61 protein-coding genes, 13 tRNA genes, 3 rRNA genes and 1 riboswitch (2 of these 78 only partly in view) are annotated in these 55,442 nt (G+C 48.3%); of the genes, 20 read left to right on the plus strand and 57 right to left on the minus strand.

Going from position 1 to position 55,442, the window contains the following annotated elements:
- Positions 1–779, plus strand: partial view of an LTA synthase family protein gene (locus MKY22_RS14640; protein WP_341089576.1) — the final stretch only. 1,012 nt of this gene lie to the left of the window's left edge; only the last 779 of its 1,791 coding nucleotides appear in the window; its start codon lies off the left edge, out of view; its stop codon occupies positions 777–779.
- A 111-nt stretch (positions 780–890) separates the two neighbouring features.
- On the opposite strand, the gene MKY22_RS14645 is transcribed toward MKY22_RS14640, so the two are convergent.
- The 3 genes from MKY22_RS14645 to groES form a co-directional block, all read right to left on the minus strand.
- A complete protein-coding gene (locus tag MKY22_RS14645; protein ID WP_341089578.1) occupies positions 891–1,511 on the minus strand; it encodes a LysE/ArgO family amino acid transporter in 621 nt (206 codons plus the stop codon).
- Positions 1,512–1,652: 141 nt separating this feature from the next.
- Entirely contained in the window at positions 1,653–3,293 is a 1,641-nt protein-coding gene (groL, locus tag MKY22_RS14650; RefSeq protein WP_023469586.1) for a chaperonin GroEL, read from the minus strand.
- A 32-nt stretch (positions 3,294–3,325) separates the two neighbouring features.
- A complete protein-coding gene (gene groES / locus MKY22_RS14655) occupies positions 3,326–3,610 on the minus strand; it encodes a co-chaperone GroES (protein WP_023469587.1) in 285 nt (94 codons plus the stop codon).
- A gap of 220 nt (positions 3,611–3,830) precedes the next feature.
- Here groES and MKY22_RS14660 point away from each other — a divergent pair, with 220 nt between their 5' ends.
- Together MKY22_RS14660 and MKY22_RS14665 are read left to right on the plus strand one after the other, a co-directional pair.
- Positions 3,831–4,523, plus strand: coding sequence for a CPBP family intramembrane glutamic endopeptidase (locus MKY22_RS14660; RefSeq protein WP_023469588.1), 693 nt, complete (start codon positions 3,831–3,833; stop codon positions 4,521–4,523).
- 21 nt (positions 4,524–4,544) lie between these two features.
- A complete protein-coding gene (locus tag MKY22_RS14665) occupies positions 4,545–4,778 on the plus strand; it encodes a DUF4305 domain-containing protein (RefSeq protein ID WP_023469589.1) in 234 nt (77 codons plus the stop codon).
- A 41-nt stretch (positions 4,779–4,819) separates the two neighbouring features.
- Here the strand turns inward: MKY22_RS14665 and MKY22_RS14670 are convergent, their stop codons facing one another.
- The 4 genes from MKY22_RS14670 to MKY22_RS14685 all read right to left on the minus strand — a co-directional run bounded on the left by MKY22_RS14670 (position 4,820) and on the right by MKY22_RS14685 (position 8,549).
- Positions 4,820–5,116 (minus strand): DUF2089 family protein, encoded by a 297-nt coding sequence (locus tag MKY22_RS14670; protein WP_023469590.1) that lies wholly within the window; start codon positions 5,114–5,116, stop codon positions 4,820–4,822.
- A 431-nt stretch (positions 5,117–5,547) separates the two neighbouring features.
- A complete protein-coding gene (locus tag MKY22_RS14675) occupies positions 5,548–5,835 on the minus strand; it encodes a hypothetical protein (RefSeq protein ID WP_341089582.1) in 288 nt (95 codons plus the stop codon).
- Between the two features lie 180 nt (positions 5,836–6,015).
- A complete protein-coding gene (locus tag MKY22_RS14680) occupies positions 6,016–7,311 on the minus strand; it encodes a cation:dicarboxylate symporter family transporter (protein ID WP_047394356.1) in 1,296 nt (431 codons plus the stop codon).
- A 179-nt stretch (positions 7,312–7,490) separates the two neighbouring features.
- The gene (locus MKY22_RS14685; protein WP_341089586.1) at positions 7,491–8,549 is read right to left on the minus strand and encodes an NAD(P)/FAD-dependent oxidoreductase; all 1,059 of its coding nucleotides are present in this window, start codon (positions 8,547–8,549) and stop codon (positions 7,491–7,493) included.
- 184 nt (positions 8,550–8,733) lie between these two features.
- On the opposite strand from MKY22_RS14685, the gene MKY22_RS14690 reads away from it, so the two are divergent.
- From MKY22_RS14690 to MKY22_RS14705, 4 genes are all read left to right on the plus strand, one after another.
- Positions 8,734–9,525 carry an ABC transporter ATP-binding protein gene (locus MKY22_RS14690; protein ID WP_023469594.1) on the plus strand — a complete coding sequence of 264 codons (792 nt, stop codon included), beginning with the start codon at positions 8,734–8,736 and terminating at the stop codon, positions 9,523–9,525.
- A gap of 3 nt (positions 9,526–9,528) precedes the next feature.
- Positions 9,529–10,440, plus strand: a complete 912-nt coding sequence (locus MKY22_RS14695) for an iron-hydroxamate ABC transporter substrate-binding protein (protein WP_055969400.1) — start codon at positions 9,529–9,531, stop codon at positions 10,438–10,440.
- 78 nt (positions 10,441–10,518) lie between these two features.
- Positions 10,519–11,520, plus strand: coding sequence for a FecCD family ABC transporter permease (locus tag MKY22_RS14700; protein ID WP_055969403.1), 1,002 nt, complete (start codon positions 10,519–10,521; stop codon positions 11,518–11,520).
- Positions 11,517–12,524, plus strand: coding sequence for a FecCD family ABC transporter permease (locus tag MKY22_RS14705; protein ID WP_341089590.1), 1,008 nt, complete (start codon positions 11,517–11,519; stop codon positions 12,522–12,524). The genes MKY22_RS14700 and MKY22_RS14705 overlap by 4 nt, the downstream gene beginning before the upstream one ends.
- Positions 12,525–12,578: 54 nt before the next feature.
- On the opposite strand, the gene MKY22_RS14710 is transcribed toward MKY22_RS14705, so the two are convergent.
- From MKY22_RS14710 to MKY22_RS14755, 10 genes are all read right to left on the minus strand, one after another.
- Positions 12,579–14,140, minus strand: a protein-coding gene (locus MKY22_RS14710; RefSeq protein WP_341089593.1) for an IS3 family transposase whose coding sequence is annotated in 2 segments (ribosomal slippage) — positions 12,579–13,507 and positions 13,507–14,140 — 1,563 coding nt in all. Because the reading frame shifts where the segments join, the coding sequence is not laid out codon by codon here.
- A gap of 100 nt (positions 14,141–14,240) precedes the next feature.
- A complete protein-coding gene (locus MKY22_RS14715) occupies positions 14,241–14,708 on the minus strand; it encodes a hypothetical protein (RefSeq protein WP_341089595.1) in 468 nt (155 codons plus the stop codon).
- The gene (locus MKY22_RS14720) at positions 14,675–15,184 is read right to left on the minus strand and encodes a hypothetical protein (RefSeq protein ID WP_214728439.1); all 510 of its coding nucleotides are present in this window, start codon (positions 15,182–15,184) and stop codon (positions 14,675–14,677) included. Before MKY22_RS14720 ends, MKY22_RS14715 begins: the two co-directional genes overlap by 34 nt.
- Positions 15,185–15,197: 13 nt before the next feature.
- On the minus strand, positions 15,198–15,650 hold the full coding sequence (locus tag MKY22_RS14725; protein WP_341089598.1) for a hypothetical protein: 453 nt from the start codon (positions 15,648–15,650) through the stop codon (positions 15,198–15,200).
- 119 nt (positions 15,651–15,769) lie between these two features.
- Positions 15,770–15,928, minus strand: coding sequence for a hypothetical protein (locus tag MKY22_RS14730; protein WP_014971497.1), 159 nt, complete (start codon positions 15,926–15,928; stop codon positions 15,770–15,772).
- Between the two features lie 128 nt (positions 15,929–16,056).
- Positions 16,057–19,803, minus strand: coding sequence for a S8 family serine peptidase (locus tag MKY22_RS14735; protein WP_341089606.1), 3,747 nt, complete (start codon positions 19,801–19,803; stop codon positions 16,057–16,059).
- Between the two features lie 224 nt (positions 19,804–20,027).
- A tRNA-Ala gene (locus tag MKY22_RS14740) sits at positions 20,028–20,103 on the minus strand.
- A 105-nt stretch (positions 20,104–20,208) separates the two neighbouring features.
- A complete protein-coding gene (gene tatC, locus MKY22_RS14745) occupies positions 20,209–20,988 on the minus strand; it encodes a twin-arginine translocase subunit TatC (protein ID WP_341089608.1) in 780 nt (259 codons plus the stop codon).
- A gap of 7 nt (positions 20,989–20,995) precedes the next feature.
- The gene (locus MKY22_RS14750; RefSeq protein WP_023469603.1) at positions 20,996–21,196 is read right to left on the minus strand and encodes a twin-arginine translocase TatA/TatE family subunit; all 201 of its coding nucleotides are present in this window, start codon (positions 21,194–21,196) and stop codon (positions 20,996–20,998) included.
- Positions 21,196–21,855 (minus strand): redox-sensing transcriptional repressor Rex, encoded by a 660-nt coding sequence (locus MKY22_RS14755; RefSeq protein ID WP_341089612.1) that lies wholly within the window; start codon positions 21,853–21,855, stop codon positions 21,196–21,198. Before MKY22_RS14755 ends, MKY22_RS14750 begins: the two co-directional genes overlap by 1 nt.
- A gap of 167 nt (positions 21,856–22,022) precedes the next feature.
- Here MKY22_RS14755 and MKY22_RS14760 point away from each other — a divergent pair, with 167 nt between their 5' ends.
- Both MKY22_RS14760 and MKY22_RS14765 read left to right on the plus strand, forming a co-directional pair.
- Entirely contained in the window at positions 22,023–23,924 is a 1,902-nt protein-coding gene (locus tag MKY22_RS14760; RefSeq protein WP_341089614.1) for an ABC-F family ATP-binding cassette domain-containing protein, read from the plus strand.
- Entirely contained in the window at positions 23,906–24,346 is a 441-nt protein-coding gene (locus MKY22_RS14765) for a hypothetical protein (protein WP_167507594.1), read from the plus strand. The genes MKY22_RS14760 and MKY22_RS14765 overlap by 19 nt, the downstream gene beginning before the upstream one ends.
- Before the next feature lie 131 nt (positions 24,347–24,477).
- Here the strand turns inward: MKY22_RS14765 and MKY22_RS14770 are convergent, their stop codons facing one another.
- Together MKY22_RS14770 and MKY22_RS14775 are read right to left on the minus strand one after the other, a co-directional pair.
- Entirely contained in the window at positions 24,478–25,071 is a 594-nt protein-coding gene (locus MKY22_RS14770; RefSeq protein ID WP_058704188.1) for a flavin reductase family protein, read from the minus strand.
- Positions 25,072–25,090: 19 nt separating this feature from the next.
- Complete coding sequence (locus MKY22_RS14775; RefSeq protein WP_023469608.1) at positions 25,091–25,489, minus strand: DoxX family protein; 399 nt, start codon at positions 25,487–25,489, stop codon at positions 25,091–25,093.
- A 183-nt stretch (positions 25,490–25,672) separates the two neighbouring features.
- On the opposite strand from MKY22_RS14775, the gene MKY22_RS14780 reads away from it, so the two are divergent.
- The 3 genes from MKY22_RS14780 to MKY22_RS14790 all read left to right on the plus strand — a co-directional run bounded on the left by MKY22_RS14780 (position 25,673) and on the right by MKY22_RS14790 (position 27,282).
- Entirely contained in the window at positions 25,673–25,993 is a 321-nt protein-coding gene (locus tag MKY22_RS14780) for a winged helix-turn-helix transcriptional regulator (RefSeq protein WP_023469609.1), read from the plus strand.
- Between the two features lie 105 nt (positions 25,994–26,098).
- Entirely contained in the window at positions 26,099–26,554 is a 456-nt protein-coding gene (locus tag MKY22_RS14785; RefSeq protein WP_214728447.1) for a flavodoxin, read from the plus strand.
- 68 nt (positions 26,555–26,622) lie between these two features.
- Positions 26,623–27,282, plus strand: coding sequence for a haloacid dehalogenase type II (locus MKY22_RS14790; protein WP_214728449.1), 660 nt, complete (start codon positions 26,623–26,625; stop codon positions 27,280–27,282).
- A gap of 47 nt (positions 27,283–27,329) precedes the next feature.
- Here MKY22_RS14790 and MKY22_RS14795 read toward each other — a convergent pair whose 3' ends face one another.
- From MKY22_RS14795 to MKY22_RS14825, 7 genes are all read right to left on the minus strand, one after another.
- Entirely contained in the window at positions 27,330–27,899 is a 570-nt protein-coding gene (locus tag MKY22_RS14795; protein ID WP_055969420.1) for a hypothetical protein, read from the minus strand.
- 28 nt (positions 27,900–27,927) lie between these two features.
- A complete protein-coding gene (gene tsaD, locus MKY22_RS14800) occupies positions 27,928–28,935 on the minus strand; it encodes a tRNA (adenosine(37)-N6)-threonylcarbamoyltransferase complex transferase subunit TsaD (RefSeq protein WP_341089626.1) in 1,008 nt (335 codons plus the stop codon).
- Positions 28,932–29,387: a ribosomal protein S18-alanine N-acetyltransferase gene (gene rimI / locus MKY22_RS14805; RefSeq protein ID WP_290776460.1), complete on the minus strand. Its 456-nt coding sequence runs from the start codon at positions 29,385–29,387 to the stop codon at positions 28,932–28,934. Before rimI ends, tsaD begins: the two co-directional genes overlap by 4 nt.
- Positions 29,380–30,033 carry a tRNA (adenosine(37)-N6)-threonylcarbamoyltransferase complex dimerization subunit type 1 TsaB gene (tsaB, locus tag MKY22_RS14810; protein ID WP_341089630.1) on the minus strand — a complete coding sequence of 218 codons (654 nt, stop codon included), beginning with the start codon at positions 30,031–30,033 and terminating at the stop codon, positions 29,380–29,382. Before tsaB ends, rimI begins: the two co-directional genes overlap by 8 nt.
- On the minus strand, positions 30,030–30,479 hold the full coding sequence (gene tsaE / locus MKY22_RS14815; protein WP_341089632.1) for a tRNA (adenosine(37)-N6)-threonylcarbamoyltransferase complex ATPase subunit type 1 TsaE: 450 nt from the start codon (positions 30,477–30,479) through the stop codon (positions 30,030–30,032). Before tsaE ends, tsaB begins: the two co-directional genes overlap by 4 nt.
- Before the next feature lie 119 nt (positions 30,480–30,598).
- Positions 30,599–30,675 (minus strand) — tRNA-Met (locus tag MKY22_RS14820).
- A gap of 34 nt (positions 30,676–30,709) precedes the next feature.
- Positions 30,710–30,786 (minus strand) — tRNA-Met (locus tag MKY22_RS14825).
- 129 nt (positions 30,787–30,915) lie between these two features.
- Here MKY22_RS14825 and MKY22_RS14830 point away from each other — a divergent pair.
- Positions 30,916–31,386, plus strand: coding sequence for an NUDIX hydrolase (locus MKY22_RS14830; RefSeq protein WP_341089634.1), 471 nt, complete (start codon positions 30,916–30,918; stop codon positions 31,384–31,386).
- 112 nt (positions 31,387–31,498) lie between these two features.
- Here MKY22_RS14830 and rrf read toward each other — a convergent pair.
- The 22 genes from rrf to acpS form a co-directional block, all read right to left on the minus strand.
- Positions 31,499–31,614: ribosomal RNA gene (rrf, locus tag MKY22_RS14835) — 5S ribosomal RNA — on the minus strand.
- A 48-nt stretch (positions 31,615–31,662) separates the two neighbouring features.
- Positions 31,663–34,576: ribosomal RNA gene (locus MKY22_RS14840) — 23S ribosomal RNA — on the minus strand.
- Positions 34,577–34,743: 167 nt separating this feature from the next.
- Positions 34,744–36,305 (minus strand): 16S ribosomal RNA (locus tag MKY22_RS14845).
- Together the 16S, 23S and 5S rRNA genes with 10 tRNA genes alongside form the textbook arrangement of a ribosomal RNA operon.
- A gap of 135 nt (positions 36,306–36,440) precedes the next feature.
- Positions 36,441–36,517, minus strand: a tRNA-Ile gene (locus MKY22_RS14850).
- 18 nt (positions 36,518–36,535) lie between these two features.
- Positions 36,536–36,612, minus strand: a tRNA-Arg gene (locus MKY22_RS14855).
- Positions 36,613–36,616: 4 nt separating this feature from the next.
- Positions 36,617–36,703 (minus strand) — tRNA-Leu (locus MKY22_RS14860).
- A gap of 17 nt (positions 36,704–36,720) precedes the next feature.
- Positions 36,721–36,796: transfer RNA gene (locus MKY22_RS14865), tRNA-Lys, on the minus strand.
- Between the two features lie 7 nt (positions 36,797–36,803).
- Positions 36,804–36,875, minus strand: a tRNA-Gln gene (locus MKY22_RS14870).
- A 4-nt stretch (positions 36,876–36,879) separates the two neighbouring features.
- Positions 36,880–36,955: transfer RNA gene (locus MKY22_RS14875), tRNA-Asp, on the minus strand.
- A gap of 36 nt (positions 36,956–36,991) precedes the next feature.
- Positions 36,992–37,067, minus strand: a tRNA-Val gene (locus tag MKY22_RS14880).
- Between the two features lie 3 nt (positions 37,068–37,070).
- Positions 37,071–37,145: transfer RNA gene (locus MKY22_RS14885), tRNA-Glu, on the minus strand.
- A 49-nt stretch (positions 37,146–37,194) separates the two neighbouring features.
- Positions 37,195–37,286, minus strand: a tRNA-Ser gene (locus tag MKY22_RS14890).
- A 7-nt stretch (positions 37,287–37,293) separates the two neighbouring features.
- A tRNA-Asn gene (locus MKY22_RS14895) sits at positions 37,294–37,368 on the minus strand.
- Between the two features lie 149 nt (positions 37,369–37,517).
- A complete protein-coding gene (locus MKY22_RS14900) occupies positions 37,518–37,958 on the minus strand; it encodes a SprT family protein (RefSeq protein ID WP_195865960.1) in 441 nt (146 codons plus the stop codon).
- Positions 37,955–40,075, minus strand: coding sequence for a Tex family protein (locus MKY22_RS14905; RefSeq protein ID WP_341089637.1), 2,121 nt, complete (start codon positions 40,073–40,075; stop codon positions 37,955–37,957). Before MKY22_RS14905 ends, MKY22_RS14900 begins: the two co-directional genes overlap by 4 nt.
- A 63-nt stretch (positions 40,076–40,138) precedes the next feature.
- Positions 40,139–40,936, minus strand: coding sequence for an RNA polymerase sigma factor SigB (sigB, locus tag MKY22_RS14910; RefSeq protein WP_341089639.1), 798 nt, complete (start codon positions 40,934–40,936; stop codon positions 40,139–40,141).
- Positions 40,902–41,384 carry an anti-sigma B factor RsbW gene (rsbW, locus tag MKY22_RS14915; RefSeq protein ID WP_023469621.1) on the minus strand — a complete coding sequence of 161 codons (483 nt, stop codon included), beginning with the start codon at positions 41,382–41,384 and terminating at the stop codon, positions 40,902–40,904. Before rsbW ends, sigB begins: the two co-directional genes overlap by 35 nt.
- Positions 41,381–41,707 (minus strand): STAS domain-containing protein, encoded by a 327-nt coding sequence (locus tag MKY22_RS14920; RefSeq protein ID WP_023469622.1) that lies wholly within the window; start codon positions 41,705–41,707, stop codon positions 41,381–41,383. The genes rsbW and MKY22_RS14920 overlap by 4 nt, the downstream gene beginning before the upstream one ends.
- Before the next feature lie 194 nt (positions 41,708–41,901).
- On the minus strand, positions 41,902–42,252 hold the full coding sequence (locus MKY22_RS14925; RefSeq protein ID WP_023469623.1) for a type II toxin-antitoxin system PemK/MazF family toxin: 351 nt from the start codon (positions 42,250–42,252) through the stop codon (positions 41,902–41,904).
- 3 nt (positions 42,253–42,255) lie between these two features.
- Positions 42,256–42,480 (minus strand): hypothetical protein, encoded by a 225-nt coding sequence (locus tag MKY22_RS14930; RefSeq protein WP_290777130.1) that lies wholly within the window; start codon positions 42,478–42,480, stop codon positions 42,256–42,258.
- 139 nt (positions 42,481–42,619) lie between these two features.
- Positions 42,620–43,693: an alanine racemase gene (alr, locus tag MKY22_RS14935; protein ID WP_341089647.1), complete on the minus strand. Its 1,074-nt coding sequence runs from the start codon at positions 43,691–43,693 to the stop codon at positions 42,620–42,622.
- Positions 43,671–44,051, minus strand: a complete 381-nt coding sequence (gene acpS / locus MKY22_RS14940; protein ID WP_341089649.1) for a holo-ACP synthase — start codon at positions 44,049–44,051, stop codon at positions 43,671–43,673. Before acpS ends, alr begins: the two co-directional genes overlap by 23 nt.
- 68 nt (positions 44,052–44,119) lie before the next feature.
- Between acpS and MKY22_RS14945 the strand changes: the two genes are divergently transcribed.
- On the plus strand, positions 44,120–44,860 hold the full coding sequence (locus MKY22_RS14945; protein ID WP_064300646.1) for a rhomboid family intramembrane serine protease: 741 nt from the start codon (positions 44,120–44,122) through the stop codon (positions 44,858–44,860).
- A gap of 47 nt (positions 44,861–44,907) precedes the next feature.
- On the opposite strand, the gene MKY22_RS14950 is transcribed toward MKY22_RS14945, so the two are convergent.
- From MKY22_RS14950 to MKY22_RS14960, 3 genes are read right to left on the minus strand one after another with little or no spacing between them, the layout of a single operon-like run.
- Entirely contained in the window at positions 44,908–45,171 is a 264-nt protein-coding gene (locus MKY22_RS14950; protein ID WP_023469628.1) for a hypothetical protein, read from the minus strand.
- A gap of 19 nt (positions 45,172–45,190) precedes the next feature.
- Complete coding sequence (locus MKY22_RS14955; RefSeq protein WP_035412198.1) at positions 45,191–45,691, minus strand: hypothetical protein; 501 nt, start codon at positions 45,689–45,691, stop codon at positions 45,191–45,193.
- Complete coding sequence (locus MKY22_RS14960; protein WP_035412195.1) at positions 45,681–45,956, minus strand: 4a-hydroxytetrahydrobiopterin dehydratase; 276 nt, start codon at positions 45,954–45,956, stop codon at positions 45,681–45,683. The genes MKY22_RS14955 and MKY22_RS14960 overlap by 11 nt, the downstream gene beginning before the upstream one ends.
- Positions 45,957–46,118: 162 nt before the next feature.
- Between MKY22_RS14960 and MKY22_RS14965 the strand changes: the two genes are divergently transcribed.
- Together MKY22_RS14965 and MKY22_RS14970 are read left to right on the plus strand one after the other, a co-directional pair.
- Complete coding sequence (locus MKY22_RS14965; RefSeq protein ID WP_341089658.1) at positions 46,119–46,652, plus strand: cysteine hydrolase family protein; 534 nt, start codon at positions 46,119–46,121, stop codon at positions 46,650–46,652.
- 17 nt (positions 46,653–46,669) lie between these two features.
- The gene (locus MKY22_RS14970; RefSeq protein ID WP_290771906.1) at positions 46,670–48,121 is read left to right on the plus strand and encodes a nicotinate phosphoribosyltransferase; all 1,452 of its coding nucleotides are present in this window, start codon (positions 46,670–46,672) and stop codon (positions 48,119–48,121) included.
- Between the two features lie 51 nt (positions 48,122–48,172).
- Here the strand turns inward: MKY22_RS14970 and MKY22_RS14975 are convergent, their stop codons facing one another.
- Positions 48,173–48,499, minus strand: a complete 327-nt coding sequence (locus tag MKY22_RS14975) for a hypothetical protein (protein WP_029342848.1) — start codon at positions 48,497–48,499, stop codon at positions 48,173–48,175.
- Positions 48,500–48,640: 141 nt separating this feature from the next.
- Here MKY22_RS14975 and MKY22_RS14980 point away from each other — a divergent pair, with 141 nt between their 5' ends.
- Positions 48,641–49,132 (plus strand): YwpF family protein, encoded by a 492-nt coding sequence (locus MKY22_RS14980; RefSeq protein WP_035412187.1) that lies wholly within the window; start codon positions 48,641–48,643, stop codon positions 49,130–49,132.
- Here MKY22_RS14980 and MKY22_RS14985 read toward each other — a convergent pair.
- Together MKY22_RS14985 and MKY22_RS14990 are read right to left on the minus strand one after the other, a co-directional pair.
- Positions 49,129–49,719 (minus strand): histidine phosphatase family protein, encoded by a 591-nt coding sequence (locus MKY22_RS14985; protein WP_341089669.1) that lies wholly within the window; start codon positions 49,717–49,719, stop codon positions 49,129–49,131. The genes MKY22_RS14980 and MKY22_RS14985 overlap by 4 nt on opposite strands.
- 17 nt (positions 49,720–49,736) lie before the next feature.
- A complete protein-coding gene (locus MKY22_RS14990; RefSeq protein WP_341089670.1) occupies positions 49,737–50,726 on the minus strand; it encodes an alpha/beta hydrolase in 990 nt (329 codons plus the stop codon).
- A gap of 169 nt (positions 50,727–50,895) precedes the next feature.
- Between MKY22_RS14990 and MKY22_RS14995 the strand changes: the two genes are divergently transcribed.
- Together MKY22_RS14995 and MKY22_RS15000 are read left to right on the plus strand one after the other, a co-directional pair.
- Complete coding sequence (locus MKY22_RS14995) at positions 50,896–51,909, plus strand: metal ABC transporter solute-binding protein, Zn/Mn family (protein ID WP_341089671.1); 1,014 nt, start codon at positions 50,896–50,898, stop codon at positions 51,907–51,909.
- A gap of 68 nt (positions 51,910–51,977) precedes the next feature.
- Positions 51,978–52,082: riboswitch (SAM riboswitch) on the plus strand.
- Positions 52,083–52,162: 80 nt separating this feature from the next.
- Complete coding sequence (locus MKY22_RS15000; protein WP_290777144.1) at positions 52,163–53,473, plus strand: Na+/H+ antiporter NhaC family protein; 1,311 nt, start codon at positions 52,163–52,165, stop codon at positions 53,471–53,473.
- Positions 53,474–53,512: 39 nt separating this feature from the next.
- On the opposite strand, the gene MKY22_RS15005 is transcribed toward MKY22_RS15000, so the two are convergent.
- Positions 53,513–53,716, minus strand: a complete 204-nt coding sequence (locus MKY22_RS15005; protein WP_290777146.1) for a hypothetical protein — start codon at positions 53,714–53,716, stop codon at positions 53,513–53,515.
- Positions 53,717–53,875: 159 nt separating this feature from the next.
- Here MKY22_RS15005 and MKY22_RS15010 point away from each other — a divergent pair, with 159 nt between their 5' ends.
- Complete coding sequence (locus MKY22_RS15010) at positions 53,876–54,688, plus strand: aldo/keto reductase (protein WP_290777148.1); 813 nt, start codon at positions 53,876–53,878, stop codon at positions 54,686–54,688.
- Between the two features lie 125 nt (positions 54,689–54,813).
- Here the strand turns inward: MKY22_RS15010 and MKY22_RS15015 are convergent, their stop codons facing one another.
- Positions 54,814–55,275, minus strand: coding sequence for a hypothetical protein (locus MKY22_RS15015; protein WP_341089676.1), 462 nt, complete (start codon positions 55,273–55,275; stop codon positions 54,814–54,816).
- Positions 55,276–55,361: 86 nt separating this feature from the next.
- Positions 55,362–55,442, minus strand: partial view of an alanine/glycine:cation symporter family protein gene (locus tag MKY22_RS15020; protein ID WP_341089678.1) — the end only. The gene runs 1,365 nt beyond the window's last position; the window shows 81 of its 1,446 coding nt (coding positions 1,366–1,446); the start codon falls outside the window, past its right edge — the gene reads right to left on this strand; its stop codon occupies positions 55,362–55,364.

Consider the following 55,442-nt stretch of genomic DNA (forward strand, 5'->3'; position numbering starts at 1 on the left):
TTGGTTTTAAGCACTTCTTCAGCCAAAAGGATTATTCAAAAGAGAAGAAAATCGGAATGGCGTTAAACGATCAGCAATTCTTCCTCGAATCGATTGATCATATGGAGACGTTACAAAAACCGTTCTTCTCGTTTTTAGTTGCGCTGACGAGTCATACACCGTATGAGATTGACAAGGAAGATCAGACGCTTGATCTGTCCGGATATAAGGATCCGATGTTGAAACGGTATTACCAGACTGTCCATTACGTCGATACCGGTGTCGGAAAGATGATCGACGAGTTAAAACAACGGGATCTTTGGGATCAGTCCCTCGTCATCTTTTATGGTGATCACGATAGTGGACTCGTCAATGAAGGGAGCGAGATGCGCAAAAAGGCGGATGTCTCGTCTCCGGTTGCTGCCTTTGAACTCGAACGACGCATTCCACTCTTCATCAAAAAACCCGACCAACAAACCGGTCGGATCATGAAAGAAAATGGCGGACAAATTGATATCGCACCAACGATCATTGACTTATTGAATCTCAAAACATCCTATATGATGGGGCAATCCCTCGTCGATGACAAACCAAACCTGACGGGCTTCCGCGATGGTTCGTTCCGCTACAAGGACTATTACTATGAAGCGGATTTGACGAAAGCATCCGGTGAAGGTACCTGCTATGACGTGTCGACTGAGAAAAAAACCGAGATGAAGTTCTGTCGCAATCAGGTGAAAGATGTGAGCGAACAATTAAAGATATCGGATAAGATTATTGAAGAGAATGAGCTGAAGTAATCGCATCGTGTCTAATTTTCTAAAAAGCCAACAAGCCTGACTTTTTTCACGTCTTTTGAGGAGTCAAGCTTGTTGGTCTATTTGTGTTTCATTATTAATCTTCAAGTCTTTTTAAATTGCTTCTAGTGCAAACTGAATCAATTGATACGAGAGCCAAAACATCAAACAACCGATTCCAAAATCTAATACTTTCCAAGCCATCGGTTTTTTAAATACAGGCATTAACCATCTCGCCCCGTATCCTAAACCAAAAAACCAGACAAAGGAGGCAATCAAAGCTCCGATCAAGAAATTAACTTTTTGATCAAATGTCAAAGTCCCAGCTATGCCACCGATGATGACGACCGTATCTAAATACACATGTGGATTTAAAAGTGTAATCGCTAATGTGAGTAAGATTGTTTTGGGAATGGTCATGATTTTAGGAGCTGTTGAAACATCCATTGTGTGTGATGACGAAAATGCACTACGAAAAGATTTGAATCCGTATAGGAGTAGAAATAGTCCTCCAACACTCGCAAGACCAACATTTGCAAACGTATTATTCTTAATGGCGGTACCAATCCCTAGTACGCCCATGCACATCAACAACACATCGCATAAAAAACAAACTAGCGCTACCCAGAAAATATTATTCCTTAATAAGCCTTGTTTAAGGACAAAAGCGTTTTGAGCACCGATTGCGACGATAAGCGTACCTGATGTTACTATGCCTTTTAAAATTTCATTCACTTGACGTCTCCTCTTTCATTATCTTTATCTCTAAACTGATGAGTGGTGCTTATGTAATTCTTTCAACTATTAAGTATACTATCGTAAATAAAAAGTACCGAACCCTATTTATTAGGATTCGGTACTTACAGATGAAATAGCTTACATCATTCCGCCCATTCCACCCATGCCGCCCATATCAGGCATTGCAGGAGCAGATCCGGCTGGTTCTGGTTTATCAGCGATGACGGCTTCCGTCGTTAAGAACATCGCTGAAACGGACGCCGCGTTTTGAAGTGCTGAACGCGTCACTTTCGCTGGGTCGACGATTCCTGTTTCAATCATGTCGACATACTCGTCTGTTGCCGCATTGTAGCCCATTCCTGGCGCTTCATGCTTGAGACGCTCGACGATGACTGAACCTTCTTGACCCGCGTTTTCCGCGATTTGACGAAGTGGTGCTTCGAGTGCGCGAAGAACGATGTTGACGCCTGTTGCTTCGTCGCCTGTTGAGACTGACAGAATCGATTCGACGGCTTTCGTGACGTGAATGAGAGCTGTTCCCCCACCTGCTACGATGCCTTCTTCGACTGCTGCGCGTGTCGCGTTGAGTGCATCTTCAATTCGGAGCTTACGTTCTTTGAGTTCTGTCTCCGTTGCTGCCCCGACTTTAACGACGGCTACGCCGCCTGCGAGTTTCGCCAAACGCTCTTGTAATTTCTCGCGATCGAAGTCACTTGTCGTTTCTTCGATTTGCGCACGGATCGTCCCGACGCGTGCTTCGATTGAATCGCCGTGTCCGTGACCTTCGACGATTGTCGTGTTGTCTTTTGAGACGACGACTTTCGACGCGCGACCGAGTTGCGTGATTTGTGTTTCTTTCAGATCAAGACCGAGGTCTTCTGTGATCAATTCTGCACCTGTGACGATCGAGATGTCCTCAAGCATCGCTTTACGGCGGTCACCAAAGCCTGGTGCTTTGACTGCTACCGCGTTGAACGTACCACGGAGTTTGTTGACGACGAGTGTCGCGAGTGCTTCGCCTTCGACGTCTTCTGCGATGATGAGAAGTGGTTTGTTTTGTTGGACGACTTGCTCGAGGACTGGAAGAATCTCTTGGATGTTTGAGATCTTTTTGTCCGTGACGAGGATGTATGGGTTCTCAAGGACCGCTTCCATCTTGTCTGAATCTGTGATCATATATGGTGACGCGTAACCACGATCGAACTGCATCCCTTCGACGACGTCGAGTTCTGTCGTGAAGCCACGTGATTCTTCGATCGTGATGACACCATCTTGACCGACACGTTCCATCGCTTCTGCAATCAATTGACCGACTTCTTCGTCTGCGGCTGAGATCGCTGCGACTTGGGCGATTGCTTCTTTACCTTCAATCGGTTTAGCGATCGTGTGCAACTCTTCGACAGCGCGACGGACCGCTTTTTCGATTCCTTTACGGATGACCATCGGGTTTGCGCCCGCTGTGACGTTTTTAAGACCTTCCCGAATCATCGCTTGTGCGAGGACTGTCGCTGTTGTCGTACCATCCCCTGCGATCTCATTCGTTTTTGAGGCAACTTCTGCGACGAGTTTTGCACCCATGTTCTCGAAGTGATCTTCGAGTTCGATTTCTTTCGCGATCGTCACACCATCATTCGTGATGAGTGGTGAACCGAACTTCCGCTCGAGGACGACGTTGCGTCCTTTTGGTCCGATCGTGACTTTGACTGCATCCGCTAATGCGTCGACCCCGCGGAGCATTGCCCGACGTGCTTCTTCACTGAATAAAATGTCTTTTGCCATGACTGAAATCCCCCTTTAGATGATTAACTGAATTACTCGGCTACTGCCAAAATATCGCTTTCGCGTAAAATTAAGTATTCATTGCCGTCGACTTTGACTTCTGAACCGGCATATTGTGCATAGATGACGTGATCTCCGACACTCACTTCAAGTGGTACACGTACGCCTTGCTCTGTCACACGGCCTGTACCGACAGCGACGACTTTACCCTCTTGTGGTTTTTCTTTCGCTGACCCAGGAAGAACGATTCCTCCGAGTGTTGTTTCTTCTTTTTTAACGACTTCGATCACGATGCGATCACCAAGTGGTTTTAACATGCGAAACATCCTCCTTGAAAATGACTGTTTTTTAGCACTCACTTTCGTTGAGTGCTAACATATTTTTATCTTATACGCTTTCTCTTCTGAATTCAAGCCTGAACCTTTATCCGTTTTCCCGAAATCGACACCTTTGAATCATCGTCAATCGTGCGCCAAGACCGTTTGTTTGTTACAATCGGGACAGTACCTTCATTACAAAGGAGTTGTGTCCTGTACGATGAAAAATCCAATCAGTCTGCCTTTCGTGATGGCGGAGAAGTGGCAAAAGCGTCACGTCATCCCGATCATCATCTATCTGATCGTCCAATTGGTTCCGGGTTCGTTCCAGTATTTCCTTCCGAAGAATGTCATTGCTGACGTCGCCGGTTGGTGGCTTGCGATCGGCTTTACGGTCGCTGTCATCGTCTCCTACTACTGCTTGCGCCCCGATTGGCAGAAGTGGAAGGCAGAGGGACGTCAAACCGATCCGATGGATACGTTGAAATGGATCGGAATCGGGATCGTGCTCTTGTATGCGCTCTTGATCAGCGTCAATTTGATTGATGCCTGGATGGCAGGCGGGATCGAAAATGTCGCGAAATCGCAAAATACGGATCAGATCATCCAAGCGATCCAAGTCATCCCACTCCTGCAAGTCATGGTCGTCTTGCTTGGACCGATCATGGAAGAGTTCTTGTTCCGGCATATCCTGTTCGGCAATCTCTCCTCGAAGCTCGGTTTCTTCTTCAGCTTCATCTTGACGGGTGCCTTGTTCGGACTGATTCACCAAGACAACAAATTTTTAATCTATGTCGCGATGAGTTTTGTCTTCTCGCTCGTCTTCGTCAAGACGCGCCGGATCATTGCTCCGATCGCCATCCATGTCTTTAACAACGGAATCGTCGTACTCGCCATCTACGCGATGTCTTAATTTACGAAAGGTCGTGTTTTCATGCGTCAAAGCTCGAACTTCATGGCAGTGTTCTATGCCATATTTGGTATTCTCTTCATGTTCCTTGCTTACAACAATTCAGTCGAGGCAGGAACGGTCTTCAACTTCTGGACGATCCTGTTGACATTGTTCGCCGCGATCGACTTCTACCGTCTCTACTTGATCTTCCGCTTCCGCGCAGCAGCAAAGAAGATGATCAAGAAGGAACAGGACAAAAAGAACGACAAGCAATAAAAAAACGAGATTTCCGTCAGGCGGAAATCTCGTTTTTTGGTTTATTCTTTCGCTTGACCCTTGCGGTAGGAATCGATGATCGTCTTCGCCACATCGAGACTCAACCGTTCATCTAAGACCAAGTTCTTGATCATATTGACGAATTCGACATCTTCCTGCTGCACCGAATCAATCCGCTCGATCAACTGGTTCAACTTCGCCCGGACGGTCGGGTAGGATACTTGATAGGCAGTTGCCATATCCTTCAACGAACCAGAGCTCAAGACGAACTTCCGGATGAACTCGAGATGTTCCTGTTCGAGTGCCAGTACCCAAGCGGGCACGTCTTGTCGTTCCATCGTGTTCCCTCACTTCTCTTACAGATTTTACAAACGGGAAAGCCCATATCGGGCATAGCCAGCCTTTAGGCATGGGATGAAAGTGAGTTCGGATGTTTTTCCATCCGACGTTCGGGTATATCTATTTCATAGACAAGTACAAGTCTCTAAAACACCTGCGTCCATCGCCCCTTGAAAATCGTATACGGTTCGGTCATGAAAACATGTGACCGGTAAAACGATGCCTGTCGTCATGCAAAAGACGCTAAAACATCAGATGGACACACCTGCAACGACCTGTGGTGGATGGTAACAGTCCACCAGCCTGAGAACCTATACGGTCTGTCTCAGGAGGGGTGATGGCACACCCTTATCTGAAGGCTTGAGCAAAACAGAAATGGACTGCGCTCACATAAGCACTTCAGAATCCCACGGTTTTAATCGTGGGAGTGTCAAAAATCTTGAATCTCCATTCGTTCTTTTTCACGCTTTAGTTGCTTGCGGCGCGAGTCGACGCCCATCTCAGCCATTGAGATCATCATGGACAACCCCACACACGTACCGATTCGGATCACTGACTCCCGATCCGATGTGTGTGGTCCTGTTCCGTAATACCAGTAAATTCCGAGGCCGATAATGATGGCTGGAATGATGAGACTCCAGACTCTCCCGCGTCTTGCTAAGTAAAATTGTACGATACAGACTGTGACAATACCAATGACGATTCTTACCATTTGCATCCTATCGCCTCTCCCTTATGATTATATCAATAATATTAACTTTAAAATAAATAATATTAAACATTATTTTAACTATAATCAAAAATAAGCGATTTTCTTTAAAAATAATCGACTTTAATCTATTTTCAGGAACGAAAAAAGAAGGACTGACGATTCAGTCCTTCCTTATATTTACGACAATCACGCACTGCGGACGTCGTCTTTTTTACCTTCTGTCGACATGAATGTCTCGAGTTGGTCTTCGTCCAGAACACCTTCCCACTTCGCGATGACGAGTGAAGCGAGCGTGTTTCCTGTGACGTTGACGACCGAGCGCATCATATCCATGATTCGGTCAATCCCCGCGATGAAGGCAAGTCCTTCTGCCGGGATACCGACCGTACCGAGTGTTGCGAGTAAAACGACGAAGGAGACGCCAGGAACGGCAGCCATCCCTTTTGATGTCAGCATTAAGACGAAGACAAGCGTCAGCTGTGTTCCGATCGAGAGATCAATCCCGTACATCTGTGCGATGAACAAGGCTGCGAGCGCTTGATAAAGCGCAGATCCATCAAGGTTAAACGAATAACCCGTCGGTACGACAAAGCTAACGATTGATTTCGGAACACCCATCTTCTCGAGTTTTTCCATGATCCGTGGCAGTACCGTCTCAGACGATGCCGTCGAATACGTCAGCAATAACTCGTCCTTGAAGATACGCGTGAAATCAGAAACACGAATGCCGACCCACTTCATGATGGCACCGAAGACGATCACCATGAAAAGAAGCGCTGTGACGTATAATGTCGCAATCAGTTTAAACAATGAACCGAGCGATTCAATTCCGAACGTCGAGACCGTGACACCGATCAAGGCGAAGACACCGATCGGCGCGAACTTCATGACGATATTGACGAGATTGAACATCGCTGCTGCGACGCCTTCAAAGAAGCGAACGACCGGTTGACCTTTCTCTCCTGCAAAACCGACACCGAGTCCGAATAAGACCGAGAAGAAAATGATTGCGAGCATATCACCGCGGACCATCGCGTCCAAGATATTCGTCGGGACGATGTTGACGATCTTGTCGACGAGTCCTGCATCTTGTGTCGTCTCTTCTGTTTCGACATACGTCGAGATGTCCGTTTTATCGAGTGTCGACATGTTAATACCAGCACCCGGTTCAACGAGATTGGCTGCGAACAGCCCCGTGAAGATCGCGATCATCGTCACGATCGTGAAGTAACCGAGCGTCTTGACGCCGAGACGTCCGAGACTTTTCGGACTACCGACTGATGAGACACCGAGAACGATCGTCGTGAAGACGATCGGAACGACGATCATTTTCATCATCCGGATAAAGATGTCACCGATTGGCTTAAGCCACTCCGCGACATGGGGATTCCCATAAAATACACCACCGACTGTGATCCCGAGAATCAAGCCGATTAAAATTTGCCAGGCAAGGCCAATTGGCTTACGTTTCGTAGTTGTCATACCCTTCCTCCTTATACATCCGTCTTACTTGTATCCTACATGTAGTGGAACATAAGTAGAATTTTGTCCTAAATACAGTATGTTGTCAAATCGTTCTGTTATAGTACAAAAATGAAATTCATACAAAAAAACGTCCAAAATCCGCTTGTTTCCAAGCATTTTGGACGTTTAAACATTATTCAAGATTGTTGATTAACGCGTTCCTCAATCAACGCTCGATTGCGTTTTTTGAAGACTTCATTGTGTGATGAGACCATCGCTACTTTTGGCGCTTCCGGCTCGATGAAGCGTTTCGCCCGGTTGACGGCGTTCGCTGCATCTTGGAAGGCACCTGAGATCAAGTGAACCTTCCCGTCGTGCGAAAGAATATCTCCGGCAGCATATAGTCCCGGTACACTTGATTCGCTCGCCGCGTTACCCGCGATATAGAAGTCATCGACCCGTGCGATATCGAGATCACACGCGTCAAGCAGTGCTGCATCCTGTTCATACCCATGATTGATGATGACTTCATCAATTGGAATCTCGACGATTTCGTCTGTTTGACAGTCGATCAATTCGACTGATGCGATCCGTTGATGATCAGGACTTGCGATCAGCTTGTGAATCGTCGTATTAAGGAGACAGACAGCAGAACTTTTGACGAGCTGATCGACTTGCGCCTCGTGCCCCGAGAAACAATCCCGGCGATACGTGACGTAGACTTTTTTCGCGACCGGTTCGAGCTCGTTCGCCCAGTCAATCGCAGAATTTCCACCACCTGAGACGATGACGGTCTTTCCTTTAAAACGTTCAATCGATTTGACCGTATAGTTCAAGTTCGACACTTCAAAGCGCTCCGCACCCTCGACTTTTAATTTTTGTGGATTGAGGATGCCGCCGCCGACCGCAACGATGACCGTCTTCGAATAATGGATCTGACCCGATTCTGCTTCTAAGACGAAGTTCCCGAAGACGTCTTTTGCGATCGAGATAATCTTTTCATTCAATTGAACAGTCGGTTGGAACGTCAGTCCCTGTTCGACGAGTTGAGCCATGAGTTTTTCACCGGTGATTGGCGGCTGTCCGCCGACGTCCCAGATCATCTTTTCCGGATAGACGTGCAGTTTTCCTCCGAGTTCTGCTTGATACTCGATCAATTTCGTCTTCATGCCCCGAAGACCACTATAGAACGTCGAATATAACCCTGCTGGTCCTCCGCCGATGATCGTTACGTCGAACAACTCCTGTTCCCTCATCTCACTCACTCCTCGTCTTTGATTACGACTGATTATCATTCTCACTCCCTCATGATAACGTGAACATCTCTTGAACACAAGAAAAAATGTTGACAGCGTTTTTATAGGACTGGTATGGTTAATGAGACGATAGTGATAATCATTATCATTGTAAATGGAGAGAACAACGAAGGAGTCGTCGCGTATGGTACGTCTAGCAACAGAAGAAATCAATATCGGCTACGGTGATCGTCCCATCGTCAAAGATTTGTCCGTCCAAATTCCCGATCGACAAATCACGACGATCATTGGGGCGAACGGATGTGGCAAATCGACTTTATTGAAAGCGATGACACGGATCATTCCTCATCAATCAGGACGTGCATTGCTCGATGGTCTCGATATCGCCAAGGAAAGCACGAAGCTACTTGCCCGGAAAATGGCTATTCTGCCACAAACTCCAGAGAGTGCAAGTGGTCTGACGGTCGCAGAGCTCGTCTCATACGGTCGTTTCCCGTACCAAAAAGGATTCGGACGCTTGACGAAACACGATTACGAGATCATCGATTGGGCACTCGAAGCAACGGATACGATGGCATTCAAACACCGTCCGGTCGATGCGCTGTCGGGTGGTCAACGTCAACGGGTCTGGATTGCGATGGCACTCGCCCAAGAGACGGACATCATCTTCCTCGATGAACCGACGACTTATCTTGATCTCGCCCACCAACTCGAGGTGCTCGAACTGCTCGAGCATCTCAACCGGACCGAAGGACGGACGATCGTCATGGTCCTGCATGATTTGAATCAAGCGGCACGGTTCGCCGACTATATCATCGCCATGAAAAACGGTGAAGTCGTCAAAGCCGGAACGTGTGAGGAAGTCATCGCAAAAGACGTCTTACAAGAAGTATTCCATATCGATGCTGAAATCGGACGCGATCCGCGGACGAACAAGCCGATGTGTATCACCTACAACTTAATCAAGGGAGATTGAATCATGAAGAAACTACTTTTACCGGTTCTACTCATTCTCACGCTCGTCATCGCAGCGTGTGGCAATACAGAGAAAAAAGACGACGCAGCATCTGGGTCGAAAAACGAGACGATCACGTACAAATCGGAGAATGGTGACATTAAAGTTCCGGCTAATCCAAAACGTGTCGTCGTCCTCGCTGGTTTTGCCGGCAACGTCATGGCACTCGACGTTCCTGTCGTTGGTGTCGATTCGTGGTCAAAAGCGAATCCGAAGTTCGACAAACTCAAAGATGTCACGGAAGTATCGGAAGAGAACGTTGAAAAAATCATCGAACTCGAACCCGATTTGATCATCGGCTACTCAACAACGAAAAACCTCGATAAAATTAAAAAGATTGCTCCGACAGTTACGTACACATACGGAAAAGTCGACTACTTGACGCAACACATCGAAATCGGTAAATTGCTCAACAAAGAGCAAGAAGCACGCGACTGGGTCAAAGACTTCAAAACACGCGCTGCTGCTGCCGGTAAAGACATCAAAGCAAAAATCGGTGAAGATGCTACTGTTTCTGTCATCGAAAGCTTCGATAAACAACTCTACGTCTTCGGCGATAACTGGGGTCGTGGAACAGAGATTCTCTACCAAGAAATGAAATTGAAAATGCCGGATAAAGTCACGAAGATGGCATTAAAAGACGGATACTACGCATTGTCACCAGAAGTCCTTCCTGAATACGCAGGCGACTACCTCGTCTTCAGTAAGAGTGCGGAAGCGGACAACTCATTCACGAAAACGGATACGTTCAAGAACATTCCAGCCGTCAAAAACGATCGTGTCTTCGAAGTCGATTCGAAGGAATTCTACTTCAACGATCCGCTCACACTCGAACGTCAACTCGAGTTCTTCAAGAAAAGTTTCCTTGGCGCATAATGAATAAGGGAGGGAACCTGCGGGATTCCTCCCTTTTTTTGTGGCTCACTCACTGAATCAGAAATGGAGGCGACATTCATGTCAGCTGGTCGAATTCCGTTCGGCATTAAAATCACACTCGGTCTCGTCCTCTTTTTCGGGATGTTCTGGATCGCAATGACGTTCGGTGCCGCCGATACGACGACGCGCGAAGTCTGGAACGCTTTGACGTTCGGACCGTTGAATGAAAAAGCAAAAATCGTCCAGGAAATCCGCTTGCCACGGGAACTGGCAGCGATCCTCGTCGGAGCAGCACTCGGTGTCTCAGGTGCCATCATGCAAGCAATGACACGCAATCCTCTCGCCGATCCCGGTCTGCTCGGTTTGACGGCGGGTGCGAATGCAGCACTGGCGCTCGTCATCGTCCTGTTCCCGAAAATTGACTACTTCGGAATCATGATCGCGTGTTTCGTCGGAGCAGCACTCGGGGCAGCACTTGTCTTTGGAATCGGGGCTTCGAAAAAAGGTGGCTTCTCACCGCTCCGGATCGTCCTTGCTGGTTCCGCGATTTCAGCGTTTCTGTACGCGATTGCGGAAGGCATCGGGATCTACTTCAAGATTGCCCAAGATGTCTCACAATGGACGTCCGGGGGACTCGTCGGCTCGACCTGGGGACAACTGCAAGTCATCGCGCCGGTCATCGCGATCGGTATCGTGATTGCGTTCATTTTCTCGCGGCAATTGACGATTCTCAGTCTTTCGGAAGAAGTCGCGCTCGGACTCGGACAGAACATCCAGCGGATCAAGGCGGTGCTCTATGTCGTCGTCATCCTGCTTGCCGGTGCTGCTGTTGCCCTCGTCGGTAACATGGCGTTCATCGGGCTGATGATTCCGCATATCGTCCGTGCGATCGTCGGGACGGACTATCGATTCATCCTGCCGATGACCGCGATCTTTGGCGCAACGTTCATGTTGCTTGCCGATACGATCGGACGGACGCTGTACGCGCCCTATGAAACGCCAGTCATCGCAATCGTCTCGATGCTCGGGCTACCGTTCTTCCTCTTGATCGTTCGGAAAGGAGGGCGTGCTTTCTCATGATGGAATCTCGTTTACGCCGTCGCCAGCAACTGACGTTTTGGACGTTGCTGGCACTATTGATCGCAACACTCGTCGTCAGCATCGGTCTTGGACCTGCTTCTCTCTCGTACGATCGTTTACTGCCGACGTTACTTGGAAACGGATCGTTCAAAGAGGAGTTCGTCCTCTATTCGCTCCGCTTACCCCGACTGCTCATCACCGTCATGGCGGGAATGGCACTTGCCTTATCCGGTGCAATCTTACAAGGCATCACCCGCAATGAACTCGCTGATCCTGGTATCATCGGCATCAATACGGGAGCTGGCGTCGCCGTCGCCTTGTTCTTCCTGTACTTCCCGACCGATGTCGGGTCATTCATCTATCTGTTACCGATCGCCGCCTTCTTCGGTGCACTCGTCACCGCGACAGCGATCTACCTGTTCTCGTACGACCGTTTACAAGGACTCCAACCGATTCGGTTGATTTTGACCGGTGTCGGCTTCTCGATGGCACTGTCTGGAATCATGGTCATCCTGATTTCATCGACGCGTCGCGAAAAGGTTGACTTCATCGCCAAATGGCTCGCTGGTAACATCTGGGGGACGGACTGGGTTTTCGTCTACTCACTGTTACCGTGGTTACTCGTCTTGATTCCACTGACATTCTACAAGGCGAATAAGCTCAATCTGCTTGCCTTGAATGAACCGGTCGCGATTGGTGTTGGCGTCGCGATTGAAAAAGAACGGATCCAACTCTTGTTGACAGCTGTTGCGCTCGCCGCTGCTGCCGTTTCTGTCACCGGTGGGATTTCCTTCATCGGTCTGATGGCGCCGCATATCGCCCGCGCGCTCGTTGGACCACGGCATCAGTTCTTTCTGCCGATTGCCCTCTTACTCGGCGGCTGGTTGCTTGCGTTCGCTGATACGATTGGACGCAACATCGCGGGACCAGACGGTGTACCGGCTGGGATTGTCGTCGCCTTGATTGGAGCACCATACTTCATCTATCTCTTGTTAAAAAAATAATCAAAAATCTGAACTGCTCCCTGTCAAGTAGACAGGACAAATAATAAAAATCTTTTAAACGGCTTGAGCTCTGTATTCTAACGGAGCCAAGCCGTTTAATCGTTGTTGGTACCGTTCTTCATTATAGAAGTGAATATATTTCTGGATCGCGAGTCGGAGTTCGTCGAACTCCACAAACTTATGTAGATAATAACTTTCGCACTTCAACGCTCCCCAAAAAGACTCCATCGGACCGTTATCAATACATCTTCCAACCCGAGACATGCTTTGTGTAATGCCTGCTACGCGTGTCATATGACGAAACGCATGAGACGTATATTGAAATCCTCGATCACTATGAAGCAAGGGACGACTTCCCGGTGCGCCCTGTAGGGCGAGTTCGAGAGTATCGAACACGAGCTGATTATTATTGGAGTGCCCAAGAACGAAGGCACGGATGGATCCATCATATAGGTCTAGTATGGCGCTCAAATATGCCTTCTGAGAGGCGCCGTACTTCAGTTCCGTGACATCCGTCACCCATTTTTGGTTCGGTCCTGCCGCGTTGAAATCACGGTTCAGAATGTTCTCTGCGGTCTGTTGAGGGCGATTACGAATATACAAAGGACGTTTCCGGCGTATGACGCAATGAATACCGGCGATATGCATCAGACGACGGACACGCTTTGCGTTGACGTTTCTTCCGAAACGGCGTTTCAGGTTCAATGTCATCCGTCGGTAGCCATAAATTCCGTTCACCGCAAGGTGGATCTCGTTCATCTCTTCGATGATTTTCATGTTCTCCGTTTCACGTGTCTGCGGTATGCCAATCCGGCGTAACCACTTGTAGTAGGCAGCGCGCGAGACACCAGCGAGGTGACATAGGGCGATGATTGGGTAACCAAATTGCTCTACCGATGATTGGATGGCTTCATATTTATCTTGAAGACGAATTTGACTTAACGTGACCTCCTCTCGATCTCCTCTAACTTTTTTAAGAAATCATTCTCCATGCGTAGACGCTCATTTTCTCGCTCGAGTCGTTTCAGCTCTAACGCCAAACGTTCTTCATCCGTCAATTCTTCTACTGGCTTCTGACGCCCGCGACGGTCCATCAGTGCGTCGATTCCGTCCTTCTCGAACTTTCTTACCCAACTATAGATTTGTTGGTATGAGACCCGATGGGTCTCCATGATGCGTTGATAGTCTTTTCCGCTTTGTATACAGTCCATAACTGCCTGAACACGTTCTTCGAATGTGGTGGTTCTACCTCTAGTCATAATGGATCGCTCCTTCAATGGTTTCCCTTGAGTACTATGACTAGTATACTTCTCTATCCACTTCGCAAGTAGACCTTTATCCGAGATATCAAACCGTGCCGTAGCGCTAATAAGCGATTCTTTTTGGTCGAGTACTGCACGTATAGCCTCCATCTTTAGTTCTTCCGGATAACGCGTCCACTTTGTTCGATTACGAAGTGCCATGGAGCCGCCCGTACGATATTTTGTCCTCCATCTATTTAAGGTGCTGACTGAAAGCTCGAAGAGCGAGGCAATCGATTTGATCGAGTCGATTCCGTCTTCACACATCTTAATGATTCTTAGTTTTTCATCTGACGAAAACTTAGATGTAGTCATAGAAAAAGCTCCCTTCAAAAAAGTAAACAGTTTTTGTTATTTCAACTGTCTACTTTTTGGGGAGCATATCACTTTCGCTGATTAATGCGGACTTTTTGCTTTAACGTTTCCACCACGCACGTTCGATTTCACCCATCGTCACGTACGCCGGATCGATTTGTTTGACTAACCGGTTCAGTCGAGTGACACCAAGACTGACTCCACCAACCCAAAAGAGGAAGATGCCAAATAAATAACCAGAGGCACTTGGAATCGACTGCATGACAAAGTAAATCAGCCCCGCCACAACATAACCGATGATTGTCAGACGAGCTACTTTTTGGACAGTTTGTTGATAGATAGTCGGTGTTAAATACGACTTCATGAGCCGTAACCGGACGATTTCTCGAGCGACTGCCGTCGCGCAAAGACAAAAGAGCATGATTGGAAGAAAGGCGGATGTAATTGCCGAAACAAACCAAGCAAATACCGCAAAAATCAATACAGGGATCAAAAAGAAATAAGCGATGACATGCACTGGACGTTTCATTACATTTAGACGTGCTTGTCGCTCGAATAGGTGTTCCATTTCGATGTTCCTTTCTGTCTGACGAAGCGGGCTACTTCTCCGTCACTGATATAGTCCGGGTCACGCGCCCCATCGCGTCGGATGATCCATTCGCTGATGAAATAGAGCGGTGTTAAAATCGCAAAGATCGCCACAAGCATCTGCCAGAACGGTCCCTCGATCGTCTGGATGATGACGATCGTTAAGACAACGTACAGTAGGACGTGACTACCGACACGGAGTAAAAATTGCCGACGGACCTGTGCTTTTGAGATGTAGCCGTCTAAAATTTTTCGTTTTTTTAGTTGGTAGCGAAAATCGGAGCTGAGAAAAAGGGCTGGAATCGTCAAAATCAACAAGGGGATATCGGTCCACTCGATCAAGATACCGACTGTTATGAATAAGAGCACATTCCAGTACCAACGTGTGCCGAGCCACTCGACGTCCCGGTACGCGAGCGCAAGTTTTTGTAGACGTTCTTCTCGAGCCGTTTGCATAGCCTCTTCTCCTTTAGCGTGGTTTGTGGATTTCTTTTTCCGTCACATACGTGGGATCGATCTTTCGTGAAACGAACTCTAACGCTTTTCGACAGAGCCAGTAGAACGGAATGACGATGATGACGAGACCGATCAAGAAAGATGTATTCGGGCGATCGACTGCCCAAACGATCAGACCGGCAAGCGCTCCGTATTGTAAGATGCTGATCAACACATGCACCTGATAGAGCCGTCTTGCAGAAGTCTCTAATGTATATTCCGCAACAAGCGCGAACCGCTTGCGTTGTAGCAACATGTCATAGCCAAAATACAATAACGGGACGATCATCGCGTAGACTGGTTTCTCGAGTGTGTTACTGAGCGCTAAGAATGCCGCAAGCATGACCCACATGCCGGTCTGTGTCTTTTGGTGCATCTCTTTGTATAGCCCCGCTAAGGCATCCGTTTGTGTATGTACGTGTTCCATGATCATCCACCTCTCTATACTGTCATATACTTACATTTTACTAGATCGGTTTCATCTGTAGTACGATTTTCAAAAAAAAAGATGTCCTACCGCTTAGGGTAAGACATCTTCCATGAAGACTACGCACTGACCTGGATGATCAGATAGATGACGCTATAGGCAACGATCGCGAGCGGTATCATCGCGACACCGATCAGCCAGCCGTTTTTGTCACGGATACCAAGATATAAGACGAGACACCCTACGATGAAGGCGATTAAGGTCGTGAACGGATTCATGGTTGTTCCCCCTCTGACTTGTTTCTGTTCTTAAAATTCCCCCTCTTCTCGTCTCATAAACCCTTCAAGGCGCTTCGGCACGCAAGAAAAGCCAGACGGATATCCGCCTGACTTTAGTCTGTAGTTACTTATTTTTTCGTGATGACGACTGTTTTCGTAACAACGTGTCCACCGAGATCCTTCAGTTTCAAGTTGTACGTGTTTTTCCCCTTCTTGAGCGTCACTTTTTTCGTGATCGTCTTTTTGAAGGCTTTCATCTCGTACGGCTCTTTGAACGTCCGGCGGTATTCCGCGCTACCATTGAAGTCAAAGCGTAATTCGCTGTAGTTATCGCGAAGAACGATCTTCATCTCGGCTGTTTTTGTTTTGCTTGAGACGGTTTTTGGCGCAGTGACGCGAATCGTCGGTAATTCTGTGTCGATGATGACTTGACGACTGAACGCCACACGGTTTCCTTTACCATCGTATGCTTCAACCTTGAATGACTTGACGCCATCCGTCGTGTACGTCACGTCATGACTGAACGCATAGTTCTGTTGGGCTGCATCGAAACGTAATTTAACGGATTTTCCGTTGATCTTGAACGATTTGATGCCTGATTCATCAGAGACATGACCCACGATGTTGATGACTTTTGATGTCGCAAGACCAAGTGCGACCGGTGTATCGATTTGAACGTTCGGTACCGCTTTATCGACACCTGTCGTGTTGACGTCTTTTTTCACACTGTTTCCTGCATAATCCTTCACGACGAAGGCAATCTTCGCGCGCTCTGGAAGATCCGTCAACGTGTACGCTTTTTCTGTTGCAGCAAGCGGCTGTTTCAAGACACTCTTACCATTGACGAGGATATCGTATGACGCGACACCTGTTCCTTGGTCACCTGCTGTCCATGAGAGCGTTGATTTCGACGCATCCCATTTCACGGTTGCCGCTGGTTTTTTCGTATCGACATAGACTGGGAAGAGGTTCGACTGCCATTTTGCATTCGGATAATCGATCACGGATTTGACTTTGTAGTAGTAAAGACCATCCTTGACCGGTTTCCCGTTGATTGTTCCGTCCCAAGCTGCGCTTGTGACTGGTGTGTATCCGTCCTCTGAACCGCTATCATAGTAGTTCTTGACGACGTCCGTTTGCATATCAAGCTTCTGAAGTGTTGTTTTATTCCGGTCAAGAATCGAATACTCGACTTTTTTCGCATTTCGAAGGAATGAGATGATCGGGAAAGCTTCATCTGCGCTACCGTCGTTGTTCGGTGAGAACGAGACTTTGTTCGCGACAACTTTTCCAGCGGCATTCGTACCAAGGAATTTGAAATCATCCTTCACTTCAGTCGCTAGACCTGTCAATCCGTAGAACGTGTTGTTTTTATCGTACAATGGTGCATCTAAAATCGGAGCTTGATCCCATTTTCCTTTGAATCCAACATAAGGAACTGTCAGTTCTGGATTTTTGCTCTTCGTATCGATCAGACGGACGAATCCTTCGACGAAGTAGCCGTTTTTAAAGACTTGTTCAAGCGGAAGCTCGTTCGCCCAGTCAGTCGTGTTCTTCAAATCGACTGACACGCTGACTTTCGTTGAGCTCTTCGGATTAATCGAGACTGAACTCGCTTTCTTCGAGCCGACTGCAAATGAGATCGGGTATGTGCCTATGTTGGCATCTACCGTACCAATCGTTCCTTTTTTGAAGATTCCATTTGCTTCAAGGAAGTTCGATCCTTGTGCACCGAGATCTGATTGAACCGTTCCCGCTAGCTTATACGTCACTTTTTCATTGCTGTAGTTTTTTAAATCAAGCGTGAATGTGAACTTCTCGCCGACTTCCTTCAAGGATGCCTTGCCTTCACCTGACTTTGTCTCTGTGATGACGACTGGTGTCTTCATCGCAGCACGAAGATCCATCAGTCCAGCTCCCTCACGACGTGGGGAGTAGAAGTTGCCTGTTTTCAGTTCTGCGTTGTATTTTCCTTGATCGAGTTGCGGACGCGATGTATTCATCAAGATGTTTTTGGCGAGTTTAACGCGTGTTGCACCAGTGACTTTGAAGTCCTTCGCAATCCGTTGCATGACGAGTGCTGTTCCACCAGCGACGTGTGGTGCTGCCATCGATGTACCGCTCATGACGCCATACTCGTTATCATTAAGCGTCGAATAGATTTTCCCACCTGGTGCCGTGATTTCTGGCTTGAAGTCAAGGCTTGGCGTGACACCCCATGACGTGAAGTCAGACATTTGTCCTGCGACCGGGTTATCGGTTGAGACCGCTTTTCCGTCAAATGTCACTGCGATTGCCTTGCCCTCTTTTGCTTTTGCTTCGAGATCATTCCCGTCCGCGATGCTAAGCGTGACGAGTGGAATCGTCGGATTGTTGAGCGCCATGCTGACGTAATCCCCGTGATCGACTCGACCGCGGACGATGACACCTGCTGCCCCTTGCTTCTCAGCTTCTGCTTGGATCATACCGTAGTTGAAACCACCGTTACGCACGACGAAGACGACTTTCCCTTTGACGTCTTTACCTTCATAGTTCGAAGCTTGACCGTCACCGACATACACGACATCCTTCTTCTCTTTATCGAAGACGGCAATCGGATTCGGCGAATCTTGTTTTTGGTATGCCAAATAACCGGCATCCTGACCGTCGATCGTCAGCGCCATGCCTTCAAGCGTCAATTTCGTATTTTCGAGTGACGCGACTTGGAGCGCCTGGCTCGTCAATCCTGGTGCACCAACGACACCGATATCCGGGTTTGCTGTATATGGATTACCCGCACCATGACCTGCAAACGCCGAGTTACCAGCAGAAATCGCACACAAGATGCCGTTGTTCATCGCGTTGACGATTGCGCGTTGTTCTGGATCATCTGCATTGACGAACGATGCCGTCGAACCGAGACTCATGTTGATGACATCGGCTCCGAGTGCAATCGCATCATCAATTGCTTTAATGTAGATATCGCTGAATGTCGATGGCATTCCTGGATCGTTTCCGAAGACTTTCATCGCGAGGAGCTGTGTTTCCGGAGCGACCCCTTTGATACCACCGTTTGCTTCATCGCCGTTTGCTCCGACCGTACCCGCGACGTGCATCCCGTGCATCGATGCGCCCGCACCTAAATCACGGATTTCGCTATCGTGATCGGCATAGTTATAGCCGTACGGTACTTTTTCCGTGAAGTACCTTCCTTTTAAGCCTTTTGTTTCTTTCGCACTATCGACTTTCGAAGAAGTCAAATCAATCTTCGTCTCTGGGCTCAAGACCATGTCCTTATGTGATGGATCGATTCCTGTATCGATGACGGCAACGATTGTTCCTTCCCCTTTAAAACCATAGTCCTGCCATGTTTCCTTCGCATTGACCATGTCCTTGCTGTACAGCATGTCTGGCTTTGCACCTTTAGCAACTTCCGGACGCGCATACTCATGGGCGATATGTACGCTCTTGACTCCGCTCAGTTGTTTAATGTCTTCGATGTCCCCGAACTTGACTTCACCACTGAATCCGTTGATGACGGTTGTGAAGCTTTCCTTATATGTAACGGGAATCGCCTTTTTAGCGATGGCTGACTTGACTGATTTTTGGACGTTGACGAGGCGATCTTTGATCGACTCTTTTTCGGCATTGCTCAATGTGCTATACCGCTTGTTTTGAGCCTGGGCGATTTGAATCGCCGGCTTCTCTTCCATCTCGATGACGACACGGACTTTATCCGATTGTTTGTAGTGCTTCTCTTGCCCCGATTTCTTCAGCGAGAGCGCCTGCGGTTTTTGACCCGTTGCTTTGTCTTGCGACGACAGTGCACCTTGCGCACTGACTAGATTGGAAGACATCATTAAGACGGCTGCCATAAGTGCAATCTTCTTCTTCATGCGTTCGTTTTCCCCTTTTCTGTAAAACCATAGTAGTACTACTGATAAAACAGTTAAACGAAAATTCTGTATATTTAGTTTAATGAATTTAATGGAAATAAACAATTTATATTTGCCTATTTTTTTAATTTATTTGTTTTACGTGACATTTTATATTTTTAAGGAATTTAACTGGGAGAAAAATAAAAACTCCTCGACGCCTCGAGGAGTTGGATATTTGGTATTGGTGGAGACTATCGGGATCGAACCGACGACCTTTTGGCTGCCAGCCAAACGCTCTCCCAGCTGAGCTAAGTCCCCATGAATTATCTTTAGTATACGTATCACTAACTGCTTTATCAATATAAAAATAACGCTTTCATAAAAAAGAATTCCTTCCAAAAATCGTTGGAAGGAATTCACGATTCATTTATTCAATTCACGCATCAAATCCGCCTGTCGTTCAAGCTCTGCCTGTTGCTCGAGGATCAAGACCTTTTTGTACGTTCGCGCAGAAATCAAGATGCTGATCTCATAGAGAACGAACAATGGCACCGAGATCATCAAGTGTGACGTCACGTCCGGCGGTGCGATCAATGCCGCAACGACGAACAGCGCAAAGTACGCATATTTCCGATTCTTTCGCATGAAATATGGCGTCACGAGACCCAGACGTGTCAGGAACATCGTCACGACCGGCAATTGGAAAAGAAGACCGAACGGAATCGTCAATCGGATTAAGAAACTGAAGTAGTTCTCCACTCCAATGACTTGTTCGATTCCCAATTCTTTTCCTAGTTCAGTTGATACTTTTAATAAGAAAGGTAGCAACCAAAAGTACGAGAAGGCTACACCAGCCAAAAATAGAAAGAAGATGACCGGAATATACGTCAATGTCGCTTTTTGCTCCTTATCGTAAAGTCCAGGGCGAACGAATGCCCAAAGTTGGTACATCCAGAACGGCGATGCCAGAACGATTGCGATAATGAATGCAAGATTTAAATACAGCATTAAAGGATCGGCGACGTTGAAGGCATTCAAACCAATGCCGAGTTCTTTTAAGTCCGCTTGCAAGAAGCGGACGAGCGGTCGGACGAGTGGAAATGCGACAGCGAACAGGACGACGACGATGATAAGCGACCAGACGATCCGCTTTCGGAGTTCGTCAAGGTGCGACGTCACGCTTTGTTCTTGATCAATCGCCATGGTTCAATCACTTCTCTTTCGGTTCATCCTTTTTATCGTCGTCCATGATGCCGTTCGTGGCGCTCTTGAACTCTTTCAATGTCTGACCCGCAGCACGACCAAGTTCAGGTAACTTCTTCGGTCCAAAAATGATCAATGCGACGACACCGATCAGTGCTAAACTGCCTGGTCCGATGAACGCTATAGTTGACGGGATAAGGTTTTCCATTATGCTTTCACTCCTTCAGCTGATTGCGAATAATGCTTCATGAAATAAACTAACGACTGCAACTCGATCGATAAATCAATGTGATGGACCCGGACGCTCGCTGGCACGTTCAACCGTGCAGGCGTAAAGTTCAGGATGCCTGTCACACCATACTCGACTAACTCATCCGCTACTGACTGCGCGAACTGGGATGGAACCGTCAAGATGGCAACATCGACCTGATTCGCTTCGATTTGTTCTTTCATGTCCGAAACATGATAGATTGGAACGTCATGCGTCGTTGTTCCGACCTTCTCTTCGTCCGCATCAAACGCAACGACTATCCGAGTACTATTATTCTTTAAAAAGTTATAATTTGCAAACGCTGTTCCGAGATGACCGACCCCGATTAAAGCAACATTCGTCACCTCATCTTGATTCAAGGTTTTGCGGAAAAACGTTAAGAGATGTTGAACGTTGTATCCATACCCCTTCTTCCCTAATGCCCCAAAGTAGGAAAAATCGCGACGAATCGTTGCTGAATCAACCTTCACCGCCTCGCTTAACTCAGCAGAAGAGACGCGGAGCTTGCCTGAATTGTATAAACTTTGGATGAAGCGATAATATAGCGGCAACCGTTTTGCTGTCGCTTGTGGAATTTTTGTGTCTGGTCCATTCATCCTGCAGTTCCCCCTTCGGCCACATCCATCGTGGCACCCAAATCTTTGCAAAAAGCTTTCTACTCTCCTTGATTGTAAACCACTTCACATAGAGTCACAAATAATATATTCCGCAGGACCTCGCGCTTTTGTTCGTGATAGACTAAAGGGTGGAAGGATGGATGGAAATGATACTCTTACAAGTCAACCAACTCTCGAAATCATTCGGCGTCGAGCCGATTTTAGAAAATATCAAATTGGAAGTACAAGAGCGCGACCGCATTGCGCTCGTCGGACGAAACGGTGCCGGTAAATCGACCTTGCTCAAAATCATTGCTGGCGAACTCAGTCATGACTCGGGCGACATCATGAAAGGCAAGGATGTCAAAATTGGTTATCTCGCGCAAGACAGTGGTCTCGAATCGAATGAGACGATCTGGAACGAGATGCTGACCGTCTTCGAACATCTACAAGAACAAGAACGGACATTGCGCCGGATGGAAATCGAAATGGGCATGGAGCATATCTTGAACGACCCGGTCGCGTACGATCGTCTCTTGAAGACGTATGATCAAGCGCAACACGACTTCTCAGAAGCAGGTGGTTATCAGTTCGAAGCGAATATCCGCTCCGTTTTGCACGGCATGCGCTTTTATCCGGATGATTACTCGCGCCGGATTCAGACATTATCCGGTGGTCAACGGACACGGCTTGCCTTAGCGAAGATGCTCTTACAAGCACCAGAGCTTCTCATTCTCGATGAGCCGACCAACCACCTTGACATCGATACGCTCGCTTGGCTCGAAAGTTACCTCGGTGGTTATCGTGGTGCCGTCCTAATCGTCTCGCACGACCGGTACTTCCTCGACCAAGTCGTCAATGTCGTCTATGAATTGTCACGCAATGTCTGTCGTAAGTTCACGGGGAACTACACGAAGTACTTGGAGCAAAAAGCGGTCTTGTACGATCAGGAAATGAAGCAGTTCGAGCAGCAGCAAGAAGAGATCGCGAAGATGCAGGACTTCATTCAACGCAACATCGCCCGGGCGACGACGACAAAACGTGCCCAAAGTGTCCGGAAACGGCTCGAGAAGGTCGACCGACTCGACCGACCAGATGGGGATGAACGTAGCACGGTCCTGTCCTTCCCAATTGAAAAACAGAGCGGGAACGATGTTCTTCAAGTCAATCAACTGGCGATCGGTTACGAAGAAGCTGTCTCAAAAGACATCACGTTCCGCTTGCAACGCGGCGAATCACTGGCACTCGTCGGACCAAACGGAATCGGAAAGTCGACGCTCTTGAAAGTTCTCGTCGGTCGCTTACGCCCCCTATTCGGTGATTTCCGATTCGGAACCGGCGTCTCGATCGGCTATTACGATCAAGAGCAGGCGGAACTCAATGACCGGAACCGTGTCATCGATGAGATTTGGAACGAATGGCCATTGATGCGTGAACAAGAAGTCCGTTCTGTCCTCGGACAATTCTTGTTTAGCGGCGACGACGTCTTCAAAATTGTCCATGAATTATCCGGTGGCGAACGCGGACGTCTCGCGCTCGCAAAACTGAAACTACGGAAGACGAACGTCCTCGTCCTCGATGAGCCGACGAACCACTTGGATCTGGATTCGAAGATGGTCCTTGAGAACGCTCTCGTCGACTATGAAGGTACGCTACTCTTCGTCTCCCATGACCGGTACTTCATCGATCGGATCGCGACACGCGTCATCGAGATGAGTGAAGCTGGTGTGACAGAATACCTCGGCGATTATTCGTACTACACAGAGAAGAAGGCTGAACAAGAAGAAATCGCTCGCCTTGAAGCCGAAGAGGCAAAAGCGGCAAAAGTCACGGCATCGAAGACGATCGACAAAGAAGCACAGAAAGAAGAAAAAAAACGCCGTCAGCAAATCGAACAACTCGAACAAGATATTGAACGGCTCGAACAGCGTTCAGCGGAAATCGAACAGTTGCTTTGCGAACCGGAAGTCTTTAATGATATTCCAAAAGCGACAGCGTTATCTGCGGAACGGGACCAGATCGATGTCGATCTACTCGAATTGATGGAACGATGGGAGAACCAACACTGATGCGGACGAAAAGCTTTTTCATTAACTTGATTCAAGGACTGCTATCCGGCATCCTTTATTTCGTACCGATGTATGCGGACTACGTGTCGACCTTCATCCGCCCGGATGCTTTTAATGCCGCGCTTCCTTTGTTCCTCCTGATTTCTTGCATGATCGGTCTCGTCATCCAGACATGGAGCGGTCTTTTCGTCAGTTTACTCTCGGGATTATGCTGTACGCTCCTGACGACACAGCTATTCGTCGAACTCAATGACCCGTTGATCCTATCGTATTACGGTAGTGTCTCACCGCTCACCGCTTTCTTAATCAGCTGTGTCGGCATTTGGGCACTCGCGATCGTCTTTTATTTGCTCGATGGCTATCAGTACAGTAAACGTCATGGTCTTGAAGCCTCTTCAAACGAAATCGATCCGCAACCTTGAAGTCCGATCGATGAATCAGATGAACGACATGAGAAAAAGGAGTGGAGATTCCGGTAGCTAGACCGGTCTCTCCACTCCTTTTCGTTTGAATCAAAACGAATCGTACGATGCATCAAGCATTCACGCTTCTATCATTTTGTCGGTCGGGCAATCGTAAACGTCTTCCCGATCGTCGCATAATCATTCCCTGCTAAACGAGCGACAGCCTTCAAGCCTGCTGCGTCAATCCGGAACGACTCGACGAGTTCATCCGCGACGTGATAACGCAGTACTTCCCCAATCAGAAGATCGGCACCTTCTAGCTCGACGTGTTGCGTCAAGCGCATCTCGAAGCGGATTTTCGCTTCGGCGATTCCGGGTACTTCGATCGCGTCACTATCGACGAGCGTCAAATCCGTCCGCTCAAGCTCACTTTCACCGTAAGCAAGTGGCGCTGCTGTCTCATTGACTGCGTCGACGATCTCTTCGCTGACGATATGGATGACATAACTTTGTTTCGCTAAGATGTTACGTGCCGTATCCTTCTGCCCCTGATCCGTCCGTTGTACGGCGATCACCAGTTGCGGCGGACTGCTTGAAGCGACCGTAAAGAAGGAAAACGGTGCGGCGTTGACCGTCCCGTCCTCTCCTTGCGTTGTCACGAAAGCAATCGGACGCGGAATGATGCTTCCGATCAGTAATTTATAATTGTCTTTTGCGCTAAGCGTTGATGCCTCGAACTTCATGAATGACCCACCTTTTTCTTCACCCGATGAGTGCAGCGAGTGAATAGTCTCCAGCACCGATCATCGCTACACCAAGGGCGATGACGATCAATGCCATGTTGTATTCGTACCCGTTCTGCGTCACCCAGTAACCATTCGCACCGTGTACTTTAACGATCGCGACAAGCATCGATCCGATGATGAGGAGCGCTGCGATCCAGAGGAATACACCGCCTGCGAACAACAAGCCGCCGATCAATTCAGCAAGACCTGCTGTAATCGCGAGTGCCTTCCCTGGCTTCATGCCTATTGATTCGAACCAGCCGCCTGTTCCAGCGATCCCGTGTCCGCCGAACCAACCAAATAATTTTTGTGTCCCGTGTGCAGCGAACGTTAAGCCGATGATTAAACGAATGATTAAAAGTCCTGTATCCATCATTTCTCTCTTCTCCTTTTACCTAATGTATTTTAGTTACTTTAAGTAACTCAATAAACAGACTATATCTTATCACTTACTAAAAGTAAATAGATTTGTTTTAGTTCTTTTTGTTACATTAAGTAAAATGATTCGATTTTTTTAGCAGAAGCGGGTATACTACAACTATAGAAAGGATGAGTGCTGATGGAAGAAGTCGCAATCCAACCGGCTCTTTGTCCCAAAGTCGAACATGCCTTTGAAATCTTAGGTAAGAAATGGACGGGTCTGATCTTACGTCACTTGTTGACGAAGACATGTCGTTTCAATGAGATTCAAGATGCCATCCCCGAATTATCAGGTCGTATGCTCACGGAACGTATGAAGGAGCTCGAAGCGGAAGGCATCGTCATCCGGACTGTCATTCCCGATCGTCCGATTAAGATTCAATACAGTTTGACCGACAAAGGGCGCCAACTCGAACCGGTCATTCGTTCCATTGAGGAATGGGCCGAACTACAAGACTAATGTATAGAAAAGCATCTTCTTTGGAAGGTGCTTTTTTATACGCCCTTTGACATTGATAATCATTATCAATTAAAGTGGAGAAGTACAGTGAAAGGAGGAAGATGCATGCATATCGCGATTGGATTCGTCAGCATGTCCGGTAATACGGAAGATATCGTCTCGCTCATTCAACATGAACTCGAGCAACACGATGTCGACGTGACGATCACGGAACTAGATCAATTCGTCGGGGAGGACTTATCACGTTTTGATGGTCTATTACTCGGCTCATATACATGGGGAGACGGTGATTTACCGTATGAAGCAGAAGATTTTGTCGAGGAGCTCCGGGAACAATCCTTAGACGGGATACCGGCGGCTGCTTTTGGTTCGGGGGATCTTGATTATCCGAAGTACTGCGCAGCCGTTGATTTGATTGAAGACGCATTAAAAGAAGCTGGGGCGACCCTCGTAACGGATGGCTTGAAGATTGAGTTTGATCCGAATACCCCGGAGAAACAAGCCGCTTGTCGTGCGTTCGCGCAAACGTTTCATCGCTTTTTACAACAGGTTCATGCTTGAGTGTCGTTTGAATCCCTACTGTAAGGGAATCGTTAAAGCAGACTCTATGAAAGTGAGATGAATGTTTTATGACGATTCAAGCACTCGTCTTTGACGTCTACGGTACATTATTCGATGTCCATTCCGTCAAAGAACAAGCCGAAGTGCTTTATCCGGATCACGGAGAAGCGATCAGCAAACGCTGGCGGGAGAAACAACTGGAGTACTCTTTCCTCCGGCAATTGAACGGACAGTATGTGCCGTTCAGCCAAGTGACACAAGATGCCCTCCGCTATACGTTACTTGAACTAAAGATCCATGTGACCGAGGAACAAATCACGACCTTAATGGAGACGTACCTGACGCTTGATGTATATCCTGAAGTCAGCTCCGTTCTCGAGACGATGGCGGACAAGCATCTGGTCGTCTTCTCGAATGGTTCCCATGATATGCTCGATCCGCTGATTGAGCAGTCAGGCTTAGCCGATCGGTTCGAACATCTCGTCAGTGTCGATGATATCAAACAGTATAAGCCAGCACCTGCATCCTATATGCATGCCTTAAACACGCTCGGTCTAAAACGCGAGGAGATCCTCTTCATGTCCTCGAACGGTTGGGATATCACCGGGGCGAAGAGTTTCGGCTTCAAAACGGCATGGATCAATCGAAATGGACTTCCGGTCGAGGAATTGAATCTCGATCCCGATCGCATCTATGATGACTTGACGGGTATCACTGAATGGCAATGAACGAACAACAGCGGACTCCTATTTAGGAATCCGCTGTTTTCATGGATTTAGTAATTAGACAAACGTGAGTAACCCTTCTTGAATAGATCGAGTTTCAGACCGCCTTCTTTTTCGATGAAGAAGAGGTATTCGTTTTGATCCGTATCCTTATAGAAGACCTTAAATAACGTCAACGTCCGTTTTTTATTGTTCTCGACAGCCGTCACCTCATGCTTTGAGATGACCTCGGCTTGGACTTGTTCTGCATCCATCTTTTGAATCATTGGTTCGAATGACTTCTTTTCTTGATCCGTCACCGGTGTTCCGGAAGCAATCATGAAATAATCATCACTCGCCTTGTTCGTTAAACCATACTTCCGATCGACGATGACGACGTTACTGAGCTTACCATTGATTGTCTGATCAAAAGCATATAACTTTTGAATCCGGGTCTTTTCCCCTTCTGCTCGTCCGATTTCGTAAAGTGGACGTTGTTTCGTATTCGTCTCGACCGCTTTTTTATCGGGTACGAGTTCTTCCTTATAGGCGACTTGGTATGCGTTCACGATTTCTCGGACCTGAAGTCCGATCGCGACGATGACCAGTACCGCTAACAATGCGATGATGACTTTTTTCATTCCATTTCCCCCAAGTTGTTCGGATTCCTTACTTTAAATCTAGCCCAGGTTCTGCGTTCATGGCAAGTGTCGAATAGCGTAACGCGCGATATGGATGAATCGCAGCCGCTCCAATCATCGCCGCATTATCTCCACACAGGTGCATCGGCGGAATGACGAGATCGATTCCTTCCTTCGCACACGCTGCTTCGAGACCTTGGCGTAATCCTTTGTTGGCAGCGACGCCACCAGCAAGCAGTAATTGACGTCCCCCTTTATCCTTCACGGCACGGACCGCCTTCGTCACGAGTACCTCGACGACGCTCGCTTGGAAACTCGCAGCTAAATCTTCCGGAATGATCGTTTCCCCCCGTTGTTCGGCGTTATGCACGGCATTAATGACTGCGGACTTCAAACCGCTGAAGCTAAAGTCATACGAATCCTTTTCGAGCCAGACACGCGGAAAATGGAACGTATCCTGACCGGTCTGTGCCAATTGGTCGATTCGTGGACCACCTGGATACGGTAACTTCAACGTCCGAGCAACTTTATCATAGGCTTCCCCAGCGGCATCATCCCGTGTTTCACCAATGACTTCGTATACATCGTCTTCCGGCATGTAGATCAGTTCCGTGTGCCCACCTGATGCAATCAAACAGACGAGCGGAAACTCAAGCTCTTGCACGAGACGATTCGCATAGATATGACCTGCGATATGATGAACACCGATCAATGGTTTATCATGCGCAAAGGCGAGTGCCTTCGCTGCGCTGACACCAACGAGTAATGCTCCGACCAGTCCAGGTCCTTCCGTGACGGCGATCGCATCGATATCGTCAATCGTGACGTTCGCTTCCGTCAAGGCATCATCGATGACGTATGTGATCCGTTCGACGTGATGCCGTGAAGCCACTTCAGGCACGACGCCACCGAATCGTTTATGACTTTCGATTTGAGACGAGACGACGTTCGATAAGACGTCGATTCCTCCACGGACGACGGCAGCCGCCGTTTCGTCGCAACTCGATTCGATTGCTAGAATCAATGGTTGTGTCATAGGTCTTCTCCCTCCAGCTCCAGCCAGTAGATGGCAGCATCTTCATTGTTATCTTGATAATATCGTTTTCGGACACCAACATACTGAAATCCGAGTTTTTCATATAAAGTCCGCGCTGGTGTGTTCGAGACACGTACTTCGAGTGTCATCGCCCGCAAACTAAGCGCACGACCGACGGCGATCAATGCCGTTAGCAGATCTTCCCCAAGTCCTTGTCCGCGGTGCGACTGCTTGACGGCAATATTCGTAATATGTCCTTCATCCGCGATATGCCACAGACCAGCAAACCCGACGATACCATCTTGATCGGCAACGACATAATAGGCATTCGGATTTTGTGTCATTTCCGCTTCGAAGGCATCTAGCGTCCACGGTGTCGCAAACGATTCGAGTTCGACCGCATGAACACCTGCAGCGTCCTGTACGGTCATCCGACGAATGCCCTTACTCATGACGCTGTGCCTCGATCCATTTCGCCTCTGCTTCAGCTAGACGCAGGTAACGTGGTTCGAACGCATGCGCTTCGACCGTCTGGCGTGTTGCACCGAGTAAAGCGAGTACGCCGGCACGTGGCGTCCGGAAAGCAGGAGCCGCCTTTTCAAATGGCTGAAGAATCTCTTCGAACGCATCGACGTCTCCTGTGACGAGCGTATCTGGCGGTAACGTCTTCACAAAAGAAGCGATCTCGACATGCTGTTCTTCAGCGATTCGTTCTCCAGCTTCGTATACTCCGACAAACCCTGCTCCACGCCGCGCATCTTGAATCGCTGCGACGCGTCCCGTATGACCTGTCGAAGCTGCCATCAGTTCAAGTGTCGAGATGGCAACGAGCTCGATGCCCAGTGTATAGGCGAGCGTCTTCGCTGTCGTCGCTCCAATCCGTAATCCGGTATAAGAACCAGGACCGTCAGCAACGACGACACGTGTCAGTTGAGCCGGTGTCCATTTTGCTTCCACCATCAAGCGCTCAAGCAACGGCATGAGTTTCGTCGCATGATTCAAAGACGTGACATAAGAAGCTTCTGCTACAATCTGTTTCCCGTCTGAAAGAGCGACCGATAATTGTTTCGTCGATGTATCAATAGCTACGATTTTCATGATTTCAATCCCTCACATAATGTAATGTATCGTTCTCCGATCGGCGTCAGCTCAAAACGACGACTATCGTCACCCGTTCGCGTGATCGTGATTGCCAACCGTTCAGGTGGGAGGCTGTCCGCGATCAATTCAGACCACTCGACGACGGCGACGCCTTCACCGTTCAAATATTCTTCAAGTCCGATATCATCACCGGAACCTTCCAGGCGATAAACATCCATATGATAAAGAGGAAGACGTCCCGTATAGACTTTCATGATCGTAAAGGTAGGGCTGTTGACGTGGCGCGTCACACCTAACCCTTTCGCAAAGCTTTGCGTAAAGGTCGTTTTCCCAGCACCTAAATCCCCATCAAGCGTAATGACCATCCCTGCTTCTGCACGTCGTCCGAGTTCAAGGGCCAAGGCAGTCGTTTCTTCCAAGCTGTTCATTTTCAGTTCTATCATACGATGTCTCCTCCTTTAATACGTACTGTTCGTCCTTCTCTATTGTACCGAACGAAAAAGGCAAAAAAAAATACGAAACGCTGAACGTTTCGTAGTAAAGTTGAAGTTAAGTTTAAAATTGGTTGCGGGGGCCGGATTTGAACCGACGACCTTTGGGTTATGAGCCCAACGAGCTACCAGACTGCTCCACCCCGCGACGATAAACGTTTCGGATTTGATTATTTAAAAATTGGTTGCGGGGGCCGGATTTGAACCGACGACCTTTGGGTTATGAGCCCAACGAGCTACCAGACTGCTCCACCCCGCGATGATATAACGTTTCGACAGATATTAATATAACATGTGTCTTTTAAATTGGCAAGTCTTTTTGCCTTATTTCTTTTTACTAACTGTCATAATGAATATTCTTCTATACTGATACGAAAGGAGTGAGCAGATGGGATACTTATTAGATTTACGAAAAATCGTAGGCAACCGACCGTTGATCAGCGTGGGTTCGACTGTACTCGTCATAAATTCACAACATGAACTGCTATTTCAATATCGTTCGGATAAACACAGTTGGGGACTTCCCGGTGGTTCGATGGAACCAGGTGAGACACTTGAAGAAGTCGCGATGCGTGAATTACAGGAAGAAACCGGACTTCAAGCACGCAGCGTTCAGCTGCTAGACGTCTTCTCGGGTCCTGATTACTTCTTCCGTTATCCAAATGGCGATCAAACCTATAGTGTGATCCATCTCTTTCAAGCAAAAGGAATATCGGGTACATTACAAATGACGGACGGAGAGAGTCTCGACTTACGGTATTTCCCGCTGAATCAATTGCCAACACCGCTTGAAGCGCGTGCTGCAGCGCTCTTACAGCAAGTTACGCCTCGTCTTCTTGACACACCTTCTTCTTTTTAATCTAGATGCTTCGCTTAAACTGACACTTAACGTCTATTCGTCAGTTTTTTTATTTCTTTCCTATCAAGGAGTACACAAAAAGACCGACCTGCAATCTGCAGATCGGTCAAGTGCCTGGCAACGTCCTATCCTCACAGGGGGAAGCCCCCAACTACTTTCGGCGTTCAAGTGCTTAACTTCCGTGTTCGGCATGGGAACGGGTGTGACCACTTGGCTATCGTCACCAGACGATCGGGCTCGCGCCCTCAAAACTGAAGTCATCAACAATGCATCTGCTAGAACAAGGCCTCGACCGATTAGTATCACTCAGCTCCACATGTCGCCATGCTTCCACCCGTGACCTATCTACCTCATCGTCTCTGAGGGGTCTTTCTTGATTACTCAAAGGGAAATCTCATCTTGGAGGGGGCTTCATGCTTAGATGCTTTCAGCATTTATCCCGTCCGCACGTAGCTACCCAGCGATGCTCCTGGCGGAACAACTGGTACACCAGCGGTGCGTCCATCCCGGTCCTCTCGTACTAAGGACAGCTCTCCTCAAATTTCCTGCGCCCACGACGGATAGGGACCGAACTGTCTCACGACGTTCTGAACCCAGCTCGCGTACCGCTTTAATGGGCGAACAGCCCAACCCTTGGGACCTACTCCAGCCCCAGGATGCGATGAGCCGACATCGAGGTGCCAAACCTCCCCGTCGATGTGGACTCTTGGGGGAGATCAGCCTGTTATCCCCAGGGTAGCTTTTATCCGTTGAGCGATGGCCCTTCCATGCGGAACCACCGGATCACTAAGCCCGACTTTCGTCCCTGCTCGACTTGTAGGTCTCGCAGTCAAGCTCCCTTCTGCCTTTGCGCTCTACGAATGATTTCCAACCATTCTGAGGGAACCTTTGGGCGCCTCCGTTACTGTTTAGGAGGCGACCGCCCCAGTCAAACTACCCGCCTGACACGGTCCTCCAGCCGGATCACGGCTGCGAGTTAGAGACTCTATGCATGAAGGGCGGTATCCCAAGGGTGACTCCTCCGAAGCTGGCGCTCCGGGCTCGACGTCTCCCGCCTATCCTGTACATCATGCACAAAGCCTCAATATCAGGCTGTAGTAAAGCTCCATGGGGTCTTTCCGTCCTGTCGCGGGTAACCTGCATCTTCACAGGTACTATGATTTCACCGGGTCTCTCGTTGAGACAGTGCCCAAATCGTTACGCCTTTCGTGCGGGTCGGAACTTACCCGACAAGGAATTTCGCTACCTTAGGACCGTTATAGTTACGGCCGCCGTTTACTGGGGCTTCGGTTCAAAGCTTCGCTTGCGCTAACCCATCCCCTTAACCTTCCAGCACCGGGCAGGCGTCAGCCCCTATACGTCATCTTGCGATTTAGCAGAGACCTGTGTTTTTGCTAAACAGTCGTTTGGGCCTATTCACTGCGGCTCTACTCATGTAGAGCGTCCCTTCTCCCGAAGTTACGGGACCATTTTGCCGAGTTCCTTAACGAGAGTTATCCCGCGCGTCTTAGAATTCTCATCTCGCCTACCTGTGTCGGTTTACGGTACTGGCGCCTTCCCCCTCACTAGAGGCTTTTCTTGGCAGTGTGAAATCGTGACCTACGTCCCTACGGGACTCCGCGTCGTTCCTTGACTTTGGTGCCTGACGGATTTGCCAATCAGACGGTCTTGAAACTTGCACATGCACTTCCATCCGCATGCGTCACTATCCTCCTGCGTCCCCCCATTGTTCAAACGGTGGATCGGCGGTACAGGAATATCAACCTGTTATCCATCGCCTACGCCTTTCGGCCTCGGCTTAGGTCCAGACTAACCCTGAGCGGACGAGCCTTCCTCAGGAAACCTTGGGCTTTCGACGGAGGGGATTCTCACCCCTCTTTTCGCTACTCACACCGGCATTCTCACTTCCAAACGCTCCACTGCTCCTTCCGGTACAGCTTCACAGCGGTTTGGAACGCTCCCCTACCATTCCTTACGGAATCCGCAGCTTCGGTGGTATGTTTAGCCCCGTTACATTTTCGGCGCGGCGCCACTCGACTAGTGAGCTATTACGCACTCTTTGAATGGTGGCTGCTTCTAAGCCAACATCCTAGCTGTCTAGGCAGCGCCACATCCTTTTCCACTTAACATACACTTTGGGACCTTAGCTGGCGGTCTGGGCTGTTTCCCTCTTGACTACGGATCTTATCACTCGCAGTCTGACTCCCGAGTATAAGTTGCTGGCATTCGGAGTTTAACTGAATTCGGTAACCCTGTGGGGGCCCCTAGTCCAATCAGTGCTCTACCTCCAGAACTCTCAACCTCGAGGCTAGCCCTAAAGCTATTTCGGGGAGAACCAGCTATCTCCAGGTTCGATTGGCATTTCACCGCTACCCACACCTCATCCCCGCACTTTTCAACGTGCGTGGGTTCGGACCTCCAGTCAGTGTTACCTGACCTTCATCCTGGACATGGGTAGATCACCTGGTTTCGGGTCTACGACAACGCACTGAACGCCCTGTTCAGACTCGCTTTCGCTACGGCTCCGCCTCATCGGCTTAACCTCGCGCGTTATCGTAACTCGCCGGTTCATTCTACAAAAGGCACGCCATCACCCGTTAACGGGCTCTGACTACTTGTAGGCATACGGTTTCAGGATCTATTTCACTCCCCTTCCGGGGTGCTTTTCACCTTTCCCTCACGGTACTGGTTCACTATCGGTCACTAGGGAGTATTTAGCCTTGGGAGATGGTCCTCCCGGATTCCGACGGGGTTTCACGTGTCCCGCCGTACTCAGGATCCACTCTGGAGGGAAAACAGTTTCAGCTACAGGGCTGTCACCTTCTTCGGCCGACCTTTCCAGGTCCTTCACCTACTGTCTTCCTTTTTGACTCCGTATAGAGTGTCCTACAACCCCGAAGAGCATGCTCTCCGGTTTGGGCTGTTCCCGTTTCGCTCGCCGCTACTCAGGGAATCGCATTTGCTTTCTCTTCCTCCGGGTACTTAGATGTTTCAGTTCCCCGGGTCTGCCTCACGCTACGCTATGTATTCACGTAACATGTCCCATCCCATTACGGATGGTGGGTTCCCCCATTCGGAAATCTTCGGATCAAAGCATACTTACTGCTCCCCGAAGCATATCGCTGTTCGTCGCGTCCTTCATCGGCTCCTAGTGCCAAGGCATCCACCGTACGCCCTTCATACCTTGATCTAGCGTTGGTATTCTAAGAACACACGTCTTAAATGACATGGTTAATTAAAAGTTTGATGTCTTGTTGATGTCTTCAGTTTTCAAGGTGCGAGTGTCTCTTACGAGACTGAGAGACGAGCTCTCAAAACTGAACGATGGGCATGTCCCGTAAGGGACGTTTTCCTTAGAAAGGAGGTGATCCAGCCGCACCTTCCGATACGGCTACCTTGTTACGACTTCACCCCAATCATCTACCCCACCTTCGACGGCTGGCTCCTTACGGTTACCTCACCGGCTTCGGGTGTTGCAAACTCTCGTGGTGTGACGGGCGGTGTGTACAAGACCCGGGAACGTATTCACCGCAGTATGCTGACCTGCGATTACTAGCGATTCCGACTTCATGCAGGCGAGTTGCAGCCTGCAATCCGAACTGGGAACGGCTTTATGGGATTGGCTCCACCTCGCGGTCTCGCTGCCCTTTGTACCGTCCATTGTAGCACGTGTGTAGCCCAACTCATAAGGGGCATGATGATTTGACGTCATCCCCACCTTCCTCCGGTTTGTCACCGGCAGTCTCCCTAGAGTGCCCAACTGAATGCTGGCAACTAAGGATAGGGGTTGCGCTCGTTGCGGGACTTAACCCAACATCTCACGACACGAGCTGACGACAACCATGCACCACCTGTCACCATTGTCCCCGAAGGGAAAACTTGATCTCTCAAGCGGTCAATGGGATGTCAAGAGTTGGTAAGGTTCTTCGCGTTGCTTCGAATTAAACCACATGCTCCACCGCTTGTGCGGGTCCCCGTCAATTCCTTTGAGTTTCAGCCTTGCGGCCGTACTCCCCAGGCGGAGTGCTTAATGCGTTAGCTTCAGCACTGAGGGGCGGAAACCCCCCAACACCTAGCACTCATCGTTTACGGCGTGGACTACCAGGGTATCTAATCCTGTTTGCTCCCCACGCTTTCGCGCCTCAGCGTCAGTTACAGACCAAAGAGTCGCCTTCGCCACTGGTGTTCCTCCACATCTCTACGCATTTCACCGCTACACGTGGAATTCCACTCTTCTCTTCTGTACTCAAGCCTTCCAGTTTCCAATGGCCCTCCCCGGTTGAGCCGGGGGCTTTCACATCAGACTTAAAAGGCCGCCTGCGCGCGCTTTACGCCCAATAATTCCGGACAACGCTTGCCACCTACGTATTACCGCGGCTGCTGGCACGTAGTTAGCCGTGGCTTTCTCGTAAGGTACCGTCAAGGTACGAGCATTCCCTCTCGTACGTGTTCTTCCCTTACAACAGAGTTTTACGATCCGAAAACCTTCATCACTCACGCGGCGTTGCTCCATCAGACTTTCGTCCATTGTGGAAGATTCCCTACTGCTGCCTCCCGTAGGAGTCTGGGCCGTGTCTCAGTCCCAGTGTGGCCGATCACCCTCTCAGGTCGGCTATGCATCGTCGCCTTGGTGGGCCGTTACCCCACCAACTAGCTAATGCACCGCAAGGCCATCTCAAGGTGACGCCGGAGCGCCTTTCATCAGCGGACCATGCGGTCCGTTGAACTATCCGGTATTAGCTCCGATTTCTCGGAGTTATCCCAATCCTTGAGGCAGGTTCCTTACGTGTTACTCACCCGTCCGCCGCTCATTCCACTGCCTTCCCTCCGAAGAGTTCCGTCAGCTTCCTGCGCTCGACTTGCATGTATTAGGCACGCCGCCAGCGTTCGTCCTGAGCCAGGATCAAACTCTCCATGAAGTGTTTGACTTGCTCGTTTTTGTGACCGAAGTCACGATTGACGAAGCTTGCGCTTCATTCATTTTTGTATTCCGTAGAATACGTTTTTTGCCTCATCGTTCAGTTTTCAAAGTTCGTCATTGTTTGTTTTGAAAATGGTGGGCCTAAGTGGACTCGAACCACCGACCTCACGCTTATCAGGCGTGCGCTCTAACCAGCTGAGCTATAGGCCCGTCAAAGCAAACAAAATATGGTGCACCCTGAGAGATTCGAACTCCCGACCCCTTGATTCGTAGTCAAGTACTCTATCCAGCTGAGCTAAGGGTGCGATATGGTGCGGTCGAGAGGACTTGAACCTCCACGATGTTGCCACCACTAGGCCCTCAACCTAGCGCGTCTACCGATTCCGCCACGACCGCAAATATGAAATTAAAAATGGTGTGTCATGCAGGATTCGAACCTGCGACCCTCTGATTAAAAGTCAGATGCTCTACCAACTGAGCTAATGACACATGAAAACTGGGCTGGAAGGGATCGAACCTTCGCGTGCTGGAATCAAAATCCAGTGCCTTACCACTTGGCTACAGCCCAAAAATGGCGGTCCTGACGGGATTCGAACCCGCGATCTCCTGCGTGACAGGCAGGCATGTTAACCGCTACACCACAGGACCGCAATTTGAAGTTGTAAACAACTCTTTAAAAAGAAATGGTGGAGGATGACGGGATCGAACCGCCGACCCCCTGCTTGTAAGGCAGGTGCTCTCCCAGCTGAGCTAATCCTCCATATGGTGACCCGTACGGGATTCGAACCCGTGTTACCGCCGTGAAAGGGCGGTGTCTTAACCGCTTGACCAACGGGCCATATCGTAATTAATAATTATTCTCAAGAAACATTTTCACATAAGAGGTCTGGCGGAGATGGAGGGATTCGAACCCTCGCACCAGTTTCCCGGCCTACACCCTTAGCAGGGGCGCCCCTTATAGCCACTTGGGTACATCTCCAAAAGAATGGCTCCGCAAGTAGGATTTGAACCTACGACCTACCGGTTAACAGCCGGTTGCTCTACCGCTGAGCTATTGCGGAACGTTACGTTCTGTTCGGAACACTTTTATATAGTAGCAACTTTTTTTCTTTCCGTCAATGCTTTTTTAAAAAAGTTTTTAGCGACGATAAGTTGTTTAGTTGCTGTCGTTTTGACGACTTCTATAATTTATCATGCTCCGAAATGAACGTCAACTACTTTTGTAAAAAATCTTTCCACGACATCGACCACATCGATACCTTTCCGTATTCATACGTCTTTTCCTTCTATATAATGTGCTGCATTTCTCACATTCATAAAGATAGGATTTTTTTTCGTCTTCTTGTCTTCTGGGACTGTATCGAAGCCCACCATAGCGCTCTAACCATTCCTTGAAGTCTTGATCTTGATGACGGTGTCCCATTCCTGCTAGATGTAAATGATAGTGACACAGTTCATGAATCACGATTCCGCGGAAGACTTTCATGTCATCGATATATCGTTTATTGAAGTCTAAATGATGATCGCCTAAGAAGTAGCGACCACCTGTCGTCTTCAGTCGTGGATTAAAATAAGCTTCATGTCGAAACGGTAAGGAAAATACGTCGAGCGAAAGTTGCTCGACGTATCGTTGTAATTGTTCATTCGTCATTTCGGCGGAACCAGTGTCAAACCAATCCGTCCCCGCTCTGGTTCAACATTTGTCACCCATACCGTCACGATATCCCCGACAGCGACGACATCAAGTGGATGTTTGACACGCTTACGACTAAGTTTCGAGATATGAATCAAGCCATTCTCTTTCACTCCGATATCAACGAACGCACCAAAATCAAGAACATTCCGGACCGTCCCTTGGAACTCCATCCCGACTTGGATCATATCCATCGATAGAACATCTTGGCGAAGCAACGGTTTATCGAGCGCTTCCCGTGGATCACGACCCGGACGTTGTAACGCTTCGATGATATCACGTAGTGTTGGTTCTCCGATCTCGAGCGTCTGTGCCATCTCCGGTAATGACAATGTAGACAATTGTTCCCGCAACGCATCCGTTCCAACTTGATCAAGTGTTAAGCCTAATGTCTTGAACAACTTCTCGACTGTTTTGTACTGCTCTGGATGAATCGGCGTCCGGTCGAGCGGATGCGTACCTTCTAGAATTCGCAAGAATCCTGCAGCCTGCTCATATGCCTTTGCACCAAGACGAGGAACTTTCAATAATTCCTGACGCGTTTTGAACGTCCCAAGTTCCGAGCGACGTTCGACGATTTTTTTCGCTGTCGCCTTCGTGATTCCTGCGACATAACTCAAAAGCGGTTCTGACGCTGTATTAACATCAACTCCGACTTGGTTGACGACCGTCTCGACGACGAAATCAAGCGTCTCCTTCAGTTTCGTTTGCGAGACATCATGTTGATATTGACCGACTCCGACAGACTGCGGGTCGACTTTGACGAGTTCAGCCAGTGGGTCCTGCAGGCGACGCGCAATCGAAATTGCCGATCGTTGTTCGACTTGAAGCTCTGGAAACTCCGTCCGGGCAATCTCTGAAGCAGAATAAATACTTGCCCCTGCCTCGTCGACGATCGTAAAGGCGATATCTTTTTGCCCCTGCATCCAGTCCGCAACGAATGCTTCTGTTTCCCGTGAAGCTGTACCATTGCCAATCGCAATCAACTCGATTCCATATGTATCGACGAGCTGCGAAAGAGTTTGGTGTGCTTCTTTTGCTTTTTGTTCTGACATCGTCACGTAGATGACGCCGACTTCCTTCATTTCACCTGTCGGATCGATGACTGCCCACTTACATCCTGTCCGGTAAGCCGGATCAAGACCCAACATGACTTTCCCTTTCATCGGTGGTTGCATGTAGAGTTGACGGAGATTCTTACCAAAGACGTCAATCGCTTGGAGCTCTGCCTTTTCCGTCAGTTCATTTCGAATTTCTCGTTCGATGGCAGGAAAGACGGATTTTTTATAGCCCGTCGTGATTGCTGCTTCGACGATATCACGTTTCTTTGGCGCCAGTTGTGCGTAGGAACGAAGCAATGTCGGTAAAACCTGTTGTTCCTCTAACACGACTTTCACAGAGACGATTTTCAATGCTTCCGCACGGTTGATCGCAAGAATCCGGTGCGGAACGATCTGTTGGATCCGCTCACTGTAGGCATAATACTGTGCAAAGACGCCTTTTTCATCGACTGCATCCTTTTTTTGTTTCGTGACGATTTCTGCTGAACGGCGCATTTGCTTACGAATGAACTCACGCACCGTCGCTTGTTCGCCCCACTCCTCGGCAATGATCGATTGTGCCCCAGTCAGCGCTTCTTCCGAATCCAGCCCATTGCTCAAGCGATGGAATGTCGCTTCATCATAAGCAGACTTGTCGCGTAACCAGTCAGCAAGTGGCGCAAGCCCCGCTTCCCGTGCAATTTCCGCCTTCGTCCGACGTTTTGGTCGAAACGGTAAGTAGATATCTTCCACTTGTTGTAACGTCGTCGCTTCTTCAAGCGTTCGACGGAGTTCCGGCGTTAGTACACCTTGTTCCTCAATCTTTTCAAGGACGTCGCTTCGCCTGCTTTCAAGTTGCGTTAATTGTTTATGTCGATCGAGAATCGCTTTGATCGCGACCTCATCGAGTTCACCTGTCTGTTCTTTCCGGTAGCGGGCGATGAACGGAATCGTACCGCCTTCTTCCGTCAATTGTAAGACTGCTTTCACTTGCGCAGGACGTACATTCAATTCACTTGCGATTCTCTTTTCCATCTGCTTCACCTCTCATTCATTATACCGAAGAACGCATGGAAAAGAAAAAAGACTGACACGAGGTCAGTCTTTTGAGAATACTTCATTTGGTTCGACTTTGATTGCTTCACGTAACTTCTGTAAAGCGCGTCGTTGGAGACGGGAAACGTGCATTTGTGAAATGCCGAGTAGTTCACCCGTTTCTTTTTGACTCATATTGCGGTAGTAGGCACATTCGAGAATCGAACGTTCGCGATCCGTTAAGACAGCAAATGCCTTCTCAAGAATCAGACGCTGATCGACGGAGTCGTAGCCGTTTTCTTGATTCCCGACGAGATCGAGTAAGGTAACGGTACTACCTTCCTGATCTGCCTCAATCGAGCTATCAACGGATAACGCTTGATAGCTTTTACCCATCTCAAGTGTTTCGAGGACTTCCTCTTCCGATACTTCAAGACGCGCTGCAATCTCATCGATGCGCGGAGAGCGTTGCAACTCCGTCGTCAACTCCTCGACTGCCTTCTTGATTTTCGGTCCGAGTTCCTTGATGCGACGTGGAACGTGAACGCTCCATGTCTTATCGCGGATGAAACGTTTGATTTCACCGATGATCGTCGGAACAGCAAACGATTCAAAACTGCGACCGAATTCCTTATCGAAGCGACGAAGCGCTGCAAGCAACCCAATCATGCCGACCTGAACGAGATCGTCATGAATCGGTCGACCACGCGAGAACTTCCGGGCCAAAGCTTCTACCAAGTCTGAATAACGCTTGAGTAATGCCGCATGCACTTCCTCATCTTGGTCGTCCTGCTGATACAAATCAATCAGTCGAAGTACTTCATCATCACTGTGATGGCGTTGTTGAGACTTTGCTGGCACTTTGACCCACCTCATCTCTATTCATATATTTTGTCATATGGACAGTGACGCCGTTCGCTTTCTCGATCGTTACTTGATCCATCAATGCTTCGATCATCAAGATACCGAGTCCTCCTTCATGCAAGGAATCGAGATCGTGTGCATCCGTAATCGGTTCACTTTGGCGTTTGACCTCATCTTTATCGAACGTAATGCCGTTATCCTTGACGACAATCTCAAGACGATCATCCGGATAGACGTTACATGTCAAGGCGATGCTACCATCTTCTTTTCCTTCGTACGCATGTTGAACAGCGTTCGCACACGCTTCTGAGACAGCGATCTTGATATCTTCGATGTCATCATACGTGTATCCCATCCGGTTCGCGACGCCTGAAACCGTCAAACGGGCAATGGCTACATATTCCGGTTTTGCCGGTAATGTCATGTTTAGTTGTTCGTTCTTCATTGCGTTCCACCTCTTACACCACTATCGATTGTAATGATGCTTGAAAGACCTGTGATTTCGAATAGACGACGGATGCGTTCAGAAACGCCGACGAGCGTGAACGATGTACCGTTCTTTTTCGCTGCTTTGAGCGCTCCGACGAATACGCCGAGACCTGTCGAATCCATGTAGTGGACTTCATCCAAGTGGACGACGACATCGTTTGTTTCAACTGCCGGGACTAGTTCTTGACGAAGCTTTGGTGCTGTATACGTATCAATCTCACCTGCGATATAAAGATGCGTCTGACCGTCAAGCTGCTCTGTTTTAATTGTTAAATCCATCTTCAAGTTCCTCCTCAAGGAAAATCTGTCTATGTGGTCTTGCTATTCATCCTACCTCATCCCTTTATAAAAAGGTCACTTGGGTATGTTTCCCCATAAAGAAAACTTTAAAACCTATTTTATAAAAAAAGAGGTCAAAAAAAGTCGCATACGCTAGTATCGACTCTTCTTGTGTTGCGCTTCTATGTAAGTGCCTAAAAATCAACCAAGCCTAAGCTGATTGCGACGGCACTATTTACCTTCATCATCGTGTCTGGATCTAGATGTGTGACTTTATCCGTTAGACGGCGTTTATCAATTGTCCGGATTTGCTCAAGTAAGATGACCGAATCACGTTCTAATCCGTGTCGCTCTCGATATACTTCCACATGGGTCGGTAGTTTGGCTTTGTCGATCTGTGCCGTGATCGCAGCCACGATGACTGTCGGGCTGAATCGGTTACCAATATCATTTTGTAGAACAAGCACGGGACGAACTCCCCCTTGTTCCGATCCGACCACAGGTGACAAATTTGCATAAAACACGTCGCCACGTTTGACTATCAAAGCTTACACCCCGCTTACTTGACGTAGGAGTGAGAACTCCGCCTCCGTTTCAATCTGGAACATTTCGCCAACGATCGATAAATTGATTGCTGCCATTTCTTCGTAACCACGCTTCAATTCCTCACGTAGATGACGCTTGCGTTCTTCGGTCGTATGGTTCGACTTCATCCCAATCGTCTCCTTCGCTACATTTCGCTCAACAAACTGCATTTCCCGTTGTTGGACCAAGATAATGGCACCTCCAGATTCACTGAAACCTTAACGAACGACTCACTTTCTACTTCAATATATCAGTCGAATTCAGAAAATACAATCAAAATTCAAACAAATAACATATTTTTGCCATCTTATTGATGTCTTGTACGAATCATTGACGCGGAACACGCTTCGAGAATTGACAGAGAACTTCATAGTTGATCGTTCCGAGCCAATGGGCTGCTTCCTCGATCGGTGCCCCTTCTCCAATCAGGATGACTTCCGTTCCAATCGGATATTCCCGCGGTAAACGAATCATGAGCCGATCCATGCAGACACGACCGACGATTTCACACGGTAGACCGTCTACGATCAACGAATAGCCTTGGAACTTGCGTGACCAGCCATCCGCGTAACCGATCGGAACGGTACCGATCCATTCATCCGTCGGCGCGGTATAAGTCGCTCCGTAACTGATCGTTTGACCCGGCTCGACTTGTTTGACCTGCATCAGACGACTTTTCAGTGAAAATGCTGGTTTTAGAAATTCATAGTGACCTGCCATCTCTTCCGACGGCATCGCTCCATATAATGCAATACCGACTCGAACGACGTTAAACGGTGCTTGACCTGCTAAGCGAATCGCTGCCGCCGAATTGGCACAGTGGACGTAACGGATATCCGGTACTAGTGCGACATACGATAAAAACGTCTCGAGCTGGCGTTCGAACAACCGACTGTTCAGCTCGTCAGCAGTCGCGAAATGCGTATAGATGCCTTCGAGCTCGACGAGATCATCATCACACTCAACAAGAATTCGCTTCAACTCATCGACATGTTGCAGTCCGAGTCGTCCCATTCCCGTATCGATCTTGATATGCAAGCGGAGATGATCGATTTCCGTCAAATGACGTTTCGCTTCCTGAAGCCAATCGGCTGAAAAGACAGGAACGGCGACATCATAATTCGAAGCGACTGGTGCATGTTCTGGTAGTAAGGCTTCAAGCATCAGAATCGGTGCTTGGATGCCCGCTTCGCGTAACTCAATCGCTTCTTCAAGGAGTGCGACAGCGAGTAAGTCGGCTCCGTTCTCAAGAGCGATCTCAGCGACTGTCACTGCCCCGTGACCATAGCCGTCCGCTTTGACGACTGCCATCACCTGTTGCTCGCCCATCCGTGTTTTGATTTCGCGTATATTATGTGCGATCGCTTCCCGATCGATTTCAATCCAAGTTGGTCGGTACATCCCATTCCCTCTTCTCTAATAAGACTTGCGCAGATGCATAATGCTCAGAATGTGTGATCGAAACGTGGATGACGCCATCGAATGGTCCACTCATGATCGGTCGCCCTGTCTCATCGTTTAAGACTTCAACGTCTTGCCAAGAGACTTCTTTTCCGATGCCAGTTCCGAATGCTTTGACGAACGCTTCCTTTGCGGCGAAACGTCCAGCGAGATACTCGATGCGACGATGTCCCGAGAGCGATTGAAATCGTTCCTGCTCTGCCTTGGTTAAGATTCTCCCAGCAAAACGTGGCTGTCGCTCGAGCGTTTGCTCGATTCGATGCAGTTCGACCAAATCGATTCCAATTCCATAAATCATCTGAGATGCCTCCACAGTTCTATTCTTCGCCATCTTCATATAGAATGAAGATGAAGCGAGGTGTTGTCATGTTTAGTCGAACGGAAAACCTACAAACGTTCACACGTTCTTATCCGGTCGTTTCGTTGTTCATTTTAATCCAAGTTGCCCTGTTTGTCATCGAACAGTTGGGCCCACTCCTTAATCTGACATTCTCTCCTCTAAATGCAGGGGCATCCATCAATCTCTTAATTGAACAAGGTGAATGGTGGCGTGTCGTCACAGCAACGTTCTTGCATTACGATTTTTGGCACATTGCGTTCAATACGTTTGCTCTCGTCATCTTCGCTCCACCACTTGAGCGGATGATCGGTCATGGTCGATTTGCAGCCTTTTACTTGCTCGTTGGTACGCTCGCGAACATCTTGACGTACTTCACGAAAATCAACGAACCGTTTTATGGTCAAGCTGGAGCATCGGGTGCCATTCTTGGTTTGCTTGGTTTTTATGTCTACTTGAGTCGATTCAAGCGGACGGTCATCCTAGCAGACGATACACGTCTTGTGTATATCTTTACTGCGGTCACGGCAGTCTTTACGTTGCTCGGATCGAACGTTGCTGTCTTTGGTCATTTGTACGGTTTCGTCCTCGGATTCCTCTTTGGATTCGTCTTTGGTAATCGTGCCGTCCCATTCACACGTCCGTTTCAAACCGGTCGTCGTTCGAGCGGTGGACCTGTCTTCGTAAGCGGTTCTGGTCAACTTGGTCGGATCTTCTTCTATATCATCATCGCATTTGCCGTACTCGGATTATTCTTCCGTTACTTGTAAACCAGCATGCAAAAAGGACTCCGCTACACGCGCGAGTCCTTTTTTGCTTATTTGCGAAGTACTTCTGCTAAGTCCTTCACGTCGTCAATCAGATTATGGATCGTTTCCTGATTATCCGTATAGAGTGCTTTTAATTCCTCAAAGCGCCCTTTTGGATCTTGTTTGACAGCAGACAATTGTGTTCCTGCGCCGCTGAATGTCCGTTTCACTGCTGCAAACTGCGCTTGGCGCGTATCTTTATGCAGTAGTGATAAAGTAGCGCCGACAAGTGCGCCACCAAGTGTTGCTACGACAAAATAGTTCTTCTTCATCTGTTAGTCCCCCTGCATCTCACTCATTTGTTGGTGGTACGATTTGATACCGTTTCATGACGGGAGAAGGCGCGAACGACTTCCCTGCCTCTTCAGCATACTGGTCTACCGTGAGACGTTCAACTGATTTTGCATAACGAGCCCCGTCGCTTGTCTCATGGAACTGAATCAATAAGACGAGATCCGTCCCCTTCTCGACACGTCCAATTCGAAAAGCCTGGAAGCCACCATATTCTGCTCCGATGACTTTCGGATTCGACATCACTTGATGTACGAATAAATCTCCGCTATTTTGATCTGCCGGAATCGACCAGTAGAAGAGACTGCCTTCATCCGAAAAATTTCCACGTGATTCGAGCAACGTGTAGGTATTGCCACTTTGAAAAGGTGATTTCGAGTCCGTCTCTATCCAGAGGATAGCGTCACCGCTTCCGCTAGCAACACGAATGTGAGCGTCCCGAGAACGAATTTGTTCAACAAACGAACCGCTACCGAATGTGATCGAAAGTTTAGATGGCATCACAGGCCTCCGCAAGTTGAAAGTCTTTTTCCGTCAATCCGTTTTCATCATGAGTCGTCGCCGCAAGTGTGACGTTTTTATAGTCAATCACGATCCGTGGATGATGATTCAAGTTTTCGGCGATACTCCCAACTTCCTGTACGAAATCCAGTGCCGCAGGAAACGATGGAAGTGTATACGTTCGGACGATTTCATCATCGACGATACTCCAATCCTGCAATCGTTCAAGACGCTCTTCCACTTCATACTCATTCAACCTAGCCATCCCTTTCTCCTCCTCTACTATCATTTTCGTCCTATACTTTATACCCCATTCTATTACTTCTCTATACCTGTTTGTATCCGATTTCTTCCTTTCGCCTTCTATGTGAGATAGAGTACAATGTGAAAGAGAACACTAATTCAAAACCGAAAGGGGCTCACGCACATGCGCGCTCTGATTGTCATTGATTACACGATCGACTTCGTTGCTGACGAAGGGAAGCTGACTTGTGGAAAACCAGGACAGGCGATTGAAGACCGGATCGCTACATTGATGGAGGAATTTTCAACAGAGGACTACGTCGTCATTGCCAACGATATTCATGAGGAAGGTGATACGTTCCATCCGGAAACTGTCCTTTTCCCGCCGCATAATATTCGCGGAACACATGGACGTGATTTGTTTGGGAAAGTCGCAGCCATGGCACGTGTCGCTGATCACGTCATTGATAAGACGCGTTACAGTGCGTTCGCCGGGACGGACCTTGATTTACGCTTGCGTGAACGTGGTATCCGCGAAGTCCACCTCGTCGGTGTCTGTACGGACATTTGTGTCCTTCATACAGCTGTCGATGCCTACAATCTCGGGTATCATATCGTCGTCCATGCCGATGCGGTCGCAAGCTTTAACACGACGGGTCACGACTGGGCGCTTACACACTTTAAACAATCGATCGGCGCAGAAGTCGTCGGCGAATAAGAAGGGATTTGTCCGTTATGTTACAACGTAATCTTGCACTCCATACCGATCTATACTTACCACGGTGGATGTATATCTACTGGAAAGAAGGACGTCACAATGAACGTGCCGTCTTCGATGTCTACTACCGTTCGAATCCGTTTGCAGGAGGGTATGTCGTCTTTGCGGGTCTTGAGAACATCATCGAGTACATTCAAACACTCCGTTTCACGGAAGAAGACATCACGTACTTGCAAGAGATGATCGGCTTCCCAGATGAATTCAAGGATGAACTGCGTCAATTCAAGTTCAACGGTTCGATTTCCAGTGTCAAAGAAGGCGAAATCGTCTTCCCGAACGAACCATTGATTCGGATCGAGGCACGAATTTTTGAAGCGAAACTCTTACAGACCGCGATTTTGAACATCGCGAACCATGAATCACTCATCGCGACGAAATACGCACGCATTCGTCAATCGGCACCCCGTGCGAAGTTTCTTGAAGCCGGCGCCCGACGTGCGCAAGGCATCGATGCTGCTTACTTCGGAACGCGTGCTTCGTACCTCGCTGGTTTTGACGTCACAAGTCTTGCTTCAGCAGGACGCGATTTCGGAATCCCATGTGGCGGAACGATGGAACATGCCGACATTCAATTCCATGATGATGAACTAACAGCATTCCGGACATTTGCTTCTCACTATCCGGATCAATCGACGTTACTCGTCGATACGTATGACACACTCAAGAGTGGTCTGCCGAATGCCATCACGGTCGCAAAGGAACTCCAAGCCAAAGGACATAAACTGCGCGGAATCCGGATCGATTCTGGTGACTTATCTTATTTGTCAAAACGTGCTCGTAACATGCTTGACGAAGCCGGCTTCCCGGAAGTCGACATCGTCTTGTCAGGGGATCTCGATGAGTACGTCATCCAAGATTTGCGCATCCAAGGCGCCCAAGCGAATACGTTCCTCGTCGGAACACGTGGTATTACAGCTTACGAGCAACCCGCTCTCGGAATGGTCTATAAACTGGTCGCGCGTGAAGTAGACGGCGAACTCACGCCTGTCATCAAAGTGTCCTCGTCAAAAGCCAAGACGACGACACCACACATCAAGGAAGTCTATCGCATCATCGATCCGGTGACGGATAAGTTTAAAGGGGATTACGTGACGTTGATGGATGAGGATCCATCGACACTTGAAGCCGTCGATCTCATCGACGTCCGGGACCCATCGTTCCGTAACCGTGTGGAGCAGTTCAAGGTCGAACGCTTGCTTGAACCGATCTTCAAAGATGGAGAGCTAATTTATACAGTTCCAACGATTGAAGAGATCCGTCACTTCCATGAAACGCAGATTGGTCGTCTTTGGGAGGAGTACAAACGTCTCCGTTTGCCAGAGATTTATGCCGTCACATTCAGTGACCGTCTCTGGAAACTCAAACTCGACATGATTCGGGAAACACGACTCACGAGTGGTTTAAAATAAGACGCACAAACAAGCGCCGTTCTTCCTCCCTCAGGATGAACGGCGCTTTTCTCATGTTAATCCTGCTTCGTTTCCGACAGGTGTCATTTCTGTTGGCGCTTGTTCCATCTTCTTACGAAAGTACCACGCGAAACCAAGCGCACCTCCGATGAAGACGATATACGTTATGCGTTGACCGAATTCTGCTAAGGAATCCGCGTAAAAAATACTGATTAAATGATCACTTCCACTAATGAGTAGCAAACAGGCAATCAGGAGCGCAATGCGATATGCAAGCGTCGGGCGGTCTGTCGGTTCAGCATGCCAATACATGATGATATGGTGGGCAAGTAAGACAATACCCAGGATTCCTAATATTCCAATGAGTACTTGCGGCATAATGAACGATCCTCCTGTTAGTAATATCTAGTCTTATTTAAACATAGTTCATACGAATTTCGTCAGGAAAAGTTTCCCGTCCCACATTCCTCACGGTATACTGTAGAAAAATCGTAAGCGATCAAGGGAGGGCATTTTTTCATGAAAACCTTTAAATTATGCACATTGCGCATTTTAATGGACGAGTCAGGACGTGATACGACGATTCCCGTCGCCATTCAAGACGGACTAACGGTCAGTACCGAACAAACGGCACAATGGGTCGCAGAAATCGTCGTTCCTTCGAGCGATCAGCCGATCGTCGATGAATTGTTCACAAAACATTTACGTGCTTTGATTGAAATCACGATCTCACGACCCGATAATGACCCTGCCGCGATGATCGTCACGCCTCTTGAACGGACTGCCTTAAGCGAACACGTCTCCTATGTCTTCACTGGTAAGATGGTCATGATGAAGAATGATTTATCCGAATCGATCTTACGTGAAGTCGTCGAAGATGGATTCGCTGGTGAGGAACTCGTCCAAGAATACAAGGATCGTCGTTCAAAACGCGGTGCACATATCACGAGTATCGCTAAAGAAACATTTAAACAGTATCTAGCAGAACATCCAGAAACACCGATTTCTTAAGGTTTTTCGACTTCGTCCGTGATGTGATCCGCTACATTGATTCGATCAATCGTATAGTGGTCCGTATATTGGATATAATTCGCACATGCATTTTTCAAAGGTGTCCGGTAACTGAATGTCTCATCAATCGACGATAAGGCTGCTTTGATCGTATGCGAGTGACAGACGATTAAGATTCGTTTCCCCTCATACGTTCGTGTCACTTCCTGTAATGCTTCGAATACGCGATCCTGAATCGCTTGTTCCGTTTCAAGACCCGGAACACGTTTCGTATCGTTCGCTTGAACAGCTTCATAAATCGACGCAACCGGTTCACCGGAAGCAGCTCCGAATTCGCGTTCGACAAGTCGCTCGTCTGTCGCTGTAATCGTTAAACCAACAGCACGACCGATGATTTCTGCTGTCTCAACGGCACGCGACAAGGGACTTGCTAATAAGACATCCCACTTTTCATTCGATAGATAAGCGGCACTGAGTTCCGCTTGTCTTCTTCCTGTTGCATTCAACGGGATATCTTCTCTTCCCTGAATCCGTTCGTTTAAGTTCCAATCCGTCTGACCATGCCGCACTAAACAAATTTCAGTCATGTCTCTGTCTCCCTCATTTAAGAAATATGACTGATTGTATCATGTTTTCCTTTCGGAAGTTGTCGTGGTGGCAACAGTAGTACCTGACAGGTGAAACGTTCAATTCGTTCAAGCAATCGCTCGATCTTTAACGGATTTTCCGTCTGAGCGAAACTGGCAAGTGAGTGGGTGCCATTCGGAAAGGAAAACAAACGAACATCTGCTCCGACATCTGCTCCCTTCTCAACGAAATGCAAGGCTTGAGAAAATGGGACGATTGGATCTTTTTTACCGTGCAAGAGCATGATGGGCGGGGCATCCGATGTTAGGTGCGTGACGGGTGAGACGTGCGTCATCAGCTTGCGCCATTCTTCTCGTCCCCCCTTGTAGAACTTAATGTGGGCAATCCAAGTCTGAATGAAATTAAACAACAAAAAGTTCGTCGGTGGATATAAAGCGATCACACCACTGATCAATGGCATGTGGCGCTCATCACGCTCACCAACGAAAGCAGATGGGGCAAGTGCCGTCGTCAGCATGAGTGCGGCTCCGGCTGAGTCTCCCCATACCATCATCCGTCCTCTTAGAATGCGAAGACCCTCTGCTTCCTTATTCAAAAAACATAACGCATCCCGTACATCTTCGAGGTTATCCGGAAAATAACTGCCCTCTTCGAACAAACGATACTCAATACTACAGACGGCAACTCCGAGTTCAAGCAGACGGTCGACGATTGGACTAAAGCAGAACATGTCATCGCGCTCTCCACGAACGAATGCACCACCGTGTGCATAGATGGCAACTGGAAACGGTCCTTCTCCCGGTGGATAATAGAGATCGAGCTGTAAGATGCGGTTTCCCACCTGTTTGTAGGTGAGCGTCCGCGGTGCAAGTTGTTTTTCTGTGAGTGGCAAGGCGGGTTCGGTCCATCGAAGCAATGCACCATAATTGTTCCAGATACTCGCTCCCGCTGCTGCCGTCGTCAATAACGCAGCTCCCCCCATTAGCCATGCAGTTTCACGTTTCACTTGATCACCTCCAAAAGACGTGCTAGTTTCTTCACTTTATTATCCTTCTACCCCGTTTTAAAAGAAGTCGAACGTCTCGGTATTCGTACTTGACGCTTCACCAGCGTTCCGCTATAGTGAGAAAGTCCAAATCGGAATAGTTACGTTTTAATAATGGAGGTATCATATAATGAAAAAAATCATTCCCGCTTTAACAGTCGCTTTCGCAAGTGCAAGTGTTCTCGCTGCTTGCGGTTCGAATACCGATTCATCGACTTCAGATAAAACCCAGACAGAAGTCTATGCATCAACGTTCGCGACGGCTGCTATTGCCCGCGAAATCGGAGGGGATCAAGTCAACGTCAAGATGATCGTCCCACCTGGAGCAGACCCCCACTCTTACGAGCCGACGTCAAAACAACTCACCGAGATTGCTAAGGGCGACTTGTTCCTCTTAACCGGTACGACGCTCGAGCCGTATTCGAAAAAAATCCAGGAGAGTCTAAAAGGCACGGATGTCCGCTTCGTCGAGACGAGTAAGGACGTCAACTTACTAGAATCGGATGCTACACTCCATGCACATGAAGAAGAGGGGCATAGTGAAGACGAACATGCCCACGAAGAAGAAGGGCACGATGATCACGCAACGGATGAACCTGCACATGAAGAAGAAGGCCATGACCACGGAAAATACGATCCACACGTCTGGCTCGATCCTACCAACGCAAAAACAATGGCACGTTCCATCACAGTCGCTCTATCAAAAGAAGTACCAAAAGACAAAGCAACGTTCGAAAAAAACTTAAAAACGTTCGATCAGCAAGCTGATGAATTGGACGAACAATTTAAACAAGCCGTCGCTGATGGATCGAAAAAAGAACTTCTCGTTACGCATGCCGCTTACGGTTACCTCGCAGAACGATATGGTTTCACGCAACTGCCGATCGCGGGAATTTCTCCTTCCGATGAACCGTCACAAAAGCAACTGGCTGCTTTAGTGAAAGAAGCACGGATGCATGATTTGAAATACGTCGCGTTCGAAGAAACGGTCTCACCTAAGGTCGCACGTGTCATTCAAAAAGAAATCGGAGCTGAATCCGTGACGATTCATAATCTAGAGTCCGTCACGAAAGCACAGCAAAACAGCTCTTATTTTAAATTGATGGAAGAAAACGTCCAGACGTTAAAACAAGCACTTCAGTAAAGTACAGTTGACACGCGTTACTCAATGCGGTACGGTAAGAAACGTGTTTTAAACAATTGAATGACTTCTTTTTATCGCGAGAAACGGAGGGACTGGCCCAATGATGTTTCGGCAGCGGACGATTTGATTCGTACTGTGCCAAATCCAGCAAGCGAAAGCTTGAGAGATAAGAAGAGCGTCTTTATTTCATAAAGACCTCCTTCTTTCTTGCGAAGGGGTCTTTTTTGTATCTTTGAGAAACGAGGTGTCAACAATGAATGAAACGATCATGCCTAACAAATGGGCACTGCTTCCCCTCGTCGTATTCCTGGTCCTCTTCATCGGAGCCGGGATCTTCTATGACGACTTTTACAAATTTCCGATCCTTATCGCCGCATTGATCGCTTTGATCTTTGCTGCAATCACGACGAAAGGATCCATCAATCAAACGGTCGAACGAATCGCAACGGGTGCCGGAAATCCTGATATCATGATCATGGTCTTCATCTTCTTATTAGCCGGTACGTTTTCTGGAACGGCAGAAGCAATCGGTGCCATCGATGCAACCGTCAATGCTGCTTTGACGTTCCTACCTCCGTCATTACTGATGAGTGGTCTGTTCATCATCGCTGCCTTCATCTCGATGGCAATGGGAACATCGACTGGAACGATTGCTGCACTCGCGCCGATCGCCTTCGGTATTCATGAAGCGACAGGCATCAACGTTGCGATCGCAGCAGCGTCAGTCGTTGGTGGATCGATGTTCGGCGATAACTTGTCGTTCATCTCGGATACGACGATTGCTGCCGTCCGTACCCAAAAAACGAACATGCGCGATAAGTTCCGGACGAACTTCATGATCGTCCTACCGGCTGCTATTTTGACGGTCATCCTACTCGCATTCGTTTCTGGTTCTGGTGACGTCGTCGAAGCAAAAGCATTTGAATTCTACAAGTTGATTCCATATCTTGCTGTCATCGTCCTTGCACTATTTGGCGTCAATGTCATTCTTGTCTTAATTGGTGGTACGTTACTCACCGGCATCATCGGTATGATTGATGGTAGTTTCGGCTTGAGTGGCTTCGTCCTCTCGATGTCAAAAGGAATGATGGGCATGGCGGAAATCTCCATTTTGACGCTCCTCATGGGTGGTCTCGTCAGCTTGATCACGTTCAACGGTGGAATCGTCTACTTGAAAGAGACGTTGACGCGCAAGATTTCTCAGCGTCGCGGTGCCGAATTCAGTATGGCAGCACTCGTCAGTGCGACGAATCTCGCAACGGCGAACAATACGATCTCGATTCTCGTCGCTGGACCACTGGCAGCTGAAATCGCTGATACGTATGAAGTCGATCGCAAGAAATCAGCGAGTATTCTCGATATCTTCTCTTGTGGGATTCAAGGTATCATTCCGTATGGGGCGCAACTCTTGATTGCAGCAGAATTGACGAAAACGGCTTCACCGGAACTGATTCCGTATCTGTTCTATCCGTTCCTGCTCTTCGTCTGTGGATCGATTGCCATCATCTTCGGTTTCCCACGTCCAAAGAAATCAGTTGCTCAACAAGAAAAAATCTCTTCTTAACAAACGACAGGTCCGATCGCTATGATCGGACCTGTTTCGTTATTTTTTCTGCTTCGCTTGTCGTTCTAAAATCAAATACGCGATTGCTGGAAGTGGAAACTGAACGAGTCCCGCGCCTCCCCATACCCACGGGTTACGTCCTGATTTTCGTACACTGAAAAATAGGCTAACTGCTTGCGTGACCAACAAGGCACTAATACTAAGCCAAGCTCCCTTTGATAGCTTTTTATTCTTTTGAGCCATCCTTTCTCCCCCTCTTTCTGACATACGGTCAGATGTGATGAATTCTCTTTTATTTTAACCCATTCTATTCCTCCATGAGCATGGAAACGGACGGTTTCGTTCGTTCGTGCTAAACTAAACGAGCAAATCTAAACTACGTTTTATGAGGAGGAGTAACACATGCAATACGCAAAACTTTCAAACGGTATTACGATTCCCCAAATTGGATTCGGTGTCTGGCAAGTAGACGAAGAGACAGAAGCACCTGCTGCTGTCGCTGAAGCATTACGTGTCGGTTATCGTCATATCGATACGGCTGCTGTCTACAAAAACGAGCGCGGTGTCGCAAAAGGAATCAAGGAAAGCGGCGTGAAACGTGAGGATCTCTTCTTAACGTCAAAAGTCTGGAACGATGATATTCGTGCCGGTCGGACGAAGGAAGCATTCGCAGAATCGCTCGAACGTCTCGAAACAGATTATCTTGACCTTTATCTCATCCACTGGCCGGTCGAAGGCTATATCGAAGCGTGGAAAGCAATGGTTGAACTGTATGAAGCAGGCAAGATCAAAGCGATCGGTGTCTCGAACTTCAAAGAACATCACCTCGATACATTGGCAGAAGAGGGCTTGATGGCACCAATGATCAACCAAGTCGAATTGCATCCACAATTGCCGCAACACGAACTGCACGAATACTTGCAAGATCACAACATCCAAGTCGAAGCATGGAGTCCACTCATGCAAGGGAAATTCCTCGAAATCAACGATTTCAAGGAAATCGCAGAGAAGCATGGTAAGACACCTTCACAAGTCGTCTTGCGCTGGCACCTCGACAACGGTATCGTTGCTCTTCCAAAATCCGTCACACCAGAACGCATTGCAGAAAACTTCGACGTCTTTGATTTCCAACTCGATGCCGATGATCTTGAGAGAATTGATCGTCTGGCAACGGATGTCCGCCTCGGACCGGATCCAGACGAAATCGATTTTTAATCTAAAGGTTATCGTAAAAAAGAACGGCTTCCATGTGAAGACGTCTTGCTTCATCTGAACGACGAGAGACCCGTTTCCAGTCTACGACTTGGAAGCGGGTCTCTTTTTTTTATGATTTAAGCTGATCAGACATAATAAATCAAAATCGTATCTTCCGCTTCTTCTGCCTTTTGAAAATAGGCACGTAAATCGGCAAACTGTTCCCAGATATCCTCGAATTCGCCCGGTGTTCCGGCTTCATCATGAATCGAAGCGAGTGCCCGTTGATCAAAATTCCGCATCACCTCAGCCGAGATGATGAGGAGTGTCAAGGGCAGAATACCGACAATCGCCGCTTTCTCCTCATTGACGATCAACTCTTCGCCAACGATCGCTCGTCCCAGGTTGTAATGTGTGTCTTGATCAATATAGATATCGATTTGATTCATCAAATGATAGATGGCGTTCGTCTGTTCGAGGGCGAACAATTGTTCATGATCAGGTTGTGTCTCATGAATGAATAAAATCCAATCCATGATGATGTGGGGATCGTTTCCGAACGACTCCCAGACCGCATCTGTGACGCGGACGAAATGTACGTTTTCCATTCTCCCCCTCCCTTCTGTACTCTGTATTCCCTTTTTAAATTCGTTCTATACAAAAAAAGAGCCAGATTTCTCTGACTCCCTTTTCCTTAGATTGCTTTTTCGTCTTTTTCTGATTCTTGCCATGCTTCAAGCGTATCTTTCCCTGGCAAGTTCGGAATCGAGTCCGT

Source organism: Exiguobacterium sp. FSL W8-0210 (assembly GCF_038006045.1).
Classification (GTDB): domain Bacteria; phylum Bacillota; class Bacilli; order Exiguobacteriales; family Exiguobacteriaceae; genus Exiguobacterium_A.

Excerpts from the sequence above, each read along its gene's own strand:
- tsaD (WP_341089626.1), bottom strand. The coding sequence starts at position 28,935 with ATGACACAACCATTGATTCTAGCAATCGAATCGAGTTGCGACGAAACG.
- tatC (WP_341089608.1), bottom strand. The coding sequence starts at position 20,988 with ATGGCGATTGATCAAGAACAAAGCGTGACGTCGCACCTTGACGAACTC.
- MKY22_RS14975 (WP_029342848.1), bottom strand. The coding sequence starts at position 48,499 with ATGCCGCAAGTACTCATTGGAATATTAGGAATCCTGGGTATTGTCTTA.
- MKY22_RS14970 (WP_290771906.1), top strand. The coding sequence starts at position 46,670 with ATGTTACAACGTAATCTTGCACTCCATACCGATCTATACTTACCACGG.
- rimI (WP_290776460.1), bottom strand. The coding sequence starts at position 29,387 with ATGAGTAAGGGCATTCGTCGGATGACCGTACAGGACGCTGCAGGTGTT.
- tsaB (WP_341089630.1), bottom strand. The coding sequence starts at position 30,033 with ATGAAAATCGTAGCTATTGATACATCGACGAAACAATTATCGGTCGCT.
- MKY22_RS14950 (WP_023469628.1), bottom strand. The coding sequence starts at position 45,171 with ATGAAGAAGAACTATTTTGTCGTAGCAACACTTGGTGGCGCACTTGTC.
- MKY22_RS14700 (WP_055969403.1), top strand. The coding sequence starts at position 10,519 with ATGTCAGCTGGTCGAATTCCGTTCGGCATTAAAATCACACTCGGTCTC.
- MKY22_RS14665 (WP_023469589.1), top strand. The coding sequence starts at position 4,545 with ATGCGTCAAAGCTCGAACTTCATGGCAGTGTTCTATGCCATATTTGGT.
- tsaE (WP_341089632.1), bottom strand. The coding sequence starts at position 30,479 with ATGATAGAACTGAAAATGAACAGCTTGGAAGAAACGACTGCCTTGGCC.
- MKY22_RS14775 (WP_023469608.1), bottom strand. The coding sequence starts at position 25,489 with ATGATGGATACAGGACTTTTAATCATTCGTTTAATCATCGGCTTAACG.
- MKY22_RS14830 (WP_341089634.1), top strand. The coding sequence starts at position 30,916 with ATGGGATACTTATTAGATTTACGAAAAATCGTAGGCAACCGACCGTTG.
- MKY22_RS14770 (WP_058704188.1), bottom strand. The coding sequence starts at position 25,071 with ATGAAGTTCGAGGCATCAACGCTTAGCGCAAAAGACAATTATAAATTA.
- MKY22_RS14785 (WP_214728447.1), top strand. The coding sequence starts at position 26,099 with ATGCATATCGCGATTGGATTCGTCAGCATGTCCGGTAATACGGAAGAT.
- MKY22_RS14795 (WP_055969420.1), bottom strand. The coding sequence starts at position 27,899 with ATGAAAAAAGTCATCATCGCATTGTTAGCGGTACTGGTCATCGTCGCG.
- MKY22_RS14765 (WP_167507594.1), top strand. The coding sequence starts at position 23,906 with ATGGGAGAACCAACACTGATGCGGACGAAAAGCTTTTTCATTAACTTG.
- MKY22_RS14735 (WP_341089606.1), bottom strand. The coding sequence starts at position 19,803 with ATGAAGAAGAAGATTGCACTTATGGCAGCCGTCTTAATGATGTCTTCC.
- groL (WP_023469586.1), bottom strand. The coding sequence starts at position 3,293 with ATGGCAAAAGACATTTTATTCAGTGAAGAAGCACGTCGGGCAATGCTC.
- MKY22_RS14760 (WP_341089614.1), top strand. The coding sequence starts at position 22,023 with ATGATACTCTTACAAGTCAACCAACTCTCGAAATCATTCGGCGTCGAG.
- MKY22_RS14755 (WP_341089612.1), bottom strand. The coding sequence starts at position 21,855 with ATGAATGGACCAGACACAAAAATTCCACAAGCGACAGCAAAACGGTTG.
- MKY22_RS14675 (WP_341089582.1), bottom strand. The coding sequence starts at position 5,835 with ATGCAAATGGTAAGAATCGTCATTGGTATTGTCACAGTCTGTATCGTA.
- MKY22_RS14790 (WP_214728449.1), top strand. The coding sequence starts at position 26,623 with ATGACGATTCAAGCACTCGTCTTTGACGTCTACGGTACATTATTCGAT.
- MKY22_RS14725 (WP_341089598.1), bottom strand. The coding sequence starts at position 15,650 with ATGGAACACGTACATACACAAACGGATGCCTTAGCGGGGCTATACAAA.
- MKY22_RS14695 (WP_055969400.1), top strand. The coding sequence starts at position 9,529 with ATGAAGAAACTACTTTTACCGGTTCTACTCATTCTCACGCTCGTCATC.
- MKY22_RS14955 (WP_035412198.1), bottom strand. The coding sequence starts at position 45,691 with ATGCCATCTAAACTTTCGATCACATTCGGTAGCGGTTCGTTTGTTGAA.
- MKY22_RS14715 (WP_341089595.1), bottom strand. The coding sequence starts at position 14,708 with ATGGAACACCTATTCGAGCGACAAGCACGTCTAAATGTAATGAAACGT.
- MKY22_RS14730 (WP_014971497.1), bottom strand. The coding sequence starts at position 15,928 with ATGAATCCGTTCACGACCTTAATCGCCTTCATCGTAGGGTGTCTCGTC.
- MKY22_RS14905 (WP_341089637.1), bottom strand. The coding sequence starts at position 40,075 with ATGGAAAAGAGAATCGCAAGTGAATTGAATGTACGTCCTGCGCAAGTG.
- MKY22_RS14985 (WP_341089669.1), bottom strand. The coding sequence starts at position 49,719 with ATGACTGAAATTTGTTTAGTGCGGCATGGTCAGACGGATTGGAACTTA.
- MKY22_RS14995 (WP_341089671.1), top strand. The coding sequence starts at position 50,896 with ATGAAAAAAATCATTCCCGCTTTAACAGTCGCTTTCGCAAGTGCAAGT.
- MKY22_RS14920 (WP_023469622.1), bottom strand. The coding sequence starts at position 41,707 with ATGGATTTAACAATTAAAACAGAGCAGCTTGACGGTCAGACGCATCTT.
- acpS (WP_341089649.1), bottom strand. The coding sequence starts at position 44,051 with ATGATTTATGGAATTGGAATCGATTTGGTCGAACTGCATCGAATCGAG.
- MKY22_RS15005 (WP_290777146.1), bottom strand. The coding sequence starts at position 53,716 with ATGGCTCAAAAGAATAAAAAGCTATCAAAGGGAGCTTGGCTTAGTATT.
- MKY22_RS14900 (WP_195865960.1), bottom strand. The coding sequence starts at position 37,958 with ATGACGAATGAACAATTACAACGATACGTCGAGCAACTTTCGCTCGAC.
- MKY22_RS14720 (WP_214728439.1), bottom strand. The coding sequence starts at position 15,184 with ATGCAAACGGCTCGAGAAGAACGTCTACAAAAACTTGCGCTCGCGTAC.
- alr (WP_341089647.1), bottom strand. The coding sequence starts at position 43,693 with ATGTACCGACCAACTTGGATTGAAATCGATCGGGAAGCGATCGCACAT.
- MKY22_RS14750 (WP_023469603.1), bottom strand. The coding sequence starts at position 21,196 with ATGGAAAACCTTATCCCGTCAACTATAGCGTTCATCGGACCAGGCAGT.
- groES (WP_023469587.1), bottom strand. The coding sequence starts at position 3,610 with ATGTTAAAACCACTTGGTGATCGCATCGTGATCGAAGTCGTTAAAAAA.
- MKY22_RS14660 (WP_023469588.1), top strand. The coding sequence starts at position 3,831 with ATGAAAAATCCAATCAGTCTGCCTTTCGTGATGGCGGAGAAGTGGCAA.
- MKY22_RS14980 (WP_035412187.1), top strand. The coding sequence starts at position 48,641 with ATGAAAACCTTTAAATTATGCACATTGCGCATTTTAATGGACGAGTCA.
- MKY22_RS15010 (WP_290777148.1), top strand. The coding sequence starts at position 53,876 with ATGCAATACGCAAAACTTTCAAACGGTATTACGATTCCCCAAATTGGA.
- MKY22_RS14965 (WP_341089658.1), top strand. The coding sequence starts at position 46,119 with ATGCGCGCTCTGATTGTCATTGATTACACGATCGACTTCGTTGCTGAC.
- MKY22_RS14680 (WP_047394356.1), bottom strand. The coding sequence starts at position 7,311 with ATGACAACTACGAAACGTAAGCCAATTGGCCTTGCCTGGCAAATTTTA.
- MKY22_RS14780 (WP_023469609.1), top strand. The coding sequence starts at position 25,673 with ATGGAAGAAGTCGCAATCCAACCGGCTCTTTGTCCCAAAGTCGAACAT.
- MKY22_RS15015 (WP_341089676.1), bottom strand. The coding sequence starts at position 55,275 with ATGGAAAACGTACATTTCGTCCGCGTCACAGATGCGGTCTGGGAGTCG.
- MKY22_RS14690 (WP_023469594.1), top strand. The coding sequence starts at position 8,734 with ATGGTACGTCTAGCAACAGAAGAAATCAATATCGGCTACGGTGATCGT.
- MKY22_RS14960 (WP_035412195.1), bottom strand. The coding sequence starts at position 45,956 with ATGGCTAGGTTGAATGAGTATGAAGTGGAAGAGCGTCTTGAACGATTG.
- MKY22_RS14670 (WP_023469590.1), bottom strand. The coding sequence starts at position 5,116 with ATGGAACGACAAGACGTGCCCGCTTGGGTACTGGCACTCGAACAGGAA.
- MKY22_RS14705 (WP_341089590.1), top strand. The coding sequence starts at position 11,517 with ATGATGGAATCTCGTTTACGCCGTCGCCAGCAACTGACGTTTTGGACG.
- MKY22_RS15000 (WP_290777144.1), top strand. The coding sequence starts at position 52,163 with ATGAATGAAACGATCATGCCTAACAAATGGGCACTGCTTCCCCTCGTC.
- rsbW (WP_023469621.1), bottom strand. The coding sequence starts at position 41,384 with ATGAAGAACGAACAACTAAACATGACATTACCGGCAAAACCGGAATAT.
- MKY22_RS14945 (WP_064300646.1), top strand. The coding sequence starts at position 44,120 with ATGTTTAGTCGAACGGAAAACCTACAAACGTTCACACGTTCTTATCCG.
- MKY22_RS14685 (WP_341089586.1), bottom strand. The coding sequence starts at position 8,549 with ATGAGGGAACAGGAGTTGTTCGACGTAACGATCATCGGCGGAGGACCA.